51 protein-coding genes and 1 pseudogene (1 of these 52 running past the window's edge) are annotated in these 57,671 nt (G+C 66.4%); 14 read left to right on the forward strand and 38 right to left on the reverse strand.

Annotated elements, in window-relative coordinates; translation table 11 throughout:
- Positions 1 to 65: 65 nt before the first annotated feature.
- Both NVV99_RS22230 and NVV99_RS22235 read right to left on the reverse strand, forming a co-directional pair.
- Positions 66 to 1,097: pseudogene (locus tag NVV99_RS22230) on the reverse strand (IS256 family transposase); the annotation flags it as partial.
- Positions 1,098 to 1,939: 842 nt separating this feature from the next.
- A complete protein-coding gene (locus tag NVV99_RS22235) occupies positions 1,940 to 2,422 on the reverse strand; it encodes a helix-turn-helix domain-containing protein (protein ID WP_231912074.1) in 483 nt (160 codons plus the stop codon).
- A gap of 1,655 nt (positions 2,423 to 4,077) precedes the next feature.
- Between NVV99_RS22235 and NVV99_RS22240 the strand changes: the two genes are divergently transcribed.
- The 5 genes from NVV99_RS22240 to NVV99_RS22260 all read left to right on the forward strand — a co-directional run bounded on the left by NVV99_RS22240 (position 4,078) and on the right by NVV99_RS22260 (position 9,412).
- Positions 4,078 to 4,776 (forward strand): ABC transporter ATP-binding protein, encoded by a 699-nt coding sequence (locus tag NVV99_RS22240; protein ID WP_260783036.1) that lies wholly within the window; start codon positions 4,078 to 4,080, stop codon positions 4,774 to 4,776.
- Positions 4,773 to 5,648, forward strand: coding sequence for an ABC transporter permease (locus tag NVV99_RS22245; RefSeq protein ID WP_082899762.1), 876 nt, complete (start codon positions 4,773 to 4,775; stop codon positions 5,646 to 5,648). The genes NVV99_RS22240 and NVV99_RS22245 overlap by 4 nt, the downstream gene beginning before the upstream one ends.
- Before the next feature lie 71 nt (positions 5,649 to 5,719).
- Positions 5,720 to 6,916, forward strand: coding sequence for an acyl-CoA dehydrogenase family protein (locus tag NVV99_RS22250; protein WP_064256971.1), 1,197 nt, complete (start codon positions 5,720 to 5,722; stop codon positions 6,914 to 6,916).
- A 43-nt stretch (positions 6,917 to 6,959) separates the two neighbouring features.
- Complete coding sequence (locus tag NVV99_RS22255) at positions 6,960 to 8,237, forward strand: acyl-CoA dehydrogenase family protein (protein WP_197481880.1); 1,278 nt, start codon at positions 6,960 to 6,962, stop codon at positions 8,235 to 8,237.
- A gap of 20 nt (positions 8,238 to 8,257) precedes the next feature.
- Positions 8,258 to 9,412 carry an acyl-CoA dehydrogenase family protein gene (locus NVV99_RS22260; RefSeq protein ID WP_064257013.1) on the forward strand — a complete coding sequence of 385 codons (1,155 nt, stop codon included), beginning with the start codon at positions 8,258 to 8,260 and terminating at the stop codon, positions 9,410 to 9,412.
- Between the two features lie 74 nt (positions 9,413 to 9,486).
- Here the strand turns inward: NVV99_RS22260 and NVV99_RS22265 are convergent, their stop codons facing one another.
- From NVV99_RS22265 to NVV99_RS22285, 5 genes are all read right to left on the reverse strand, one after another.
- A complete protein-coding gene (locus NVV99_RS22265; RefSeq protein WP_064256972.1) occupies positions 9,487 to 10,257 on the reverse strand; it encodes an IclR family transcriptional regulator in 771 nt (256 codons plus the stop codon).
- 61 nt (positions 10,258 to 10,318) lie between these two features.
- Complete coding sequence (locus NVV99_RS22270) at positions 10,319 to 11,377, reverse strand: acyl-CoA dehydrogenase family protein (RefSeq protein ID WP_064256973.1); 1,059 nt, start codon at positions 11,375 to 11,377, stop codon at positions 10,319 to 10,321.
- Positions 11,374 to 12,603, reverse strand: a complete 1,230-nt coding sequence (locus tag NVV99_RS22275) for an acyl-CoA dehydrogenase family protein (protein ID WP_064256974.1) — start codon at positions 12,601 to 12,603, stop codon at positions 11,374 to 11,376. The genes NVV99_RS22270 and NVV99_RS22275 overlap by 4 nt, the downstream gene beginning before the upstream one ends.
- Entirely contained in the window at positions 12,600 to 14,582 is a 1,983-nt protein-coding gene (locus tag NVV99_RS22280) for an acetate--CoA ligase family protein (RefSeq protein WP_064256975.1), read from the reverse strand. Before NVV99_RS22280 ends, NVV99_RS22275 begins: the two co-directional genes overlap by 4 nt.
- Positions 14,579 to 15,385: an enoyl-CoA hydratase/isomerase family protein gene (locus NVV99_RS22285; protein ID WP_064257014.1), complete on the reverse strand. Its 807-nt coding sequence runs from the start codon at positions 15,383 to 15,385 to the stop codon at positions 14,579 to 14,581. Before NVV99_RS22285 ends, NVV99_RS22280 begins: the two co-directional genes overlap by 4 nt.
- A gap of 120 nt (positions 15,386 to 15,505) precedes the next feature.
- Between NVV99_RS22285 and NVV99_RS22290 the strand changes: the two genes are divergently transcribed.
- Positions 15,506 to 16,378, forward strand: a complete 873-nt coding sequence (locus tag NVV99_RS22290; RefSeq protein WP_064256976.1) for a LysR family transcriptional regulator — start codon at positions 15,506 to 15,508, stop codon at positions 16,376 to 16,378.
- On the opposite strand, the gene NVV99_RS22295 is transcribed toward NVV99_RS22290, so the two are convergent.
- The 6 genes from NVV99_RS22295 to NVV99_RS22315 form a co-directional block, all read right to left on the reverse strand.
- On the reverse strand, positions 16,334 to 17,218 hold the full coding sequence (locus tag NVV99_RS22295) for a LysR family transcriptional regulator (protein ID WP_064256977.1): 885 nt from the start codon (positions 17,216 to 17,218) through the stop codon (positions 16,334 to 16,336). The genes NVV99_RS22290 and NVV99_RS22295 overlap by 45 nt on opposite strands.
- A gap of 18 nt (positions 17,219 to 17,236) precedes the next feature.
- On the reverse strand, positions 17,237 to 17,470 hold the full coding sequence (locus NVV99_RS27280; RefSeq protein WP_169833865.1) for a hypothetical protein: 234 nt from the start codon (positions 17,468 to 17,470) through the stop codon (positions 17,237 to 17,239).
- A complete protein-coding gene (locus NVV99_RS22300; RefSeq protein ID WP_082899721.1) occupies positions 17,385 to 18,746 on the reverse strand; it encodes an AMP-binding protein in 1,362 nt (453 codons plus the stop codon). The genes NVV99_RS27280 and NVV99_RS22300 overlap by 86 nt, the downstream gene beginning before the upstream one ends.
- A 63-nt stretch (positions 18,747 to 18,809) precedes the next feature.
- Positions 18,810 to 19,574, reverse strand: coding sequence for an SDR family NAD(P)-dependent oxidoreductase (locus NVV99_RS22305; RefSeq protein ID WP_064256978.1), 765 nt, complete (start codon positions 19,572 to 19,574; stop codon positions 18,810 to 18,812).
- 11 nt (positions 19,575 to 19,585) lie between these two features.
- Positions 19,586 to 20,779 (reverse strand): thiolase family protein, encoded by a 1,194-nt coding sequence (locus NVV99_RS22310; protein ID WP_064256979.1) that lies wholly within the window; start codon positions 20,777 to 20,779, stop codon positions 19,586 to 19,588.
- A gap of 218 nt (positions 20,780 to 20,997) precedes the next feature.
- A complete protein-coding gene (locus NVV99_RS22315; protein WP_169833866.1) occupies positions 20,998 to 22,089 on the reverse strand; it encodes an ABC transporter substrate-binding protein in 1,092 nt (363 codons plus the stop codon).
- Positions 22,090 to 22,298: 209 nt separating this feature from the next.
- On the opposite strand from NVV99_RS22315, the gene NVV99_RS22320 reads away from it, so the two are divergent.
- Both NVV99_RS22320 and NVV99_RS22325 read left to right on the forward strand, forming a co-directional pair.
- On the forward strand, positions 22,299 to 23,312 hold the full coding sequence (locus NVV99_RS22320; protein ID WP_169833867.1) for a zinc-binding dehydrogenase: 1,014 nt from the start codon (positions 22,299 to 22,301) through the stop codon (positions 23,310 to 23,312).
- A 31-nt stretch (positions 23,313 to 23,343) separates the two neighbouring features.
- A complete protein-coding gene (locus tag NVV99_RS22325) occupies positions 23,344 to 24,771 on the forward strand; it encodes an aldehyde dehydrogenase (RefSeq protein WP_064257015.1) in 1,428 nt (475 codons plus the stop codon).
- 194 nt (positions 24,772 to 24,965) lie between these two features.
- Here the strand turns inward: NVV99_RS22325 and NVV99_RS22330 are convergent, their stop codons facing one another.
- The 6 genes from NVV99_RS22330 to NVV99_RS22355 are packed head-to-tail and all read right to left on the reverse strand — an operon-like array spanning position 24,966 to position 30,907.
- On the reverse strand, positions 24,966 to 26,531 hold the full coding sequence (locus NVV99_RS22330) for an AMP-binding protein (RefSeq protein WP_064256982.1): 1,566 nt from the start codon (positions 26,529 to 26,531) through the stop codon (positions 24,966 to 24,968).
- Positions 26,532 to 26,562: 31 nt separating this feature from the next.
- Entirely contained in the window at positions 26,563 to 27,699 is a 1,137-nt protein-coding gene (locus tag NVV99_RS22335) for a hypothetical protein (RefSeq protein WP_064256983.1), read from the reverse strand.
- Positions 27,696 to 28,115 carry a Zn-ribbon domain-containing OB-fold protein gene (locus NVV99_RS22340; protein ID WP_082899724.1) on the reverse strand — a complete coding sequence of 140 codons (420 nt, stop codon included), beginning with the start codon at positions 28,113 to 28,115 and terminating at the stop codon, positions 27,696 to 27,698. The genes NVV99_RS22335 and NVV99_RS22340 overlap by 4 nt, the downstream gene beginning before the upstream one ends.
- A complete protein-coding gene (locus NVV99_RS22345) occupies positions 28,112 to 28,957 on the reverse strand; it encodes a MaoC/PaaZ C-terminal domain-containing protein (protein WP_064257017.1) in 846 nt (281 codons plus the stop codon). Before NVV99_RS22345 ends, NVV99_RS22340 begins: the two co-directional genes overlap by 4 nt.
- A complete protein-coding gene (locus NVV99_RS22350) occupies positions 28,957 to 29,826 on the reverse strand; it encodes an SDR family NAD(P)-dependent oxidoreductase (RefSeq protein WP_211270129.1) in 870 nt (289 codons plus the stop codon). The genes NVV99_RS22345 and NVV99_RS22350 overlap by 1 nt, the downstream gene beginning before the upstream one ends.
- A gap of 7 nt (positions 29,827 to 29,833) precedes the next feature.
- The gene (locus NVV99_RS22355) at positions 29,834 to 30,907 is read right to left on the reverse strand and encodes an MBL fold metallo-hydrolase (protein WP_064256985.1); all 1,074 of its coding nucleotides are present in this window, start codon (positions 30,905 to 30,907) and stop codon (positions 29,834 to 29,836) included.
- A gap of 159 nt (positions 30,908 to 31,066) precedes the next feature.
- Here NVV99_RS22355 and NVV99_RS22360 point away from each other — a divergent pair, with 159 nt between their 5' ends.
- Positions 31,067 to 31,963 carry a LysR family transcriptional regulator gene (locus NVV99_RS22360; protein ID WP_064256986.1) on the forward strand — a complete coding sequence of 299 codons (897 nt, stop codon included), beginning with the start codon at positions 31,067 to 31,069 and terminating at the stop codon, positions 31,961 to 31,963.
- On the opposite strand, the gene NVV99_RS22365 is transcribed toward NVV99_RS22360, so the two are convergent.
- The 7 genes from NVV99_RS22365 to NVV99_RS22395 are packed head-to-tail and all read right to left on the reverse strand — an operon-like array spanning position 31,897 to position 38,730.
- Positions 31,897 to 32,808 (reverse strand): LysR family transcriptional regulator, encoded by a 912-nt coding sequence (locus NVV99_RS22365; protein WP_064256987.1) that lies wholly within the window; start codon positions 32,806 to 32,808, stop codon positions 31,897 to 31,899. The two genes, NVV99_RS22360 and NVV99_RS22365, sit on opposite strands and share 67 nt — an antisense overlap.
- A 36-nt stretch (positions 32,809 to 32,844) precedes the next feature.
- On the reverse strand, positions 32,845 to 33,993 hold the full coding sequence (locus NVV99_RS22370) for an acyl-CoA dehydrogenase family protein (protein ID WP_064256988.1): 1,149 nt from the start codon (positions 33,991 to 33,993) through the stop codon (positions 32,845 to 32,847).
- 16 nt (positions 33,994 to 34,009) lie between these two features.
- A complete protein-coding gene (locus tag NVV99_RS22375; protein ID WP_156665292.1) occupies positions 34,010 to 35,044 on the reverse strand; it encodes a CaiB/BaiF CoA-transferase family protein in 1,035 nt (344 codons plus the stop codon).
- Entirely contained in the window at positions 35,041 to 35,805 is a 765-nt protein-coding gene (locus NVV99_RS22380; RefSeq protein ID WP_064256990.1) for a crotonase/enoyl-CoA hydratase family protein, read from the reverse strand. The genes NVV99_RS22375 and NVV99_RS22380 overlap by 4 nt, the downstream gene beginning before the upstream one ends.
- Positions 35,802 to 36,809, reverse strand: coding sequence for a nitronate monooxygenase family protein (locus NVV99_RS22385; protein WP_257606229.1), 1,008 nt, complete (start codon positions 36,807 to 36,809; stop codon positions 35,802 to 35,804). Before NVV99_RS22385 ends, NVV99_RS22380 begins: the two co-directional genes overlap by 4 nt.
- Positions 36,806 to 37,588, reverse strand: a complete 783-nt coding sequence (locus NVV99_RS22390) for an enoyl-CoA hydratase/isomerase family protein (RefSeq protein WP_064256991.1) — start codon at positions 37,586 to 37,588, stop codon at positions 36,806 to 36,808. Before NVV99_RS22390 ends, NVV99_RS22385 begins: the two co-directional genes overlap by 4 nt.
- Positions 37,585 to 38,730 (reverse strand): thiolase family protein, encoded by a 1,146-nt coding sequence (locus NVV99_RS22395; RefSeq protein ID WP_064256992.1) that lies wholly within the window; start codon positions 38,728 to 38,730, stop codon positions 37,585 to 37,587. Before NVV99_RS22395 ends, NVV99_RS22390 begins: the two co-directional genes overlap by 4 nt.
- Before the next feature lie 407 nt (positions 38,731 to 39,137).
- On the opposite strand from NVV99_RS22395, the gene NVV99_RS22400 reads away from it, so the two are divergent.
- Entirely contained in the window at positions 39,138 to 40,073 is a 936-nt protein-coding gene (locus NVV99_RS22400; RefSeq protein ID WP_064256993.1) for an ABC transporter substrate-binding protein, read from the forward strand.
- A 49-nt stretch (positions 40,074 to 40,122) separates the two neighbouring features.
- On the opposite strand, the gene NVV99_RS22405 is transcribed toward NVV99_RS22400, so the two are convergent.
- The 7 genes from NVV99_RS22405 to NVV99_RS22435 form a co-directional block, all read right to left on the reverse strand.
- Positions 40,123 to 40,725 (reverse strand): TetR/AcrR family transcriptional regulator, encoded by a 603-nt coding sequence (locus NVV99_RS22405; RefSeq protein ID WP_064256994.1) that lies wholly within the window; start codon positions 40,723 to 40,725, stop codon positions 40,123 to 40,125.
- A gap of 13 nt (positions 40,726 to 40,738) precedes the next feature.
- The gene (locus tag NVV99_RS22410; RefSeq protein ID WP_064256995.1) at positions 40,739 to 42,919 is read right to left on the reverse strand and encodes a 3-hydroxyacyl-CoA dehydrogenase NAD-binding domain-containing protein; all 2,181 of its coding nucleotides are present in this window, start codon (positions 42,917 to 42,919) and stop codon (positions 40,739 to 40,741) included.
- Positions 42,920 to 42,930: 11 nt separating this feature from the next.
- The gene (locus NVV99_RS22415; protein WP_064256996.1) at positions 42,931 to 44,142 is read right to left on the reverse strand and encodes an acetyl-CoA C-acetyltransferase; all 1,212 of its coding nucleotides are present in this window, start codon (positions 44,140 to 44,142) and stop codon (positions 42,931 to 42,933) included.
- 23 nt (positions 44,143 to 44,165) lie between these two features.
- The gene (locus tag NVV99_RS22420) at positions 44,166 to 45,308 is read right to left on the reverse strand and encodes an acyl-CoA dehydrogenase family protein (protein ID WP_064256997.1); all 1,143 of its coding nucleotides are present in this window, start codon (positions 45,306 to 45,308) and stop codon (positions 44,166 to 44,168) included.
- Positions 45,309 to 45,354: 46 nt separating this feature from the next.
- The gene (locus NVV99_RS22425; protein WP_064256998.1) at positions 45,355 to 47,112 is read right to left on the reverse strand and encodes a long-chain fatty acid--CoA ligase; all 1,758 of its coding nucleotides are present in this window, start codon (positions 47,110 to 47,112) and stop codon (positions 45,355 to 45,357) included.
- Between the two features lie 98 nt (positions 47,113 to 47,210).
- Positions 47,211 to 48,728, reverse strand: a complete 1,518-nt coding sequence (locus NVV99_RS22430) for an aldehyde dehydrogenase family protein (protein ID WP_082899726.1) — start codon at positions 48,726 to 48,728, stop codon at positions 47,211 to 47,213.
- A gap of 192 nt (positions 48,729 to 48,920) precedes the next feature.
- Positions 48,921 to 49,580, reverse strand: coding sequence for a TetR/AcrR family transcriptional regulator (locus tag NVV99_RS22435; RefSeq protein WP_219130578.1), 660 nt, complete (start codon positions 49,578 to 49,580; stop codon positions 48,921 to 48,923).
- 105 nt (positions 49,581 to 49,685) lie between these two features.
- Here NVV99_RS22435 and NVV99_RS22440 point away from each other — a divergent pair, with 105 nt between their 5' ends.
- Genes NVV99_RS22440 through NVV99_RS22455 form a run of 4 tightly spaced genes read left to right on the forward strand, consistent with a single transcriptional unit; the run spans position 49,686 to position 53,456 of the window.
- Positions 49,686 to 51,164 carry an NAD(P)/FAD-dependent oxidoreductase gene (locus tag NVV99_RS22440; RefSeq protein WP_064257000.1) on the forward strand — a complete coding sequence of 493 codons (1,479 nt, stop codon included), beginning with the start codon at positions 49,686 to 49,688 and terminating at the stop codon, positions 51,162 to 51,164.
- Positions 51,164 to 51,616, forward strand: a complete 453-nt coding sequence (locus NVV99_RS22445; RefSeq protein WP_064257001.1) for an SRPBCC family protein — start codon at positions 51,164 to 51,166, stop codon at positions 51,614 to 51,616. The genes NVV99_RS22440 and NVV99_RS22445 overlap by 1 nt, the downstream gene beginning before the upstream one ends.
- Positions 51,613 to 52,473, forward strand: coding sequence for a short-chain dehydrogenase/reductase (locus NVV99_RS22450; RefSeq protein ID WP_064257002.1), 861 nt, complete (start codon positions 51,613 to 51,615; stop codon positions 52,471 to 52,473). The genes NVV99_RS22445 and NVV99_RS22450 overlap by 4 nt, the downstream gene beginning before the upstream one ends.
- A complete protein-coding gene (locus NVV99_RS22455; protein WP_082921083.1) occupies positions 52,470 to 53,456 on the forward strand; it encodes an alpha/beta hydrolase in 987 nt (328 codons plus the stop codon). Before NVV99_RS22450 ends, NVV99_RS22455 begins: the two co-directional genes overlap by 4 nt.
- Before the next feature lie 57 nt (positions 53,457 to 53,513).
- Here the strand turns inward: NVV99_RS22455 and NVV99_RS22460 are convergent, their stop codons facing one another.
- The 5 genes from NVV99_RS22460 to NVV99_RS22480 all read right to left on the reverse strand — a co-directional run.
- Positions 53,514 to 54,110 (reverse strand): hypothetical protein, encoded by a 597-nt coding sequence (locus NVV99_RS22460; protein WP_064257003.1) that lies wholly within the window; start codon positions 54,108 to 54,110, stop codon positions 53,514 to 53,516.
- A 16-nt stretch (positions 54,111 to 54,126) separates the two neighbouring features.
- Positions 54,127 to 55,077 (reverse strand): MlaD family protein, encoded by a 951-nt coding sequence (locus NVV99_RS22465; protein ID WP_082899729.1) that lies wholly within the window; start codon positions 55,075 to 55,077, stop codon positions 54,127 to 54,129.
- Complete coding sequence (locus NVV99_RS22470) at positions 55,074 to 56,063, reverse strand: MlaD family protein (RefSeq protein ID WP_231912075.1); 990 nt, start codon at positions 56,061 to 56,063, stop codon at positions 55,074 to 55,076. Before NVV99_RS22470 ends, NVV99_RS22465 begins: the two co-directional genes overlap by 4 nt.
- 65 nt (positions 56,064 to 56,128) lie before the next feature.
- Entirely contained in the window at positions 56,129 to 57,226 is a 1,098-nt protein-coding gene (locus NVV99_RS22475; protein ID WP_064257022.1) for an MlaD family protein, read from the reverse strand.
- Positions 57,226 to 57,671, reverse strand: the final stretch of a protein-coding gene (locus tag NVV99_RS22480) for an MlaD family protein (RefSeq protein ID WP_082899730.1). It continues 649 nt past the right edge of the window; the window shows 446 of its 1,095 coding nt (coding positions 650–1,095); its start codon lies off the right edge, out of view; it ends in the stop codon at positions 57,226 to 57,228. The genes NVV99_RS22475 and NVV99_RS22480 overlap by 1 nt, the downstream gene beginning before the upstream one ends.

Here is a 57,671-nt window from a genome sequence, read left to right on the forward strand (position 1 = left end):
CATGCGCCTCAACCGGTCGTCGGCTCAGGACCTCACGCTGCAACCGTGATCGTGTCGTGGGAGGGCCGGTTAACCGATATGGGGTTGTTGGACCAGATCTGTCGCCACACGTCGTCGGGAAATGCGGTGAAGGCGAGCAGGTCTTCGCGGGCGTCGCCGAGGTGGTCGGCGACCTCGGGCAGCCGGTGCTCGGCGTACTCCAGCAGCCGGTCGAATTGCGCGTTGACCGCCTCCGCGGTGGGCTGGTCGTAGACGCTGTGCAGCATCGCCTTCACGGCCGGCCACATGGACTTGGGGCACACGGCCATGAGGTTCGCCGAGTAGTGGGTGCGGCAGCGTTGCCACGCGGCGCCGGGCAGGTTCGCCGCGATCGCCTCGATGAGCCCGGCGTGGGCATCGGAGGTCACCAGCCGCACCCCGCCCAGGCCGCGGGCAACCAGGTCGGCGAAGAAGGTGTTCCACGAGGCCGTGGTCTCACTGGTGGCGACCTGTATGCCCAGCACCTCGCGGTGGCCGTCGCCGTTGACGCCGGTGGCCAGCAGCACGGAAGCCTTGACGACCTGCTTGTTCTCGCGGACCTTGATCGTCAACGCATCGGCGGTGACGAAGGTGAACGGCCCGGCCTCGTCCAGGCGGCGGTGCCGGAACGCGGCGACCTGCTCGTCCAGGTCCTGGGCCATGCGTGAGACCTGCGACTTGGACAGCGAGTCGATACCCAGGGTCTTGACCAGCTTGTCCATCCGGCGGGTAGACACCCCGGCCAGATAGCAGTCGGCTACGACGGTGATCAGCGCGGACTCGGCTCGCTTGCGGCGCTCGAGCAGCCACTCGGGGAAGTAGCTGCCCGAGCGCAGCTTCGGGACGGCGACGTCGACGGTGCCGACCCGGGTATCCAGGGGCCGGTGGCGGTAGCCGTTGCGGTGGTTGGTGCGCTGTTCCGAGCGGGCGTTCCACTCGGCGCCGCACACGGCGTCGGCATCGGCGGAGAGCAATGCGTTGATCATGGTCTGCAGTAGCTCGCGCATCAGATCCGGCGACGCGTCGGCGAGGGCTTGGCCAAGCAGGCCTGCAGGGTCGACAATATGAGGTGCGGTCATCGTGATGACTCCGTTCGAGGATTCGGTAGAAGGTTGACTCGAAGGATCACACGGTGGCCGCTCTACACCCGTGCACAACACGGAATCGCAGACGATCTCGGCCACCGAGTTACACCACTCTATGGGGCACTACTGGGCTACGCCCCTCAGAAATGTGCGCGGCACAAATCGGAGACCTCGTCGGCACCGCACGTCACCAGGCGATCGTCGTGGCCCACGACAGCCGCAGGCCCGCCAGAACCCTCCCCATCGAGTCACCGCTGACCGTAATCCTCGCCGCGTACCTGGCCGAACGAGCATCACGATTCCCGACGACCGACGAAACAAGCGGGAGCACTGCACTGCAGCTCGCTCCCCACCGCTCCCCTGTTCCTGGGACACAGAGGCAAACCACTCACCCGAAATGGACTCAGATGGACCGTCACCACCGCCTACAAACGCGCCGGAATTGATGCTCAAATACCCCGAGGAGTCGCGACCCTCGCCCTCCGCGAAACCTTCGCCAACCAACTAGCCGCACATGGAGCCTCAGGCTCCGCGATAGCAGCGCTCCTGGGCAACAGTGGCTTTCAACGATCCGACTGCATTGAACCGCGACGGGCACTCCCTGGCCGCAAGTTGGGTGCCCGCAATTCGACGTATCAGGTACTCGCGAATGTCACCTGCCAGCGCGATGCTTCCCCGTAGTGCAGATCGGGAGTGCATCGGAAGACCTGGGAACAAACCGACTGCAAGCCGTATGACGCTGAAGGTTGCATCCCACTCGCTGGCGCGACACAAGATCGACCATGATCTATCGAATAAAGTTGAGACAAAAGGTTTTCCATGGACTACCGCGGGGTCTAGCTCGATTCCCACTCGGCAGCCGCGATGATGTCACGGACCTGCTTGATCTCAGAATCGGTGCCAATACATGCAGTCAACCACGCCGTGATCGACATCGGCCGCCCTCCGTCAGTCAGCGACGGCTGCGGACGGGTGAGCAGGGCCTGCACCGTCAGCGGGTGCAGGCCCTTCGACATCTGGGGCATGACCTTCTCCAGGTTCGGGACGACACCGGTCACGGTGAACTGCGCAGAGGGCAGCAGACGATCACCGCCCAAGCCGAACACCCACAGACGGCACTCGTCGATCCACTGCCGAACCCGTGCCGGGCTGACGTCGAGCCGGTCAGCTGCAGAATCAACCGACAAAGAGGACGCGACCAAACTCGCCATCCGGATGCCGCGATCCAGCCGAGCCGACAGTATGGAAGGCAAATCGGCGGCAAAACCGGCATCGGCGAGACTCTGCGCGTCGCAGGCAGGCATCACAGTTGCCTTCACGCACGACGTGCGAAGGCTACGCAGGACCTCCACAAGGTCCCCGCGACTTTGGTCGACCCCAGTCACCTCCGGCAGGGCATCCTCAAAGTCAAGGTCACCGCGCAGGTAGCCGTCCGCTACCGGCGCCTGGCCATTTACCGCCTACCACCTCGAAACGCGGACAACCCCAATCAATGCTACCGAGCGAAGGGGAATTCCCCACCGGCCTACGCCGGTGTCGCCCACAGCCTCAGCCACTCAAGCCGAACATCCTCCGCCTCGACAACTGCCAGATGGGTGTACCCCATTCGGCAGTTCACGAACGAACGCTCGGTTCGCCCAGGTTTAGTCGCACTGTGGAGGACTCTGCATTCGCGCGCTGATTCGTGGACGTGTACGGCTTGGCTCCTGGCTCCTCAGTCCGGACTCGCCGACCGCAGCGCCGTCGAATGGATTGCGGCCGGGCACTCCGACGAGGAACCTCTGTCGATCGCACGCGCCGATGCCAAGCGTTGGAGTACATAGATTTCGGAGGAAGTGTTTGCTCGTGCGCCGTCCTCAACTCGACCCTTCTGCGTACACAATCACCAATCCGACGACCGATATGCTCCTTGTCCCTCTGCAAATCTGGTGCCCCGGCCTGTGAGCGCAGGCCGGGGCACCTGATGCGAGCGGTCGTCCCCCTCAGACGGCCGCAAAACGGCTACTTCCGCGGTGTGACCGGATTCCCTCGATCTGCCTGTCGTCAGTGGCGCGGGATCGCAGTGTCGAGAACGGTCATGACCGAACCAGCAATACATGAGTGCGGTCGCAGAGGAGATGCCACAACGGTTCTCCGGGGTGGAGGCTTCCAGGAGCCATGGCATACCGCGAGGTGCAGCGCAGTACCCGACCGGATCGACAGTCGTCGACCACGTCTGGATCGACCTGCAGTGAGCGAATGCGCACGGGCAGGCGGTCCTTCGGGGCGGTGAACCACGGAGGTCTCCCGTTCTTGCTCCACTTCACGACGGGAGACCATCGTGGTTCAACGACCGGCTATCACGTGTCGTTGCATTCCCTCAACCAACCTGCCTGGGCAGTACAGCTAGTCGGCACAAACCACGCGGTCAGCGGGCCTCACCGTGTGAGCGCATCGATGATGGTGGGTCGATATTTGCGAACGTGCTCCCGGTCGCTCTCCTTCTCCTGTTCGGACAGTTCGGTGCAGATCTCGGCCACTGTTCGCCGACCGTCAACGGGGCTCCGCCGTATCCGTGAGTGCGACGTCCAGCAGGCTTGCCCGGCACCGACCGATTCGCTCGACGGCGGGCCCGCCCCCATAGCTCCGATCGCCGAACGGCGAGTTCATACCAGCGAGATTCCCATCCTTCTGCGCCATCTGGCGACGACCTTCTGACGAACCCCGTGAGTCTGCTCAACGCGAGCCAGCCTTCTGTCAGGCCATTGTGACCCTTGACATACTCCCCAGATCACGAGATTATTCACTTCAGCAGAAGTGAATTTCGGTGAGTCGAATTGGAGCGAAAGTGTCCGAACTACAGACGGGCTCCACCCGTCCGCCTGGGAACCCCGGGATCCCACCCGAACGTGAGGTGGATGACAAGATCAGTGTCGAAAACGTCGAGTATCGGTACCAACCCCGCGGTCGAGCAGAAGTCGTCGCACTCGAAGGCGTGGACCTGGCGGTGCGCCGAGGCGAATTCGTGTCCGTCGTCGGCCCATCAGGGTGCGGCAAATCGACATTGCTTCGAGTCATCGCTGGTCTCCAGAAGCCGACGACGGGTCAGGTTCGGCTCCAGCAGGACGATCAATCGCGTCCGCTTGTCGCACCCGTGTTCCAGGAGTACAGCATCTTCCCCTGGCGCAACGTCGAAGACAACGTCCGTCTCGGATTGGACGCCGCGGGAGTCGACCGCGCAGAGGCCGACCGCCGGGTCCAGAAGTGGGTGGACCGAGTCGGGCTGACCGGGTTCGAGAAGGCCTACCCCGGCAACCTCTCGGGCGGGATGAAGCAGCGGGTGGCGCTCGCTCGAGCCTTCGTGGTCGAGCCCGAGATCCTGCTCATGGACGAGCCTTTCGCGGCGCTCGACGCGCAGTTGCGCAAGGTACTGCAGGAGGAATTGCTCTCCATCGTCCGTGAGCACCAGTACACCGTGTTCTTCGTGACACACAACCTGGACGAGGCGCTCCTCATGTCGGATCGTATCGCGCTGATGTCCGCACGCCCGGGGCACATTCGGGAGCTCATCGACGTGCCGTTCGAGCACCCACGCAAACCCGAACTCCGACAGGACCGCGAGTTCGTCCGTATGGAAGAGGACCTGTGGTCCCGACTGCGCGGTGACGTCTCAGTCGCCGCCGGAGGTGCATGATGAGTCTCGACACTGAACAAACACGAGGGACCAGCAAAGCCAACTGGGTCGTGCGGCGTCCTGAGGCAAAGCGCAGACCCACCAACGAGCAGGCTCGCCGCGACCTCGTGATTCGGGTCTTCCTTGGTCTCCTCATTCCGGTGGGCGCACTGGTCATCTGGGAGTTGTCGGCCCGCGCCGGCTGGATCGACCCTCGATTCTTCAGTCAGCCGAGCGCGGTCGCAGCCAAGGCAGCAGAGGACATCTCGTCGGGCCTACTGTGGGAGGAACTCCGCATCACCCTGGTCCGACTACTCACCGGCTACGTAGTCGGTTCCGTCTCCGGTGTCGTGGTCGGCCTCGCTCTTAGTCAGTCCCGGACGATCCGGTGGATGCTGGAGCCATTGCTGCGCGGGCTTTACGTGATCCCCAAACTCGCTCTGCTCCCGGTCTTCCTGCTGATTTTCGGCCTTGGCGAACTTCCCAAGCTAGTGTTCATCGGCCTGGGTACGTTTTACATCGTTGCATTCACAACGCTGTCCGCTGCGATGATGATCCCAACGGCCTATCACGAGGTTGCCCGGTCGTACGGGCTGTCGAGGCCGCAGCAGTTCAGGTGGATGATCATCCCCGCCTGTATGCCGCAGATTGTCTCCAGCCTCAAACTAGCCTCTGGCATCTCGATGCTTCTCGTCATCGGAGTCGAGTTCGTCAACGCTCAGGAGGGCCTGGGCTACTACACGTGGCACTCGTGGCAGATGTTCATCCCCGACCGCATGTACGTCGGCATCGTCACCATCTCGATCGTCGGAGTCCTGTTCAGCGCGTTGATCGGATTCACCGGCGGACGGATGGTGCGTTGGGCCGACGGCGAGTACGGCCAGCAGCGCTAGCCACCCAGCCACAACGGTGCGGCGCCATACGGCGACGACACCACCCGCACAGAAACTACTGAAGGATCCCAATGAGTACCGTCACTGTCCCGAGTCAGCCGTCCGGCGCGGAGGAGTTGGACGAACTGCGTTCAGTCGTGAGACAAGTCGCGCAGGAGCGTTATGCGCCGTTCGTCGAGCAATGGGATCGCGACCGCGAGACCATCTCAACGGACGAGCGACGTTACCTGGCGCAGCTCGGCTGGCTCGGCATCGCCCTTCCCGAGGAGTACGGCGGCGCCGGTGGCAGCTTCACGCAGGCGCTCACGGTGGTCGAGGAACTCGCGAAGGTCTATCCGCCAGCAGCATTTCAGGTATTCGAAGCCAATGTCGGTCCTGCCCAGCATCTTTCCCGAATCGGCACGAAGGAACAACTGCAGCGGTTCCTGCCAGGGATCATCAGTGGCGAGAACACCATGGCGGTCGGAATCTCCGAGCCGGACGCCGGTTCGGCCGCCACAGACATGGTGACCCGGGCCGAGGTTCAGGGCGACACCGTCGTGGTCCGCGGTCTGAAGCGATGGATCTCGAACGGCGGAGAGGCGGACCGCTACCTCGTGTACGCCCGCATGGGCGAGGCCCCTGGCTCACGCGGGATCGGAGCGGTCATCGTCGAATCCGATCGACCAGGGGTGTCGTTCGGCAAACGTGAACGTCTGATGGGATTCCGAGGAATCCCATCAGCGGACGTCATTCTCGACAACGTCGAGGTCCCGATCGAGAATCTTGTCGTGTCCCCTCCGGACGGCTTCCGCACCCTGTTCAGTAACTTCTCGATCGAGCGCCTCGGCAACACGACCATGAGCCTCGCGCTCGGCCAGGCCGCGCTCGACAAGAGCATCGCGTACGTCCAGGAGCGCCTCCAGTTCGGTCGCCCCATCGTCGAGTTCCAGTCGGTCCAGCTCACTCTCGCCGACATGGCGCTGCAGGTGGAGTCGGCGCGGCTGCTGCGAGACCGGGCGGTTGCGGGACTGGACGCGGGTCGGCCCAGCACTCTCGAAGTGTCGTTGGCGAAGTGCGCGGCCAACGAGATGGCCAAGCGCGTCACCGACATGGCGATGACCCTGCACGGCGCCAACGGGTACTCCGAGGAGTACGGGCTCGAGCGGATGCACCGTGATGCGCATGGCTGGGCGCTGGCGGGAGGCACGCCCAACATGCAGCGGATCCGCGTGGTCTCCGAACTACTCGGCCGTGGATTCGACCAGCGCGCCGGGAAGCACGACTGACTGTGCCCACATTTCAACCACATGTTCCGAAAGGCCATTAACGATGACTCTCGACGCCGTGCAGTCCACGGAAGATCTGATGTTCGACTACCAGCGTGACGTGTGGGAGCCAGCGCAGCTCGATCCCGAGATCACCTGGGACGGAGCATGGGCCGAGCTCACTCCGCGCCAGCGTGAGATTCGGGAGATCGCCCGCGAGGTCGCGGTCACCGAACTCCGACCCCGCGCGCACCTGTGGGACGAGTCGGAGACGTTCCCGCGGGAGACGTTCGAAGCAGTGCTCGAGACCGGCCTGATCGGCCTGACGGTTCCGAAGGAGTTCGGTGGGCAGGGAGAAGGGCTACTCGAGGGATGCATCGTCGTCGAGGAACTCGCCCGGGCCTGCCTGTCGACTGCCATGGCGGTACAGCCGTTCCTGAACGGTCCGTGGCGGGCGGTGAACGTTCTCGGCACGGACGATCTGCGTCAGCGGCTACTGCCGGGCGTGGCGGACGGGACCAACCATTTCGCGATCGCGATGAGCGAACCGGCTGCGGGCACCGCCGGCACCGACCTGCGCACAACGCTCACCCCGGAGGGAGACGGGTTTCGTCTCACCGGCACCAAGTGTTGGATCACCGGTGGCCGTGAGGCCCACACGATCATCGTGTTCTGTCGCATTGCCGGCAGCGAAGGCCCCTTCGGCATCGGTGCGGTGATTGTCCAGGGTCGCCCCGAGGGGATGAGCGACTTCGTCGTCGACCCGAAGATGGGAATTCGCGGGGTCGGTGAGTGTCTGGTGCACTTCGACAACGTCCGCATCGAGCCGGAGAACGTGCTGATCTGGCCTCGGATCGACTCGAAGGAGGGCACCGGGGTTCTGGTCAACCAGTTCAATCCCGAGCGCTGCGGCAATGCAGCGATGTGCACCGGGCTCGCTCAGGCGGCGCTCGACGCCAGCGTGGGTCATCTCAACGCGCGCGAGCAGTTTGGACGGCCGCTGGCGACGTTCCAGGGGCTGCAGTGGAAGATCGCGGACATGGCGATGGACGTCCACGTCGCCCGGGTGCTGTTGTGGCGGGCGGCGCGCACCGGGACCGATGGCTTCCCCGATCAGACCGCGACGCTGATGGCCAAGCTGCACAGCAGCGAGATGGTCCAGCGGGTGACCAACGAGGCGATCCAGATCCACGGGGCACGCGGCTACTCGCGGCGGTGGCCCGTCGAACGCTACTTCCGTGACGGTCGTGGTCTCGCGATCGGGGGCGGCACTGCCGAGGTGATGCGCAACGTGCTCGGCGCGCAGGTCCTCGGCGTGAGCGGCAGCCAGCGGCGGCGGTGAGCGCGATGCGCGTCGACATCGTGGAGCGCGACGTCTACCAGGATGAACACTCCGACTTCGCCGAGAGCGTCGCCGCCTTCCTGCGGCAGACGGTGACGCCTCGGATCGGCGAGTTCGAGAAGGCCGGGATGATCGATCGGGACGTCTACCGGGCCGCGGGCGAACTGGGCATCGTGGGCCTGCAGATTCCGGAGGAGTTCGGTGGCGGCGGTCAGGACGGGTTCCTGTTCAACTGCGTCGTCACCGAGCAGGTCGCGTACGAACGCTCCACCATGGGTTCGCTGCGGGTCCACACCGACGTCGTCACACCGTATGTGCTCAGCCTGGCCACGAGCGATCAACGGCAGCGCTGGCTGCCGGGCATGGCCAACGGTGAGCTGATGACCTCGATCGCCATGACCGAGCCTGGCGCCGGCTCTGATCTGGCCGGTATCCGAACGAGCCTCGATCGTCGCGGTTCGGACTGGGTACTCAACGGCTCGAAGACGTTCATCACCGGTGGTGCGCAGTCCGACCTGGTGATCGTGGTGGCCAGGTCCGAGGCGGCGGAGAACCGTCGGCACGGGCTCACCCTGGCCGTCGTCGAAGCCTCGACGCCCGGCTTCTCCCGCGGTGCGCCGCTGGAGAAGCTCGGGCTCAAGGCGCAGGACACCACCGAACTGTTCTTCGACGACGTCGTCGTGCCAGCGGACAACATCCTGGGCGAGCCCGGCCGTGCATTCACCTACTTGTCGTCGCATCTCGCGCAGGAGCGCCTGTCCATCGCGGTCAACTCGCAGGCCCAGGCTCTCGCCGCGCTCGCCGTCACCTGCGAGTATGTGCGGGATCGCAAGGTGTTCGGTACCACGCTCGGCACCTTCCAGAACACGAAGTTCGTGCTCGCCGATCTCGCGACCAGGGTCAGTGCCGGTCAAGCCCTGGTCGATCGCGCGATGGGCCGGCATGAACGGGGACGGCTCGACCCGGCGGAGGCGGCGAAGGTCAAACTCTTCTGCACGGAGCTCCACGGCGCGGTGGTCGACGCCTGCCTGCAACTCCATGGCGGGTACGGCTACACGTGGGAACAGGACATCTGTCGCATGTACGCAGACGCGCGGGTCGCGCGGATCTATGGGGGTACCTCCGAGGTGATGAAGGGTATCGTTGCCCGCACCTTGAACCTCGTCGACCGCTGACACGCTCCACGCGAACCGACCAAACCGAACCGGCCCCGATCTCCGTGAGAGATCGGGGCCAGTTCGGTTGGTGGTCAGGCTTCGAGCGTGGTCCTGTGCGACACCGATCCACCCAATCGCCGCGTCATTGCGTCCGCCTCGCGCACGACGGCCTCGATAGCCCGGTCTTGGGCCTCGTCCGCACGGGCGGCCGGGATCGACACGCCGAGGGCGCCGACGACCTGGCCCGAGGCGTCGAACACCGGAGCCGCGGCGGCCCAAAGGTCCGGCCACTTGACGCCGGACCCGCTGACGTAGCCGTCGGCGCGGATCCGCGCCATCAGCCGGGATGCCTCATCGAAGTCGAGCGGGTCTGCGGACTGTGGCTGCTCGGCAACCGCCGCCTCGAGTCGCGCGTCGTCGAGCCACGCGAGGACGGCGTGGCCGGTGGTGGTCGACAGCAGTCCGTGACGCCGGCCGAGCCGCACGTTGGCCCGGACCGGCTTGGCGGGTTCGGAGTGCGCGGCGTAGGTCACCGCACCCTGCTCGTACACCGCGTACACGGACGTCTCGTCCAGTTCCGTCGTCAAGGTGTCGGTGTGCTCCTGGGACAGCGTCGACACCCCCACCGTCGCGTTGACGGCGCAGCCCAGGCTCCAGACGAGCATCGTGCCACGCCAGGTCCGGTCCGGCAGCTGGGTGACGTAACCTTCCTCTGCCATCAGCCGCAGGATTCGAAGCAGCGTCGGCGGCGCGAGATCCAAATCGTCACTGAGCGCCTTCAACGACTGCGGACCCTTCGCGCAGACGACTTCGAGGACACGAAGCGTCCTGGCTATCGCGCCTTCTGCCACGACCCACCCCACCTTCAGTTTCCAGCTCGATACCAGGCGTATCGTAGCAGGATTCCGTCAAGCTGAAGTCAATTCAGTTGAGCGGAGTCAACTCGCCGCGCAGGCACCGGGCTACTACCGTCCGGTGAGCGGCCGGTGTGCCGAACAGCGTCGACCCCACCGTGCACCGCTTGAAGTAGTGATGAAGGTCGTGTTCCCAGGTGAAGCCGATGCCGCCGTGCAGCTGAAAAGCGCGCGACGCACACTCGTCGGCCGCCTCCGAGACGAACGACTTCACCGTCGAGACGAGCAACTCCGTCGACACCGCACTCGACGAGCCCTCCTGCAGGACACCCGCCAGCTCGAGGACCATCGCCCGGCTGGACTCGGTCCTGGCGAGCATGTCGGCGCAGGCGTGCTTGACCGCCTGCCGCGACGCGATCGGCTGACCGAACTGAACCCGCTGGCCCGCATAGTCGACGGTCGTGTCCAGCAGCCACGACATCGCACCGACCAGCGATGCACAGTGAATCGCGGTCCCGACGTGCCGGACCCGCTCGAGCCCCTCGGCCAGTGCTGCATCCCGCGATGCGAGCACTCGGGCCGGTGCAGCGTCGAACTGGACCGAACTCATCGGCTGCGTTCCGTCGAGGCAGACCAGTGCATTCACGTCAGCGTCGGCGACGTCCATCACGACGGCGCGTGTCTCCCCGTCGTCGACGGCGAGCGCCACCACCTCCGACGACACGTCGGCGTCGGGCACGAATGGCAGCGTTCCGCTGACCCGCGCGTCGCGCATCTCCAGCGGAGCCGCGGTGAACCCGCCGTCGGCACCGAGGAACCCGAACGTGTAGGCCTCGCTGACCCCGGTCTGTTCGAGCACGGACAGCGCATACCGGGACACGGTGCGGGCCAGGTAGGGCACGGGAGTCGCATACCTCCCCAACGCCTCCGCGACCAGGCAGGTGGTCTGGACGTCGCCGTCCTGTAGTGGCTCGAGGACACCGACGTCGACAAGACGACGCCACAGCATCTCGTCGAGAACCCGCGGTCCGGGATCGCCCGCGCGCAGGGCGCTGAGCGGGTCGTGCTTCTCCGCGATCGCTTCGACGCTGGTAACGAAGTCACGCTGTTCTGTCGATGGAAGCCTCATGCGCTTGCTCCTGAAGAGTCGATGAAGGAACGCCAGGACTGAGTCCGGCTCGGGTCGGTACCGCGAGGCATCCCGAGCCCGCGCTCCGCGATCTGATCCCGCAGCACCTCGGAGGTTCCTCCGGCCACCGTCTTGGGTTGTACCCGCAGGTAGGCCCAGACGTCGTAGGCGGCACCCCGGGCGTCCGGTGCGTGGGCGAGCAGACCGAGTTCACCGAAGTCCAGGAACGCCCGCTGCAAGCGCTTGGTGTGCTCGGCCTGCATGACCTTGTTGTACGGCGTGCCGTTGGCGACGGGTGGCAGGTTCTCCGTCCGGTGCAACGCGTGCCGCCGATTGTTGAAGGCGATCGCGCGGGACTCCACCCACAGCCGGGCGATCCTGTCCGCTTCCAGCTCCGACGCGGTGGGCAGGTAGTTGCTGACCAGTTCCTCGATCGGTCGGCCGACCATTGACCCGGGTGTCGCAGCGCCGGCGCCGGATCCGGCTACCCGTTCGAGCGCCAGCACGGCGCGCACCACTTCCCAGCCCTGCCCGGCCTCACCGAGTCGATAGCGATCCGGGATCCGAACATCGCCGAGGTTCACCTCGAAGAACTCTGCATCCCCGGTCATCTGACGAATCGGTCGAAAACTCACGCCGGCGGACCTCATGTCCACCAGGAAGCAGGTCAGGCCGGCATGCTTGGGAACGCTCGCGTCGGTGCGTGCGACCGCCAGCCCCCATCCCGCCCTGTCCGCACGGCTCGTCCATATCTTGCGACCCGTCACCGTCCAGACGTCACCGTCGCGGGTGGCGCGGGTTCGTACCGCGGCGAGGTCGGAGCCAGCGTCCGGCTCGGAGAATAGCTGACACCAGAGTGCCTCGTTTCGGGCGATCGGGGGAAGCAACTCCTCCGCGACGTCACTGCTCGCGTACTTCAGGATCGCCGGACCCACCCAGCCGGTGCCGATGGCACTTTCAACAGTGCCAACCCGCCACCTCGCGAGTTCTCTTCGCACGTCCACGGTTTCGTCGGCGCCGAGGGCGCGGCCTCCCAGCTCGCAGGGCCACTCTGGCACCAACCATCCGTCCCGGGCGACCATGCGCACGAGCTCGGACACCTCGGCGGGGTCGGTCGCGGCGATCATCTCATCCAACCCTTCGCGGTCGTCCCCGGCGACCAACGCGGTCCACGATGGAGGGAGGATCCGAGCCAGCGTCGCACGCAGCTCGTCCGCGGCGCTCACAGCACGACCCGTGCGTCGAGAGCGACGAGTCGACTGTCGACCCATCCCAGCGGGTTGCATTCGACCAGGGCGGCTCCGGTGGCCGCGGCCAGTCGAACCAGGCGGGTGGCGGCTCGCGCCAGAGCTGGACCGGTGTCGGAGTACCGTCCCGGTACTCGCAAGAAGATCTCCTCCTCGAGCCGCGCCGCCAGATGCTCCTCCCCGAGGAAGGCGGGAAGGGCGACCGTGCGGTTGAGGAGTTCGATGTTCGCGCCGCCGAGCCCCGCTGAAACGACCAGACCCCATTGCGGGTCACGGCGGACTCCGACGAACAGCTCCATCGAGCTCCGCAGCTGCTTCGCGACGATGACGCCACCCGCTCCCGAGGCGAAAAGCTCCTCCGCCGCCGTGCCTGCGCGCGCCCGGTCAACGTCGAGCTTCACCCCGCCGGCGCGAGCCTTGTGCACCTCGGCGGCACTGTCCGCCTTGAGCACCACCGGCCAACCGAGCGTCTCACCGATCTCCGCGACCTGCCCGACGCTGCGTGCCAGCTGCCAGTCCGCCGTCTCCACGCCTGCGTCCTCGACGAGCGAGAGGCTTTCCGCGGCCGAGGGCGTGCCGTCGAGGCGCTGCCACGGCCCGGGAGTCGGTTCCCTTCGCGGTACTGCCGAGTTCCGCGGCCCAGCGAACCGCGTCACCGCGGCCACCGCCTTGCAGGCGGAGTCCAGATCCGGCAGCACCATCTCACCTGCCTCGATCAGCGGGCGCACATTCGCAGGCTCGCGATCGAGGCAGGCAAGGACGGTGGGTACCGCAGCTCCGGCGACCGCACCGATCGAGCGGGCCTGGTCCTCCCTGCCCACAACGAGAATCGCATCCACCTCACCGCTGTTGCGGAGCTCATCACATACCTTTCCGAGCAGAACGTCGTCACCGACGGTCTGAGCGGTGACATCGACCGGGTTTCCCGTCGTCGCGATCGCGGGCAGCAGCGCGGCCAGCGCGGACCGGGTGGGCGCGGACAGCGCAGGAAGCGTCACGCCCGCCGTGCTCAGCAGGTCCGACGCCACCACGCCCGCGCCACCCGATCCCGTCACGATTCCGACGCGGCGTCCCCGTGCCGTCCCCAACACGGAGTACGCGAGCGCCGACAGGATGAGGTCGCGGTCGGACCTGACCAGGGTCGCACCGTAAGCGCGGAACAGTTCGTCGACCACCGCCGCGTCGGCACTGACCGCGGCGGTGTGTGACGCGGCGGCGTTTGCCCCAGCATCGGAGAGGCCGCCGAGAAGACACACAACGGGCACACCGGCGTTTCGCGCGTCGGCCAGGAGCGCCTCCAGCGTGACTGCGTCGCGCAGCCCCTCCAGGTAGAGCATAAGGACCTTCGGCTGAGCCACCGCGAGAGCTCCACGCGCGAGTGTGCAGGCGTCGAGGTGAGCCTCGTTGCCCGAACCGATGAAACCGTCGAGATGAAGCCCGAAACGGGCTGCGGCACTGACCACTCGGGCTCCAAATGCGCCGCTCTGCGACACAAGGAACGCCCCGCTGCCGTGCCGGCAGTCGACTAGCGAGTCGAAGGCCTGTGCGAAGGTAAGCGTTGCACGGGACTGGGCGTGGTAGAGCCCAACCGTGTTCGGTCCGATCAGGACCGTTCCGCGCGAGGTACGCAGCGCCTCGCCGCCGACCTCCTCGAACCCCGAACTGAAGATCACCGCGAACTTGGTCCGACCGTCGACCGAGTCGAGCACGTCGTGCACCGCGGCCGCGGGGACCGCGATGACTGCGACGTCGACGTCCCGGTCCAGCGGCTCGCCGCGGGCGGGCACGACGACAGTGCCGGGATACTCAGCCGCACGCAGGTGGGCGAGGGTGCGGCTGCCGAGTCCGGTCGGCTTCGACGTTCCGCCGAGCACCGCGATCGACTCTGGGCGCAGCAGCGGGGTGAGGTCGGGTACTGCGGTCGCGGTCCGGTCCTCCGACGTGGCGGGAGCACTCATCGCAGTTCCGCCGGGATGGTCGTGTGCTTCGTGGTCTGCCACTCCGGCGCTCGCTTCTCCTTGAATGCCGCGATCCCCCGCAACGTCTCGCCAAGCGTGCGCACCCAGTTGAGGGTCCGACGCTCCCGGTTGTAGGCGTGCAACCGGTCGGTGGTCTCGAGGAACTCGTACATCAGCTGCTTGGTGACGGTCATCGACGCCGGCGCGCACCGCTCGGCCATGTCGGCGGCGAGGTCGATCGCGGTCACGAGGACGTCCTCGCTGGCAACGCAGTGTGTGGCGAGGCCCAGCGTCGTGAACTCCCGGCCGTCGATGGTGCGGCCGGTCAGCAGCAGGTCCATCGCGACGCCGAAGCCGGCAAGGCGCGGCAACAGCCACATCGATCCGCGATCGGGGATGATGCCGACCCGGTTGAACGAGAAGGCCAACCGCGCCGTGGATGCCACGACCCGAATGTCGGCCTGCATCGCCCATGTCAGGCTCACTCCGATTGCGTCGCCGTTGATCGCCGCGATGATCGGCGTCTGCAGCCGCCACGGTGCCTGGTCCGGTCGGGTCAGTGATTCTACGGCGTGCGCGTCGACGTCGCGCCAGTCCAGGCCGAGGTCCGCACCGACGCCGAAGTGTTCCCCGCGACCGGTCACGACGATCACGGACACCGCTTGGTCGCTGTCAAGTTCGACGAGCGCCTGTTGTAGTTGATTCGCCATCACCGGGGTGTACGAGTTGCGGCGATCGGGACGGTCGAGATAGACGATGCCGGTGCTGCCCTTGGTCTCGACACTGACGTGACGTTCTGTCATGGCTCCTCCGTGGATGCGTTTGCTGGTGACTTTCACTGTCGTCGCACCGCGAGGTCGGCACAAGAAGGTAGTTCCGAGAGAAGCTATCGACAGAGCCTATGTACGTCTAGCATCCGTTCCATGGATCTGCGTGCGCTTCGGTACTTTCTCGCGGTCGTCGACCACCAGGGGGTGAGCCGGGGCGCAGCAGCGCTCTACGTCAGCCAACCCTCGCTGTCCCAGACGATTCGGCTGCTCGAATCGGAGCTCGGTGTGCACTTGCTCGACAGGTCAGGGCGATTTGCGAAGCCGACGGACGCCGGACTCGAGCTGGCAGGGGTCGCCCGGCGGGTGCTCGGAGAGGCGGACAGGGCCCGCGAGCGCGTCCGTCAGGTCTCCGACCTCACGGTCGGACGGGTCGTAGTCGCGACGGCGTCCACGCTGTCGGTCTATCCCCTGACGCCGATTGTCGCAGCGCTGCGCCACAGGTACCCCGGTCTGGAAGTGCATGTGCTCGACGGCGGGACTGGACCCGAGGTGATGGAGCGACTCACCCGCAACGCGGCTGAAATCGGAGTCGTCGACCTTCCCGTCGAGGACCCGAAATGGGGGGTGCGCGCCCTTCCCCGGGAGGAGATCGTGCTCGCAGGGAAGGACATTGGCGACATCGGGCCCGTCCGGCGGGACGAGGTGCATTCACACGGCGTCGGAGTGCCGACAACAGATGCGGACAGGTCCACGGAACTTGGTGCGCTTCTCGCCGACGCTGCTGTATCGACCCGAATCCGGACGGCGCATCGCCAGCTGCTCTGGGAACTGGTCACCGCCGGGACGGCATCCGCCTTGATCGGGAAGTTCAGTGCCGAGAGGATCCTCCCGAACACCATTCTGCGTCCGCTTGATCCGCCGATGTGGCGCACCCCCGCGCTGATCTGGCGGCGGGGCATCCTTTCTCCCGCCGGCGAGGCATTACGAGCGGCGGCTGACGTACTCGACGGCAGCATCAACGAATGACCTCGCGACCGGGCTGAGCTGGTCGGCGGCGAACACCAGACCCAGTTCCTGCCGGAACCGAGGCTCCAGCCGCCGGACGTGGGCGCCCCGCTCCCGGACCTCACCAACCAGGCTCCCGCCTACCAGTGTGCTGCCGATTCCCGCCAGCATGAATGCCGTGCGCGCTTCTCGCTGCTCCACGACTGCCGCGACGGGGAGGGGTCGTCGGGCGGTCGTGCGTTCAAACTCGGACCGGCGACCAGGCGGGACCAGGACCATCGGCATGGCGGCGAGATCCTGGAAGTTGAGGACCCGGTCGGGCGGTGCGGTCGACGTCGGGGGGACGGCCACGTGCAGGTCGCCCCTGCCGAGGGAGATCACGCGGTAGGCGTTCTCGAGCGACGTAGCGAGCGGTAGTCGGGTGCAGACGATTTCGACCGACCCTGAGGACAGGGCGTCCACGACGTCATCCTCCCGGGCGAGGTCGTGGACATGCAGAACGGCATCGGGGGTGTCGGCGAGCCACGACGCAACAAGAGTGGCGAACGGACCACTGACCGCGGTAGACAGCGCAGCGACTTCAAGTCCGCCGGCAACCCGCCGGGTCGGACCGGCCGCCACTTCGGTCGACTGGTCGCACTCGCGCATGATCCGGCGTGCCGGACCGGCCAGGGCGTGACCTGCCGGAGTGGGAATCATCCCCCTGCCCACACGATGGAACAGGGTTGCGTTCAGATCGCGTTCGAGTGCACGGATCGCAGTGGAGACACTCGACTGTCGCACGCCGAGCCGGGCGGACGCACCGAGTGCGCTGCCGCTGTCGCACACAGCCAGGAAGTACCTCAGCTGGGATAGCTCCATACCGAGAACGTTAGCCCGCTACCGATCTCCGTTCACCTCCGCCCGCACAACTCGGCGCAGCAACTTGCCCGCCTCGGACCGCGGCACTGCGTCCCGCACTTCCCAGGACCGCGGGACCTTGTAGCCCGCAAGGCGCTCGCGCAGGGCAACTTCCAGGACTTCAACGTCAACGGGGTCGGAACCCACTACAACGGCATGGACACTCTCGCCCCACCGTTCGTCCTTGCGCCCCACTACACACGCGTCGATCACTCCTGGAACTTCGAGTAGTGCGTGCTCGACTTCGGCGGGATAGATGTTCACCCCGCCCGAGATGGTCAGGTCGGCGTCGCGCCCGGTCACGTACAGGTAGCCAGCCTCGTCCAGGTATCCGAGGTCCCCCAGCGTGATCGTCCCGTTCAACCGGGACCTTTCCGTCTTGTCCGCGTCGCCGTGATAGGAATGTGGGCAAGGTCGAGCGGAAGTAGATCAGTCCCACTTCTCCCGCTGAGAGAGGATTTCCGTGCTCGTCCCGGACGGACAGCTCTGTCGCCTGGCCAGCCCGCCCGACACTTCCAGGATGCTCAAGCCACTCCTCGCTGGTGATGAACGTCGCGGTCCCCTCTGTGCCGCCATAGATCTCGGTGACCACGGGTCCGAGCCACTCGATGATCCCCCGCTTCACCACGGGCGGGCACGGCGCCGCGGTGTGCACGATGCGGCGGAGCGACCGGGTGTCGTACCGGCTGCGGTCCGCGACATCGAGGGCCAACAGATCCGACATCATCATCGGGACGAGGTAGGTCCAGGTGACGGCGTGCCGACCGATCAGGTCGAGGCAGATGCGCGGGTCCCATTTCGGTGCGACGACCACGGCGTGCCCGAGAGCCAACGCCTGGTCGACGAACACCGAGCCAGCGGTGTGATACATGGGTGCGGTACTGAGGAACACGCCATTCTCGACGTCGACGCCGTACGTGTCGCCGCGTGCGACCGCGAGCTGAGCGGCCTCCTGCGGGGTGACACCACGGAGGGCGCGGCGTACCCCCTTGGGGCGTCCCGTAGTCCCCGAGGTGTAGAACATTCGCGAGCCCGCCGCCGTCGTTGCCGTCACCTCGGTCGACTCGTCGTGGAACCAACCGTTCGCACCGTCGCCAGTAAGATCGCCGACGTCGATGACGACGCAGTCGGTCCCAGCATCTGCAACACCGGCGGCGGCGAGGTCCATGAACTCAGCGGTCGTCAGCAGGATTCTCGCATCCGAATCCGCTATGACGTAAGCGATCTCGCTGCGTGTGAGATGACGGTTCAATGGAGTCAGATAGAGCGGCCGCTGGAGAACCGCGCGCTGGGCGACGATCTGTTCAGGACCGTCCGGCATCAGCACCGCCACACTGCTCCCCTCGCCGAGGCAGGGCTGCTCTGCCAAGAAGTTCACGATCCGGTTCGTCGACGCCGCAACTTCTCCGAAGGTCATGGTCGTGCGACCGTCGGCGACGAGCGCGACCCGTCCGGGGTCGTTCAGGGCGTAGTGCTCAAAGGAGCGCACGGTCGTCCTCCTACAGGACTGCGGGGGTGGGTGCGGACTCGCGGGGCTATGCCGGACGCCCGGTCACTTCGGGCCCATGCGCAGACCGCCGTCGAGGCGGATCGTCTCACCGTTCAGCATCGGGTTGTCCAGGATGTTCTCGGCCAGTTGTGCGAACTCGCCGGCGTTCCCGAGTCGGCGAGGATGCGGAACGGCGCCGTAGAGGCGTGCCCGCGCGTCTTCGCCCATTCGTCCGAGAATAGGGGTGTCGAAGACGCCGGGCGCGATCGTGCACACCCGGATCAGCTTGCTGGAGAGGTCCCGAGCAGCCACGATCGTCATGCCCACGACGCCCGCCTTCGAGGCGGCGTAGGGAATCTGACCGATCTGGCCCTCGTACGCGGCAACCGACGCGGTCAGCACGATCGCGCCCCGTTCGCCGTCCACCTCGTCGTTCCCGGCCATCGCGGCCGCGGCGAAGCGGAGCACGTTGAAGGTGCCGAACAGGTTGGTGTTCACCACGGCCGCGAACGTCTCCAGTGAGCCCGGCTGGCCCTCCCGATCGACCAGGCGCACGGTCCCTCCCCGACCTGCACAGTGGACCACGCCACGCAGCGGCGCACGATCGGCCGCGGCAGCGACCGCTGCCTCGACCTGGTCCGCGTTCGACACGTCGGCGGGCGCGAATCGGACGTTCGGACCGATAGCCTCGGCAACGTCGCTGCCCGCGCTCGTCGGCAGGTCGACGATGACCACCTCGGCGCCCCGCGCGGCGAGGCGCTCGGCGCTGGCGCGGCCGAGACCAGAGGCCCCGCCGGTGACGACGACGGATGCATTGTCCAGCTTCATGTTTGACTTCCTTAGTGAGTGAGTGACTCGACGATGTAGGCGTTGGCCATTCCGCCCGCCTCGCACATCGTCTGTAGTCCGTAGCGTGCGCCAGACTGGTCGAGTGCGTTGATCAAAGTCGTGAGGAGTCGGACGCCGGACGCTCCGAGTGGATGTCCGAGCGAGATGGCCCCGCCGCGCGGATTGACCCGACCATGGTCGACGCCGAGGGCTGTCATCCATGCCATCGGCACCGATGCGAATGCCTCGTTGACTTCGAAAATGTCAATGTCGTCGAGGGTGAGGTTGGCCCGGGCGAGCACCTTGCGGGTGGCTGGGATCGGCGCGGTGAGCATCATCTCGGGATCGTCACCACATGCGGTGCTCGACGCCAGCCGAGCCCGCGGGGCCAGCCCGAGGGAGTTCGCTCGCGAAGCCGACATCAGCAGCACTGCCGCTGCGCCGTCAGTGACCTGGGAGGAACTGCCCGCCGTGGTGACCCCCTGAAGGTCGGGGAAGGTGGTCGCCACCTCGCCCCCCGCGAAGGCAGGCGCGAGCTTCGCCAGGCCTTCGACCGAGGTGGTCGGGCGGATCGTCGAGTCGGTGTTCACCCTCGCACCGTCGGCCACGGTGACGGGGACGATCTCGTTGTCGAATCCGCCACCGTCCACCGTGGACTGGGCGCGCCGGTGCGATTCCGCCGAGTAGGCATCGAGGTCCTCGCGCCCGAGCCCGAAAGCGGCGGCGACCCGGTCCGCCGCCACACCCTGGCTCGTCAGGTGCGGGAACCGCGCGCGCATCGCCGGGCCGTAGCCGTCCTGTCCGAGCTTCGCCGCGCCCATCGGCACGCGACTCATGGACTCGACGCCCGAGGCGATGACGATGTCCGCCTGGCCGGACGCAATTGCCTGCGCGGCAAAGACGACAGCTTGCTGACCCGAGCCGCACTTGCGCTCGATCGTCGCGGAGGGAACGTGCAGCGGAAGGCCCGCGGCCAGCCACGCCACCCGCCCGACCGTGCCACCCTGCTCACCCGCCTGGGTGACACATCCGGTCAACACGTCGTCGACCAGCGCAGGGTCGAGATCGCTGCGGCGAATCAGCTCGCACAGCACCTGCCCGAGTAGTTCTGTGGGATGCAGTGAGGACAGCTCGCCGCCAGGCTTGCCCTTCGCCATCGGCGAGCGCACCGCATCGACGATGACGACCTCCTCGAGTCGGTTCATCGACGTGCCACCGCCGCCTGTACGTGGTTCAAGTCGCGCACCATGGGGTCCTTCCTTCCTCGTGACGAGATCACGACACGAGCATTGTTTTCAAACAGCCTGGCAGTCAACGGCTTTCACGGATTGGAAATCCGACGCACCCCCTCGGGGATACCTATGCCAGGCGGCCCGCACGCTCCTTCTGGGGTGCGGACCGCCGTGCCCTGCGGAGCAGTTCGTCAGCTCGACCCGGTCATCCAGTCGCGTGAGCAGGTGTTCGCAGCTTCGACGAAGCTCGGGTCGAAGAGGGTCGTCACGTCCTGAGGCTCGCCGTACTCGAGTCCACCATTCTCGAGCGAGAAGTCCTGCAACTCGGTGAGGAACTCGTCGACTCCGTCCATCGACAGTGTCGGATCGAAGTAGAGGAGCGGGGACTGCTCGACGACCGACTCGTCCGTCTCGAGCAGGGCTGCGAGTTGGGCACGCACCTCAGGATCCTGACGGTAGTCACCCTGCAGGTTTTCCTCGATGGTGCGGCTCACCACCTGGAGAAACTTCACGACCGTCTCCGGTCGATCCAGGAACTTCGGGCCGGCGATGAGCGACGTTCCGGTGACGCCGGGTGCGTAGCTCGCAATGGGGCGCAGGTTGTTGTTCTTGGCGGCCTCCACCTCGAGCGGAGACGCAATCCAGGTGGCGGCGACGGCCTTGTTCTCCAGCGCGACCAGCGCGTCAGCACCGACCAGCTGCTTCAGCGTGACATCGCCGATGTCCAGATCGACGCTGGCGAGCGCGTTGTCGAGGATCAGACCGCCGATCCCAGTTCCGGATGTCGGGGATCCGACGCTCTGCCCGGCAAGGCCCTTGAGATCCGGTTCCGGTCCGGTGCCGACGTAGTCCACGTGCGCCCAGTAGCCCGGCAGCGGCGTGCCGGGTTCGTACTCCTGCTGTGTATCGAACGGCATCATCCACTGCACGTCGACACCGCTGTCCACGGCGTTGAAGTGCGCGGCGGAGTAGCTTGTCATCTGGGCGTCAATTCGCCCCTGTGCCACGAGCGGGATCGCTTCGGCGGATGGAATCTTCTCGAGCGTCACGTTGAGCCCGGCCTTGTCGAACGCCCCGGTCGCCTCGGCGAGGAGTACCGACGAGAACACCCCTAGGTTGGATCCGGCCGAGATGACGATCTCGCCGGTGGTCGACGCATCCGGGCACGCGGCGCCAGCGGAGCCACCACCGTTCGCCGACGTTGTCGGACTGCTGCACGCAGCGAGACCAGCTGCAAACAAGGCGGAGGCGGCGGCGAGCGCTGCGGCTCGACGATTCGGCACGTACATCACATACCTTTCATTCAGTGGAATCTGATTAGATCCAGCTGAATGCTATGGGTGGTTAGTTTGTGATGTCAACCACATAGTACGAATAGTGTGATGTGCTAACTTCCAATGAAGGAAAGCAAATGTCTTTGAGTGAAATCTGGTGAGCCGTGAAGGGCATACTGTGGACCGGCGATGAGGTCCAGTACGTGGAGGATCTAGAGGTGGGCGAACCTGGCCCCGGTCGGGTCTCCGTAGACATCGACATCGCTGGCTTGTGTCACAGCGATCTCAAGCCGGTGGCGGGCGACATCCCGCAACTGACGCCGGTCGTGCTGGGCCATGAAGCCATCGGTCGCGTCGCTGGTCTCGGGGAGGGCGTAAACCCAGCCTGGCTGGGCAAACGCGTGACGCTCACCGTCCTCCCGTCATGCGGAACGTGCGAGTTCTGTTCCAGCGGACGCGAACACTGGTGCCGGGCGAGTGCCGCACCCGCACCGTCGCCGTTCACAAGGCATGGCCGCCCCGTGCACCAGTTCGTCAGACTCGGGGCATTCGCGTCCCGCACGGTGGTCGGGGTGTCGCAACTCATCGAGTTGCCCGAGTCCCTCGACGCGCTCGTCGGCGCGATGCTCGGGTGCGCCACGGTCACCGCGTTCGGCGCGGCCAAGCAGCAGGCGCGCATCGGCGAAGGTGACAGCGTCCTCGTCACGGGTGTCGGGGGCGTGGGCCTGAACTCGATCATCGCCGCTCGGCACTACGGGGCGCGCCACATCACCGCATACGACGTGCACGAGAGCAAACGTGAACTGGCCTTCCGCTGCGGAGCGGACGAGTTCCACACACCCACGACGGCCGGCGCCATCGCGTCGATCGCACCCGCGGAGGGATTTGACGTCGTGCTCGAGTGCACGGGGGCGGCACCGGTGCTGCGGGAGGCCTTCCACTCACTCGGCTGGGGCGGCAGATGCGTCATCGTGGGCCTGCCCGCTCACGGCACCGATGTGGGTCTCGAGATCCGCGACTTTTTCAACGACAAGTCGCTCCACGGATGCCGGATGGGCTCGGTGTCGCCGCAGCACTTCATCCCCCAGCTGGCCGCCTCGATCGAGCGGGGAGAACTCGACCTGTCACCTGTCGTCTCCGCTCTCGTTCCCCCACAAAATGTGAACGACCTGATCACGGCACTCGGCAGGGGCGAGCTTGCCCGCGGGTATCTCGACTTCCGTGGCCACTGACGAAGCACCGTCCGAGACGAAGGATGAGTTGATGTACACGACCTGGATCGACGGCGACGCGATCACATCTACCGCGACCTACGGTGTCTACGACCCCGCGACGGGTGCGGAGATCGCCTCCGTACCCGAATGCAGCCTTGCAGACACCGAACGAGCGATCGATGCCGCGGATCGTGCGCGCCGCAGCTTTGCGGCCACCGACCTCGACGTTCGGCGCAAGTTTCTGGATAGGATCGCCGACCACCTCGAGACCGATCGGGAGTCGCTGACGGAGTTGGCGATTCGCGACACCGGCGCTCGCATCGACGTTGCCCGCACGCTGCACGTCGACGGCGCGGTGGCGCGGTTCCGCCAGTGGGCGCGCACCCCGGCTGAGGCCCTCACGCCCGCAGCGCCGGCCGACGCCGCAGGTGTTTCTGCCCGCCTGTACCGTCGCCCGGTCGGGATCGTCGGCTGTATCAGCCCGTACAACTTCCCGCTCCTCGCGATGTCTGCGAAGGTGAGCGCCGCACTGTTCTCCGGGAACGCGGTGGTCATGAAGCCCGCGCCCCAGGACCCGCTGCTGGTGATGGAGCTGGGTCGTATCGCCACCCTGGCCGCCGGCGAGCTGGGCCTGGACCCCGGTGTCGTCGGAACGCTCACCGGATCGACTCCGGCCACGGGCGAGGCACTGGTCGCCGATCCCCGGGTGGGCGCGATCAGTTTCACGGGCAGCACCCATGTCGGTCGCGCGATCTTCGCCAACGCTGCGCCTCAGGTCAAACGCCTTCTGCTGGAGCTCGGGGGCAAGGGCGCCGTCATCGTGCGGGCAGACGCCGACCTAGACCAGGTAGTCGCCAACGTCACCCGGACCTGGACTCTGCAGTCCGGCCAGGTGTGTCTGACGCCGTCACGGATCCTGGCCCACGAGTCGGTGGCGGACCGTCTGGAGGATCGACTGGCGACCGTGCTCACCACGCTGCGGAGCGGAGACCTGCGCGACCCGAACACGTCGGTTGGGCCAGTCATCTCCGCGACACAGCGTGACCACATCGAGCGGCTCGTCGGGTCCGCCGCGGCCGCGGGACGGCGGGTGCATCAGTTCACTGATCTCCCCGACAAGGGATTCTGGACCGCGCCGACGCTTGTGGCCGGAGCCGATGCGCACGACGACGTCATGCGCATCGAGGCATTCGGACCAATCATGGCGCTCAGCACCGTCCGCAGCGACAAGGAGGCCGTCGAGATCGCCAACAGCCTCGAATTCGCACTGTACGACTACGTCTTCAGCGCCGATCTCGAGGCTGCCGAAGCCGTCGCATCCCGACTCGACGCCGCACAGGTCGGCATCAACACCACGGCCCGGCATCCACTGGCACCCTTCGGCGGCAACAAGCACAGCGGTATCGGACGGACGGGCGGCACGTACGCCCTGGACGCCTACACGAACCTGCAGGCGTTGATCGCCCGGGACTCCTAGCCGCGCACCCGCGACACCGCCCCGAACGTGCTCCCGTCGGCAGAACGCCGGCGGGAGTTTACGCATGCCCGCGGGCAGTCGATGGACCTGACATTACGATGCACATGAACAATGCACATGACATTGGCGGGTGTCGAGAGTGGGTCCACTCTCAACACCCGCCAAAGTCGGAACCGACTGTGCTTCAGCACTTCTCAGTTCGAACCGTCGACACCAAGCGCGCTCGCCAGTGCGCCGCCGTTCGCGAAACCGGACTCCGCGACGACCCGCTCACGCACCACCCGGCGGAGCAGCTTGCCCACCTCCGAATGCGGGAGCTCGTCGACGAACTCGAACGTGCGGGGAACCTTGTAGCCCGCGATCTTCGTCCGCAGTGCCGTCTCCACCTCCGCGCGCAGCGAGTCGTGATCCTCGACTGGCTCCGCGGTCACGACAACGGCGTGGACCGACTCGCCCCATCGCGGATCGGGCCGGCCCACCACGCAGGCCTCCCGGATGGTGGGCAACTCGACCAATGCGTGTTCGATCTCGGCGGGATAGACGTTCACACCACCCGAGATGATGGTGTCTGCGGTGCGGTCGCAGAGGTAGAGGTACCCGTCGTCGTCGAGATATCCGATGTCGCCCAGCGTGATCTCGTTCGCGATGCGTGACGATTTCGTCTTCTCGGGCGCGTTGTGATATTCGAACGGCGTCTTGGCGTTCTCGAAGTAGATCGCCCCGATCTCGCCGGGTGGCAACCCTTCACCGTTCTCCCCCCGGATGGTGATCCGGACCCCGGCCCGCGCACGTCCGACGGATCCTGGTCGGGCCAGCCACTCCTTGGAGGTGATGAGCGTGGCCGACCCCTCGGTGCCTCCGTACACCTCGTTGAGGACGGGACCGAGCCAATCGATCATCGCCCGCTTCACCGACGGCGGGCACGGCGCCGCCGTGTGGATGACGGTCCGGAGACTGGATACGTCGACTCGGTGGGAATCCCTGACCTCCAACATGTCCTGCATCATGAGTGGGACGAGGTATGCCCAGGTCACCTGGTACTGCTCGATGGCGTCGAGCGCGGTCACAGCAGACCAGCGAGGCAGGATGACGACCGTGTGGCCGACCTCCAGTGCCTGGTCGGCGTACGACAGCGGGGCGGCGTGATACATGGGAGCGACCGAGAGATACACCCCACCCTCGTGGTTCACGTCATACTTCTCGGCCCGCTCGACGGCCGCCGCGGCGACCGCGTCCGGCCCGCCTGCAGGCAGCGGGCGACGAACCCCCTTCGGCTTGCCGGTGGTTCCTGAGGTGTAGAGCATCCTGCTTCCGCCAGCGGAAGACTCCGGTCGGGTCAGCGGGTGCGCCTCGACTTCTGCGTTGCCTCCGGTCCGGTCGAGCTCGACGATGCGATCGGTCGGGAGGCCGGCCAGCAGGCACGCCTCCCGGACGAGTCTGGCGTACTCCGCAGTGGTGAATACGATCCGCGCATCGCTGTCCTGGAGGATGTGAGCCACTTCCGGGGCGGCGAAGTGCCAGTTGATCGTCGTCAGGTACAACGGCTGCTGAAGAACAGCGCGCTGTACCGCCAACAGAGCCGCGCCGTTGGGCAGCAGCACGCAGACCGACGCGCCGGGATCGAGGTCACGGGCGACAATGAGGTGAGTCAGCTGATTCACCCGGGCCGCGAGGTCGCCGAACGAAGTGGTTGTGCCGTCGGGGTCTACGACCGCCGCTCGATCGGGCGTGGTCTCGGCGTACGAATAGAAGCTGCGCATAATTTCTCCTTCACTATATCCATATGTCCAGTCAACGGGGACGGCCGAGAATGGTGACGGCAGCAGCGGTGAACATTCCACCGAACCCGAGGGCGAGGCTGGTACCAACCACCCCCGCGTCGGCGTCCGCCTCGCCCCGGATCTGGCGCACGGACTCCGTCAACGCGAACATCCCGTACATGCCGGTATGTGTGTAGGCGAGGCCGCCTCCGTTGGTGTTGAGCGGGAGCGCACCACCCGGGCTCGTGCCGCCGTCGGCGATGAACCGTGCCGCTGCGCCGGGTTCGAAGAAGCCCATGCTTTCTAGTCCGATCCACGGCAAGTGCGCGAAGGCGTCGTAGTTCATCACGTGGTCGATGTCGGAGTGCTGCAGCCCCGCCTCGGCAAAGGCGTCGCCTGCGGCCTGCCGAGCCGCACGCGAGACGCCGGCGTCCGGCATATACGCGACCATCAGCGAATCCGTGCCCTCGCCGGTGCCGAGGACCTCGACCGCCCTGCCCTTCTGGGCAGGACCGACGTCCTCCGCCCGGACCAGCACGAGGGCTCCACCGCCGTCCGTCACCATGCAGACCTGCGGGACCCGGAACGGCCACGCCAGGACCGGCGCCGCGAGCACCTCGTCGATCGTGACTCGGTCGCGGCGTCCCGCCCGCGCGTTCTGGTGCGACCACTCCCGCTGCGCGACGACAACCGCCGCAAGGTCGGACTCGGTCAGACCGTGGTCGTGCATATAGCGAAGCGCGGGCAGGGTGAATTTCGTGTACGGGGCGCGTGCCCCGTACGGTTCCTCGAACTGCCCAACCAGGGCGGCAGGATCGCGGGGCCGGGGGGGTACACCGACCCGAGATCGGTTCGATTCACCGTGGGTGATGAGCACCGCGTTCGCGTGCCCGGCCCTCAGCGCGGCCGAGGCGTGGCGGACGTGGGCCATGAATGAGCACCCGCCGACATTGGTCGTGTCGACCCATCGGGGCTGCACGCCGAGGGCGTGTGCCACCTGGTGGGGTGAGTAGGCCCCCGCGACACCGTCGATGTCCCCGATCCCCACGCCCGCGTCGGAGAGTGCCCTCAGGCCAGCCTCGACGTTCAGCTCCAGCACGGACTGGTCCGGAATGCGGCCGAGCCGTTCGGTTTCCGCGGCACCGATGATGTGGCAACCGGTGGTCATGCGTGCTCCTCCTGAACCGTGAAGACCGGGATCTGCTGGTTCCCGCGTGGTTCGAACTCCACCCGTACCCGCCGGTCCATGAGAGACATGTCGTGTCGGGCCTCCACTCCTCGAATCACGGAGAGCAACCGCGGGCCCTCGTCCAACTCGATAACGGCGACAACGTACGGCGCGGCGGCGGCGAACGCTGGCTCGGTCCGTTCGACGACCACGTAGCTCCAGATGCGCCCCGTGCCCTGTGCCCGGAACCACCCGAGTTCCCTGCCCCCGCAGCTCGGACAGTTCAGCCGTGGGTATCCGATCGCCTCGTCGCAGCGCGCGCATCGCTGCAGGTGCAGTTCTCCCCGTCGCGCCGCGTCCCAGTACGGCGCGGTGAGCGGCGTCGGCTCCGGCACCGGCATGGGCTCCGTGGTCACAGAGTCACCCCCCTGGTCGTGCGTATCCGGCCGCCGTCGACGACGACACGTTCGCCCACGCGTGCTCGGTAGACCAACTCGCACTCATCCACCTGTGCCACGTCGATCTCGATGGACTCACCGGGAAACACCGGGTTGCGGAACTGTCCGTCGATCTCGGCCACCGCACCGACGTCGGAGCCGAGTACCCTGCCGATCACCGTGCGCGCAACGGTCGCCCAGGTGCAGAGCCCGTGGAGGATCGGCCGGCCGAAACCGGCACGGGCGGCGAATGTCGGATCGCTGTGCAACGGATTGCGATCACCGCACAGCCGGTAGAGCAACGCCTGGTCGTCGCGGGTGGACGCCGTCACGCTCGCGCCCCACATCTGCTCGACTAGGGCCGGACGTTCGCCGCTCGACATCGGCTTCGAGCCGAGACCCCGCAGGAAGTAGGACGAGTGTGACGTGAACAGCGGCGTCCCGTCGGCATGATTGCGAGCCATGGCTGCCGTCTCGAGTACCACGCCCGTACTACGATCGGTCATCGACACGATGCTCGTGGTGACGTCGATCCGTCCCTCTGCCGGCAGCGTCGCGTGCAACTCCACCCGCTGCCCCGCGAAAACAATGCAGTGCGAGGGGAACTCGCCGACAAGGTGTTTGACCGGCCGCAGCGAGCCGCCCAGCACCGCCGCGAAGGTCGGGAGTGCCTGCAGTTCAATGCCCTGCGAGTTCTCGGTGACGAGGTGCAGGTCCTGCGGGCCGGAGCCGACCGCGAGGTTGTAGAGCAGCGTGTCGTCCGTCGTCCAGTCGGCACTCCACGGTTCGGAACCGGCCCCGACGTTGTCGTAGAGCAACATCACTTGGGCCCGCGCATGTCTGCGTTCGGGCGAGCGATCTCGAGCAACTCGTGGAGCGTCTTGTCGAGCGTGTCGATGTCATCCGCAGGCGGGGCGCTGGGACCGTGCGACCAGCCCTCGGCGACGGCCACTTTTCGCCCGGAGGAGAGGAAGACCCGCCCGGTGACGTCGGCGCTGCGTGGCGAAGCGAGCCACTCCACCACCGCTGCGGGCCAGCGGGGTGACATCTCGTCGTTCACGGTGGCCGGATCCCGGCCGGGGATCGAGGCGACCATCCTGGTCGCGGCTCCTGGGCTGATGCAGTTGGCGGTCACGCCGAAGCGGGCAAGTTCGAGTGAGGCGACGATCGTCATCGCGGCGATACCCGCCTTGGCTGCCGAGTAGTTGGCCTGCCCGACGTTGCCGAAGAGCCCCGACACCGATGTCGTGTTGATGACCCGCGCATCCACCTTCTCGCCGGCGTCGGCGCGTTCCCGCCAGTGCACTGCGGCGTGATGGAGCGTACTGAACGTACCTTTCAGATGGACGTTGATCACCGCGTCGAACTCGGCCTCCGTCATTTTCGCGATGGTCCGGTCGCGCAGGACCCCAGCGTTGTTGACGAGGACGTCTAACCGTCCCCAGGTGTCCACCGCTAGCCGGATCAGGTCCTCGGCCTGGTTCCAGTTCGAGATGTCGTGCCCACTGAAGATCGCCTCGCCTCCCGCGCTGGTGATGCGGTCGACTACGGATGCGGCGGGCGCATCAGGGTCAGGCCTACCGTCAAGAGTCACACCGAGGTCGTTGACCACCACCTTCGCGCCCGCGGCGGCGAGCCGTTCCGCATACGCGGCACCGAGTCCCTGCCCTGCGCCGGTGACGATGACCACCCGGCCTTCACACGAAGCTACGGTCATTTGCTCCACTCTCTTTCGTTGAGTTCGGGCGCCAGCGTTCGCCGGCGTCGAGTACTGCGCGTCCTTGCCTTCGCAGATGTACAAGGTGCGCCAGGGTCTCTTTCACCGCGAGGTTGGTCGCGCGGAAGTCCTGCTCACCGATCGGCCGGTGCCAGCTCAGCGCGAGTGCCACGTCGTAGCAGGAGATCGGTCCGCGCACTCGCAACACCGTCGCGATCTCGTCGAGCCGGTCGGTGTGGTGTTCCTGCAAGTCCCGCACCCGCTCCCGCGCCCCTCGGAATCGGAATTGATGGGCGGGCAACACTTCCCACTCATCGCACAGCGCGACGCGGTCGAGCGACGAGAGGTAGAGCGCCAGCACGTCGTCCTCGAGGTGGTACAGCTGGCTGATGTTCGGCGAGATCGTCGGCAGCAGGTGGTCACCGCTGAACAGCACGCGGGCACGCTCGTCCGCGAAGCAGAGGTGGCCTGGGGTGTGACCGGGGGTCCACCACGCCGTGAGGGTGCGGTCCGCGACCTCGATTCGATCACCGTCGGCCACAAAGTCCACGCGGTGCAGCAGGTCTGGTGCCAGCCGCGGCGATCGGAGCGCGCGCTCGCCGATGCGGACAGGGTCCGGGCACCCTGTCGTCGCCATGAGACTCCGCCATACGGCCGTTCGTGCCTCGTTGAACGCAGACCGGTCGGGCCGCACGGTGTCCGCGTCCGCGATATGGAGCCACACCCTCGACTGCGGCGCGTGCTCGAGCAGTCGCGGTGTGAGGCCGAAATGATCCGGGTGCATGTGTGTGATCAGGACACGGGTCACGTCAGCGAGGTCGAATCCGCACTCGGCGGCTCCGCGCACGAGCGTGGTCCACGCCTCGTCGGTGTTCAGGCCGGGGTCGATAAGGACGCAACCGTCGTCATCCGCAATCAGGTAGCAGAGTGTGTATCGGATCGGGAGGCTGCCGGCGGGCACCGGAACAGCCCACACGTCGGGAGCGATCTGCTCGACGGCGGGAAGTCTGCGGGCAGACCAGGCGTCCCGTTGTCGACTACCTGTGCAAATCATGACAGTCCTCCGCGTTGTTTGGCGTTGCCCTGAAGCCAAGCCGAAGTGGAGCACGTCACACAAAGTCCAAACGTCGAAATCGTCGGTCGGAAGTGCCTATGGCTGGGTAAAGGCTGTGAGCGAGTATGGATTCCGTCACGATCCTTGTAGGCTGATGCCATGGATCTACGGCTGCTTCGGTACTTTGTTGCGGTAATCGATCACGGGAACGTCACCGCTGCGGCGCAGGCCCTCTACATGTCGCAGCCGTCGCTGTCGCAGGCTATGCGGACTCTCGCAAAGCGCCTCGACGTCACCTTGTTCACCCGGGTCGGGCGGCAGCTACAACTGACGCCGGAGGGCCGCGAACTGGAAGTGCAAGCCCGCGAGATCATCGAACAGGTCGATCTGGCCCGCGCCCAGGTCGAAGAGGTCGTTCAGCTGCGGACCGGGCGGGTCACGGTGGCGACGTCGAGCACCTTCGGGGTGTTTCCGCTCCCGGCCATCGCACGGGCAATGCTCGCGCGCCATCCTCAGATACAGGTTGTCGTGCTCGACGGCCGGTCCCCGGAGGGAGCGGCGACGCTCGTTCGCAACGGTGCGGCCGAGCTCGGTTTCGTCGAGCTGCCGATGCATGAGGAGTCGCTGGTCACCCACCTGCTCGGCAGCGAGGAGATTGTCGTGGTCGGCGCCGAGTCGGTTATCGGCGACGGGGCGGAACCCTTGACCAAGGCGCAGACCCGGCTGCTGCCGTTTGCGCTGCTCGACCGCGCGAGCGCGGGACAGTCGCGTTCCGCGCGGCACATCGTCGCGGTGGCCGAGCGAGTGCTCCTGACCGCAGCCGAGCGCGAAACCCTTTGGGACGTAGTGTCGTACGGAGCAGTTGCGACCTTCGTCTCAGACGCAGCCGCCGACATCGTGCTCCCGGGGACACCACGTCGGTCGCTCTCTCCGCCCCTGCTCCGCGACGTCGGACTGGTCCATCGCACTGGACCGCTGACACCCGCAGCTCAAGCCTTCGTCCGCGCGGCGAGATTGGTCTCCGCTTCCGCCCTGCAGACCTCGACGAAGTCCTGAGTGACGCCTGATTCCCGATCCTCGGCCCACAGCAGGTGGACGTCACGTTCGAGGACAGGGTTCAACGGGCACACCACGGCGCCGATGTGCTCCGCACGGGCCCGGTCCCGGTCGGTGATGAAGCTCGACCCCAGCCCGGCGGCGACCAAACTCAAGCGGTCCTCCCGGCGGGAGGCGCGTAGGGGAACCCGCCGCGGTGAACCGAGCAGGCTGAAGTGCTCCGCCAATGCCGGATAGATGTCGGAAGACGAACTGGACAGAACCAGCGGGCGTTCGGAGAGATCTTCCAGGGTCAATCCCTCCGCCGGAACCACGGTGCCGGGAGGGTGAACGGCGAGAACGGTTTCGGTGTCCAGAACGAGCGAGGAGAGATCGTTCGCCTGGGCGGCCGTCCGCCCGACAACGACGATCGCGACGTCGGCCATCCCACTCTTGACGAGATCGGCCGCGTCCGTCGCGTTCGCCGCGCGGGTCGTGACCACCGATGCCCGTGAACTCTGTCGAAGAAAACTGGCGATGCACCGTGGCCCCGCCCCCGAGGCCGAGTTGTCGATCAGACAGACGGTGAGCCGAGCCGCGGCAGCGCCGCCGTCCTGTCGGATGGCCTCGGGGGTTGCTGCGGCAAGTCGTGTCAGGCGCCGCGCGGTTCCAAGCATCGCGTACCCGGCCGAGGTCAGGGCCATCCCGGTGCCGAGCCGGTAGAACAACGGTGTCCCGAGCTTGCGCTCAAGCGTCTGCAGTGCCTCCGAAATGGTGGCCGGGGAGGCCTGCAGCACGGAGGCGGCGGCGCTGATGCTTCCTTGCTCGCTGACCACCACGAAGAAGCGTAGCTGCTGCAGCTCCATTGCCCCTCCGATCCTGGTCGGGCGGAGCCGGGGAGATCACAGCCCGATCGACTTGGCGATGATGCCCCGCTGCACCTCGTTGGTGCCGCCATAGATGCGAGAGATTCGAGAGTCAGTGTACATCCGGCTGATCCGGTACTCACTCATGAACCCGTACCCTCCGTGCAGTTGCAGACACCGATCGATGACACGCGACTGCAACTCCGTGCAGTACACCTTCGCCATGGACGCCTCGGAGGCGGTCAGCTCGCCGGCCTCGTGCGCGAGCATGTACTGGTCGATCAGTGCTCGACCTGCGGCGATCTCGGTTCGGCAGGAGGCAAGTTCGAACTTCGTGTTCTGGAAGCCGGCGACCGGCTGGCCGAAGACCTTGCGTTCCTTGACATAGTCGATTGTGATGCGCAGCGCGGTCTCCGCGGAAACCTGGGCTCCGAGGGCGATACCCAAGCGTTCACCGACCAGGTTGTGGGCGAGATAGCTGAACGCCGCCCCCTCCTCTCCGAGGAGGTTGCCCATGGGGACCCGCACGTCCTCGAAGAACAACTCGGCGGTGTCAGTGGCCTTCTGACCCATCTTCTCGAGGTTGCGACCTCGGCTGAATCCGTCGAAGTGCGACTCGACCACGAACAGGGAGAGCCCCTTACGGCGCTCCTCGTGCGTGCTCGTGCGTGCCGCGACGATCACCAGATCGGCGTTGATGCCACCGGTGATGAACGTCTTCTGCCCGTTCAGTACCCAGTCGCCGCCGTCCTTTCGGGCGCTCGTCCGCATGCCGGCCAGATCGGAACCCGTCGCCGGTTCCGTCATCGCGATGGCGCCCATGCGACGTCCGTCGACCATGTCCGGCAACCAGCGCTTCTTCTGCTCTGGGGAACCGTTGGCGAGGATGTAGGGAATGACGAGGTTCGCATGGGTCCCCACTCCCCCGAGAGCCACACCCGCGCGGCTGCATTCCTCGGTCCACACCGACTGATACAGGAAGCTGTTCTCCAATCCGCCGCCCCCGTACTCCTCCGGCACTCGCAGTCCGAACAGGCCGAGATCGCCGACTTTCGTGTAGAAGTCGTGCGGCACCTTGCCGGACTTCTCCCATTCGTTGAAGTGCGGCACCACCTCGCGTTCGAGGAAGGTCCGCACGGACCCGCGGAACGCCTCGTGTTCAGGCTGGTAGATCGATGTGGTCATGGCGTCTCCTTGATTGTCAGTCCCGGCGAGAGGAGCCGAGTGCGGTAATCCGTGGCGCGGGTTCCGGCAACGCGAATCCGTTGGCGTCCGTGGAGAAGACAGCGCGTTCACGGTTGTGAGGATGATGCGGGGCCTCATGCATGGCCAGAACTGGCGACACGCACGCGTCGCGCCCAGCGAAGTGCTCGACCCATCCGTCCCGGTCGCGAGTTGCGAACCGGGACTCGAAGAGTCGGCGATGCTGCGGCCAGGCATCGCGGTCGTGCTGGTCTCGGGGGTCCACCTGGTCCGTCAGGTCGAGACCGTCCAGGAGCTCGCGATAGAACTGCGGTTCGATGGCCCCTACTGCGACATGACGACCATCGGCGCAAGTGTAGGTGTCATAGAAGGGTGCGCCCCCATCGAGCAGGTTCCGGCCTGCGGGCTCCGACCACCGACCCTCCGCGGCAAATCCCCACGTCATGGCCATGAGGGCAGCGGACCCGTCCACCATCGCCGCATCGACGATGGCACCGACACCGGTGTCTTTGGCTCTCAGGAGCGCACTGACCAGACCGAACGCGAGCATCATCGCACCGCCTCCGAAGTCACCCACCACGTTGAGGGGAACCACCGGTCGGTCCGGCTCCCGGCGAATCGAACCGAGTACGCCACTGACCGCGATGTAGTTGATGTCGTGCCCGGCACTGTCGGCAAGTGGGCCGCTCTGCCCCCACCCGGTCATACGGCCGTAGACGATCCCGGGCCTCACGCCGGCCACGTCGTCTGGTCCGAGGCCGAGCCGTTCCGCGACGCCGGGACGGAATCCTTCGATCACGGCGTCCGCGTCTGCGACGAGCGCCAAAACCTCCTGGCGGCAGCTCGGATCCTTGAGATCGATCTCGACGATCCGCTTTCCGCGGTCCAGGACGGCCGGGCGCGGCACGGCGCCGGGTCGAACGAGACGGGTCACCTCTGCACCGTGGTCCGCCAGCATCATCGCGCAGAACGGTGTCGGGCCGACACCGCCGAGCTCTACCACGCGAATGCCGGTCAGCGGCGCCGGGCTCATGACCGGGTCCACACCGGGCGCCGCTTCTCGGCGAACGCCGCGGCACCCTCACGCGCGTCGTTGCTCGTCGCGATCGGCGCGGTGATCGGCGCCTGCCGGGCGAACCTGTCCTCCAAATCCCAGTCGACGGACTCCACGAATACTCGCTTGCTCGCCGCGACGGCGAGGGGCCCGTTCGCGGCGATGGTGGCTGCCAGCTCGAGTGCTCGATCCAGCGCCTGCCCGCCGGGGGTCACGTGATTGACCAGGCCGTAGTGATGTAGGCGCCCCGCGTCGATGGGCTCACCGGTCAGAATGAGCTCGAGCGCGATGTTGGCCGGGATGCGCTCGCGAAGGCGGAAGAGCCCACCTGCCGCCGCGACCAGGCCACGTTTCGTCTCGGGAAGCCCGAATCGGGCGGTTTCAGAGGCGACCACCAGGTCGCATGCCAGCACGAGTTCAAATCCTCCCGCCAGCGCCCATCCCTCGACCGCTGCGATCAGCGGCTTCGTCGGCGGCCGCTGTGCAATCCCGCCGAACCCGCGACCGGGAATCGACGGCTTCTCACCGCGGAGGAAGCCCTTGAGGTCCATTCCCGCACAGAACGCGGTCCCCGTTCCAGCGATGACCGCCGCCGACAAGGTGTCGTCCGACTCTAGGTCGTCGACGGCCGCCCCGATGCGCTCGGCCATCGCGAGCGTCATGGCATTGCGCGCGTCCGGTCGGTTGAGGGTGATGAGTAGTACACCGTCGGTGCGTTCGATCAGTACTTCGTCGGTCATGCGAACTGTCCGTTCGGAACGGGAACCAGCGGAGCGAGCCGGTTCGCGATGAGATCGGTGGCTTCGAGGACAATGCGCTCGACGAGTTCCGCCACTGTGGGGACGTCGTGAATCAGGCCTTGCGACGTGCCGACGGTCCAGATACCCAGGTCGGGATCGCCGTTCTCGTACACCCGGCGCCCCCTGGCCCCTGCGACGAGTTCGCGAATGTCTTCGAACACTGCACCGTCGTTCAGGCGCCGGACCACCTCCCGGCTGACGTCATTGCTGGCAACGCGCGCCGTGTTGTTCAGCTGACGGAAGATGAGTTCCGTTGCCCGCTCATCGGCGTTGACGATGGCGTCCTTGATGTCCGGGTGGATCGGCGACTCCTGGGTGCACATGAAGCGTGTCCCCATGTTCACCCCATCGGCGCCGAGCGCGAGGGCCGCGACGAGCCCTCGGGCGTCGGCGATGCCACCCGAGGCGATGACGGGAATCGACACGCTTTCGACGGTGCGCGGTATCAGCACGAGTCCTCCGATGTCGTCCTCACCGGGATGGCCCGCGCACTCGAAGCCGTCGATGCTGATCGCGGCAACGCCGAGGGACTCGGCCTTCATCGCGTGCCGGACGCTCGTGCACTTGTGAATGATCTTGACGCCGTGCGGGCTCAGCATCTCGACGATATGAGCGGGCAGATTGCCTGCTGTCTCGACGATCCTGACCCCGCTGTCCACGATCACCCGGCAGTACTCGTCGTACGGGGGCGGATTGATCGTGGGCAGGATCGTCAGGTTGACGCCGAAGGCGCGATCGGTCAGCCCTCGGGTCCGCTCGATTTCCGCTGCGAGCGCGGCCGGAGACGGCTGGGTGAGCGCAGTGAGGAAGCCGAGAGCTCCAGCGTTGGCGACGGCGGCGGTCATCTCCGCCCGTCCGACCCACTGCATCCCGCCCTGCACGAGCGGTACGTCGATCCCGAACAGCTCCGTGAAGGGTGTGCGTATCGGTCCGGGTGTGGTCACAGTTGCCACCGTCCTTCGAATCGCGGTGTCTCGCGGGCCACCGCAGCGGCGCGACCGACCGGTGCGTCGGTCGCGAAATTGATGAGTTGGGCGTCGTTCTCGCGCGCGACGGCCTCGGCGAACGTGCCGTTGAACGCAGCGTTGACCAACGCCTTGTTCTGCGCGAGCGCGACTGGTGGTCCGGCTGCGATCCGTGCCGCCAGCTCGGCAACCGTGGATTCGAGATCGGCCGCGTCCACCAGCCGGTTCACCAGCCCCAGCTGATGGACCGCCGTCGCGTCGAGTAGGTCCGGCAGGAACAGGAGTTCCTTCGCGCGGTGCACCCCGACCATCCGTGGCAGCAACCACGATCCGCCGCAGTCGACCGACAGGCCGCGCCGGGCGAAGATCTGGGAGAATCGCGAACGGGTCGTGGCGACGACGAGATCGCAAGCGAGAGCAAGGTTCCAGCCCGCGCCCACCGCGTCGCCGTCGACCTTGGCGATCGTCGGCACCGGGATCTCGTGCAGCGCGACGACGGCACTGGTGATCAACCGCATCCGGGCGGACGGGTGCGCCGCCGGACCCCCACCCGCGGTGACATCGGCGCCGGAGCAGAAGGTGTCCGCGGCGCCCTGCACCACCATCGCTCGCGTGGTCCCGTCGTCAGCCACATCCTCGACGGCCTCGCGCAGCGCGATCCACGCGGATCGGTCGAGCGCGTTCTTGCGGTCGGGGCGATTGAGGGTCAGTGTCGTGACCGCACCGTCGCGGGCGACCAGCACACTGGGTGTGCTCATGCGAGAGCCTCCACGACCGTCGCGTTCGCCATGCCGCCGCCCTCGCACATGGCTTGCAGGCCCCAGCGACTGCCCTCCCGCTTCATGCGATGGACCATCGTGGTCATGAGCCGGGCGCCGGACGCACCGAGCGGGTGCCCGAGAGCAATGGCGCCGCCCTGCGGATTCGTGCGTGCTGGGTCGGCGCCTGTTTCCGTCAGCCAGGCTCCGAGGACCGACGCAAACGCTTCGTTCACCTCGAAGGTGTCGATGTCGTCGATCCCGAGACCCGCTTTGGCGAGCACGGCCGCCGTCGCCGGGATCGGGCCGGTCAGCATCGTGAGTGGGTCGGAGCCAACGACACTGAATGAGTGCAGGCGCGCCATCGGGGTCAGGCCGAGTTCGGCGGCGCGCTCCGACGTCATCAGGAGCAGGGCCGCGGCCCCGTCCGAGACCTGGGACGCGGAGCCGGCAGTGTGCAACCCGCCGAATGCGGGCTCGAGCGCGGCGAGGGTCTCGGCGGTCGTCTCGGGTCGGATGCCCTCGTCGGCCGCCACCACGTTGCCGTTGGGGGTGGTGACGGGAAGGATCTCGTCGGCGAACGTTCCTGTGCGTTGCGCCTCGGCCGCACGGTGGTGGGACACGGCGGACAGTTCGTCGAGTTGCCGTCGCGACAGCTGCCACTCTTCGGCGATCCGGTCGGCGCCGGTGCCCTGATTGAAACGGGTGATCCCGTATCGCTGTTCCAGGCTGGGCCCAAGTGCCGACTCCACCCCCATCCGGGCGGTGCCCATCGGGACCCTGGTCATCGACTCGACTCCCGCGGCCACCACGATGTCCTGCATACCTGACAGGATCGACGCTGCGGCGAAATGTACTGCCTGCTGCGATGATCCGCACTGTCGGTCGACGGTGACGCCGGGAACGGATTCCGGCCACCCTGCGGAGAGCGCAGCCATCCGTGCGATGTTCCCCGCCTGTTCCCCTGCCTGGGACACACAACCCATGATCACGTCGTCCACCAGGAGGGGGTCGAGGCCCGACCGGTCGATCAGACCGCGCAGGACCTGACCCGCGAGTTCCACGGGATGCACATCGGCGAGGCCCTTCCTGCGGCGACCGATGGGGCTCCGCACGGCTTCGACGATGACGACGTCACGCATAGGGGTTCCACCTTTCCAATTCCGGGACTTTCGGGTTCTTCCGATTGAATGCGGCCCGACCAGCGCCGAACAAGGACCAGTTGCCGACGGGCGGTGCCGGAGAATTGAATGGGTTCCGCGAAGGAGCAGGTCAGGGCTGCGGAGGCCGGCTACGGCGGGTTGGCGCGACGCTCCCGTTCGTTGACACCACACAGCGCCGTGATGTGGTCTGCGTCTCATCACATCCATGACCCGTTCCCACGGAAGGCCCCCACATGCGCCCACTGAGAAATGTGCTCACCACTGCCGCCTTCGCGGCGGTCGTACCCCTCGCTCTGACTGGTTGCTCCACACCCGAAGGAACCAATTCCACTGCAGCGGAAGGTGGCTCGTCCGAGGCATGCCCCACGTCGTCGGCTCGCGAATCGGTGACGCTCGCCGCCGGGCAACTGATCGAGGGAATGGCGCCTGTGCTGCTCGCGATCGAAAGCGGAGCGTTCGATGAGGCGAACCTGGATGTCAAGATCGAGCCGCTGCCCACCGCGGACGCCCTTCCCCAGATCGCGCAACGCAGACTCGACGGGCAGATGACGTCGTTCAGTACCGCCAACTTCAACATGGCCAACAGCGGGATGAACCTGCGGTGGGTGATGCCGTTGTACGAGCTGCCGTCGACGGAAGAGACGGAGGAGCTGCCCGGATACTGGGCGAACATCCGGTACGTGGGGACAGGTGACGAACTCGACCTGTCAGGTCTGAAGGGTCAGCTGATCGCGACGCCTGTCGCGCCGGCCGGGACCGGCGCGGGTGCCAAGCTGCTCGAGAAGTCGTTGACTGAACAGGGCATGACCCTTGACGACGTAAAGTGGACGGTGCTCAGCGGCGCGGATTCGCTTGCGTCACTGGAGAACGGCGCGGTGGCGGCGGCGTGGCTGTCGCAGCCGTTCGAGCGGATGGCAGCGAAGGACGAGAACCTCCGTTTGCTCGGGACGTACGAGCCGGGCGTGAACGGCAGCGCACTGCTCGCCGGCCCGTCGCTCGGTGACCGCCCCGAGGTTCTCAAGCGGTTCATGATGGTGGTCGGGGACGTGTCCGAGAAGTATCTGCAAGGCAACTACCGCGGGAACCCGGAAACGGTGCGGTTGCTCGCGGCGGCACTCGACCAGGACGAGGCGTCGCTGCGCGAGGGTGTTCCGTTGACGTTTGATCCAACCCTCAGCATGGACGGCGCTGACACGTACGTCGAGGAGCTGCAGGAGTGGACGATGGCCCAGGGCAACCTGGAGTACGACACACCCGTTCCGACCGACCGACTGGTGGACACGGAGACGGTAGCCGCGGCCGCGGCCTGCCGTCAGGGCTGACCGTCGGCGGGTGGGGGCCGACACTCCCCTCAACCCCCACCCGTCGCGGTTAGCGGACGATTCGCTCGCCCAGAACTACCAGCGTCTCGCTGAGAACCTCCCGCACCTGATCCTGTGTGAGGGTCTCGTGGTCCACCCATTCCCGCACTGCGGCCTTCACCATCCCGCCGTACGCACGGATGGTCGCCAGTGCGGTGACCCGCGCGCTCCCGGTGCCCGTGAACCCGATCGCCTCGAGAACCCGATCGGCCGCTTGGTTGTCGGCCTCGTCGAGGATCGCCCGCAGTTCAGGGTCGTTGCCTCCCCCATCAACGCCGACCGCGAGCCAGGTCCGACCGTGGGCCGCCAGAACCTTCATCAGCCAGTCGACGGACGCGGTCACCCGCTCGCGCAGCGTCCCCTCAGGGAGGTCCACGTCGTCGAGCATCGGGACGAACATCATCGCACGCACGACTTCGAGGTACAGGTCTCGTTTGGTCCCGAAGTAGTGGTGGAGCAGCCCTCGGGCGACACCGGCCTCTTTGGCGACCGCCGCCATCTGGACGGACCCGTAGGGTTGCTCACCGAAGACCCGGATGGCGGCAGTCAGGATCGCAGACCGCCGCTCATCCGGCTCCAGGCGTCGCCACCGAGGTTCGAGGTTGGTCGTCATGGCGTCAATGCTGTCACAGCAGCCGCTCGCCTCTCGCAGCCGACGCACGTAGCGAACCTGCGACCACGAACCGGTCGCCGTAGCGTTCCCGAAGTTGATCGGCGCGGGCAACGAATCCGGCGAGACCACCATTGTATTGGTTGATGTACTGCAGCGCGCCTCCCGTCCAGGCGGGAAATCCAATCCCCATGATGGAGCCGATGTTCGCCTCAGCGACGGTGGTGATCACACCCTCGTCGTAGCACTGGTAGGCCTCGATCGCTGCGGCGACGAGCATCCGCTCCTTGGCGTCGTCGAACGGGATGTCGACGAACGGGCGGTGGTAGTCCTCGGCTATTCGCGGCCACAGACCCAGCCGCTTGCCCGCCGGCCCGTCGTACTCGTAGAAGCCGCGGCCCTCGAGTCGCCCCGGTCGGTCGAACTCCTCGAGCATCCGGTCGACGAGCGGGTAAGAGGCGCTGGGTACGAACGGGATGCCACGGGACTTCGCGTCGGCGATGAATCCGGCGCGGATCTTCGCGATGGTCTTCATGTTGATCTCGTCGAAGAGTGTCAGTGCGCCAGCAGGGAATCCGGCCTGCAGCGCGGCCTGTTCGGCGCTCGCCGGATGCATGCCTTCTGCGACGAGGGACAGCGCCTCGTCCACGAACTTGGCGATGACGCGGTTCGCGTAGAAGCCGTACACGTCCTTGACGACGATGGGTGTCTTGCGAATCTGCTTGACGAAGTCGAGTGCGCGGGCCAGTGCCTCGTCGGAGGTGCTCTCGCCGACGACGACCTCGACGAGCGGCATCTTGTCGACAGGGGAGAAGAAGTGGAGACCGATCACGTTGTCCGGGCGGTCGACGGCGGAGGCCATCTCGCCAATCGGCAGGGCTGAGGTGTTCGAGGCAAGTAGCACGTCGTCGTTGCCTACGTTGGCGGCGACCTCGGCGAGGACCTTCTTCTTCAGCTCGACATCTTCGAACACCGCCTCGACGACGAGGTCGGCATCCTTGACGTCGGCGATGTTGTCTGTTGCGAGGATCCGGCCGAGAACAGCGTCGCGCTTGACCTCGTCGATACGCCCCTTGGCCACGGACGCGTCGAGCAAACGTCGGGAGTAGTCCTTACCGCGCTCGGCCGCATCCATGGTGATGTCCCGCAGAACCACTTCAGCACCAGATAGCGCAGCCACATAGGCGATTGCCGCGCCCATCATGCCGGCGCCGAGGACGGCGACCTTCTCGGCGCGGCGCTCCGGGTAGTCAGTGGGCCGGGTCTGGCCCTTGTTCACGGCATTGAGGTCGAAGAACAGTGCCTTGATCATGTTCGCCGACACCTGGCCGCAGATCAGGTTCGTGCAGTAGCGGGTCTCGATGGCGAAGGCGGTGTCGATGTCCACCTGTGCACCCTCAACCGCGGTGGCGACCACGGCGATCGGGGCCGGCATCGGTGCACCCTTGAGCTGCTTGCGTACATTGGCCGGCACAGCGGGCAGGTGGGCGGCGAGGGCGGGTGAGCTCGGGGCCCCACCAGGGATTCTGTAGCCCTTGCGGTCCCAGGGCTGCGCAGCATCGGGGTTCTCGGCGATCCACGCCTTCGCGCGGGCGAGCATCTCGTCGGCCGTGGCGACGACCTCGTCGACGATGCCGACCTTCAGCGCCTTCGACGGATTCATCCGTTGGCCCTGGCCGACGACGTTCAGGATCGCGGGGGTCACGCCGAGCATGCGGACGACGCGGGTGACGCCGCCGGCGCCGGGCAGGACGCCGAGGGTGACCTCGGGCAGGCCGAGCAGGCTGCCCTTCTTGTCCAGGGCGATCCGGTGGTGCGTGGCGAGCGCGACCTCGAAGCCGCCGCCGAGCGCGGTGCCGTTGATCGCGGCGACGACGGGCCGGCCGAGGGTCTCGAGGCGGCGGAACGACTCCTTGAAATGATCGAGCCCGGCAGCGATCTCGGCGGAGTCGGCGGGACCGGCGTTCATCAGCTTGTTCAGGTCGCCGCCAGCGAAGAACGTGTCCTTGCCCGAGGTGACGACGACACCGGTGATGCGGTCCTTCTCGTCCTCGAGGCGTTCGACGATCAACCGGAGTGCGACTGCCATCGAGTCGGTCATGGTGTTGGTGGGCTGGCCGGGATCGTCGATGGTGACCGTGACGACGCCGTCGGCGTCCTGCTCCCAGCGAATGACGTCGGTGTGGTTGTTGGTCATGACGGTTCTCCTCAGACCCGCTCGATGATGGTGGCGACGCCCATGCCGCCGCCGATGCAGAGGGTGATCAGGGCGCGGCGGGCGCCGCGACGCTCGAGCTCGTCGACCATGGTTCCGGTCAGCATCGCTCCGGTGGCGCCGAGCGGGTGGCCCATCGCGATCGCACCTCCGTTGACGTTGATGACGTCGTCGGCTATGCCGAAGTGCTGCTGGTAGTTCAGGACGACGGACGCGAACGCCTCGTTCAGCTCGAACAGGTCGATGTCGTCGACCGTGAGTCCGGCCTTGGCCAGCACCTTCTCGGTCGCCGGGACGGGACCGGTCAGCATGATCGTGGAGTCGGCGCTGCTGGTGGCGGTCGCGACGATGCGCGCCCGCGGCGTCAGTCCGGCGGCCTCGCCCGCGGCCTCGCTGCCGACGAGCACCAGCGCGGAGCCGTCGGCGATACCGGACGAGTTGCCGGCGTGGTGGACGTGGTCGATCTTCTCGACCCAGTGGTACTTCTGCAGGGCGACGGCGTCGAAGCCGCCGAGCTTGCCCATGTCGGCGAACGACGGCTTGAGTCCTGCAAGTGCTTCCGCGGTGGTGTTGCCGCGGACAAGTTCATCGTGGTCGAGCACCACTGCACCGTTGACGTCACGGACCGGCGCGATCGACTTGGCGAAGTAGCCGCCGGTGATCGCGGCCGCGGCCCGCTGCTGCGAGCGCACCGCGTAGGCGTCGACGTCGTCGCGGGTGAAGCCGTTGATGGTGGCGATCAGGTCGGCCGCGACACCCTGCGGGATGAAGTAGGTCTCGTAGTTGGTGATCGGGTCCATCGGCCAGGCGCCGCCGTCCGTGCCGAGCGGGATGCGGGACATCGATTCGACGCCGCCGGCGAGGACGAGATCGTCCCATCCGGAGACGACCTTCTGCGCGGCGGTGTTGACCGCTTCGAGTCCGGAACCGCAGAAGCGGTTGAGCTGGACGCCGCCGACGGAATCGGGGAGTCCGGCGCGCAGGGCGATGGTCTTGGCGATGTCGGCGCCTTGGTCGCCGACCGGGGAGACGACACCGAAGACGATGTCGTCGATGGTCGCTGGGTCGAGCTGCGGGTGACGGGCGAGCAACTCGTGGACGAGTCCGACGCCGAGGTCGATCGGCTTGACGCCGTGCAGTGCGCCGGTCTTCTTTCCGCGGCCTCGCGGGGTGCGGATGGCCTCGTAGATGAAGGCGTGGGTCATGTTCTGCTCCAGTGCGTTCGGGGTCAGAGGAATCGGGCGATGAGGTCTTTCATGACCTCGTTGGCGCCGGCGTAGATGCGGGCGATGCGGCCGTCGACGAAGAGGCGGGCGATGGGGAACTCCTCCATGTAGCCGTAGCCGCCGTGCAGCTGCAGGCATCGGTCGATGACCTCGGTCTGCCGGTCGGAGCACCAGAGCTTGATCATTGCGGCGCGTTTGACGTCGAGTTCGCCGCGCAGGTGCCGCTCGATGGCATCGTCGACGAAGGTTCGCATGACCTCGAGGGTCGTGGTGATCTCCGCGAGTTCGAAGCGGGTGTTCTGCAGGGCGAACAGCGGTTTGCCGAACGCGTGACGTTCCCGGACGTAGGCGAGTGTGTGCTCGTATGCCGACTCGACCGCGCCGAGTGCCGCCACGCCGACGATGAGGCGTTCCTGGGGCAGTTGTTGCATCAGTTGGATGAAGCCCTGCCCCTCGGCGGTCCCGAGCAGGTTCGCGGCCGGTACCCGGAGTCCGTCGAAGAACAGCTCGGTGGTGTCCTGGCCCTTCTGGCCGATCTTCTTGAGCTTGCGGCCGCGGACGAAGCCCGGGGTCTCGTCGCCCACCTCGGCGGCGAGCAGCGAGATCCCGGATGCGCCCTGCTTGGGGTCGGTCTTGACCGCGATGATGATCAGGTCGCAGGTGGCGCCGTTGGAGATGAACGTTTTGGCACCGGAGATCACGTAGTCGTCGCCGTCGCGGACGGCCTGGGTGGTGATCGCCTGGAGGTCGGAGCCGGTTCCCGGCTCCGTCATCGCGATCGCGCCGATCCACTCACCGCTGGCGAGCTTCGGCAGCCAGCGTCGCTTCTGCTCTTCGTTGGCGTAGGCGAGAATGTAGTGCGGGACGATGCCGGTGTGCACGCCGAGCTGCATCGACATTTCTCCGCCGCGGACCTGCTCGCGGAACAGCACCGCTTCGTGCGCGAAGGTGGCGCCGCCGCCGCCGTACTCCTCCGGCACGGACATGCAGAGCAGGCCGAGTTCACCGGCCCTGCGGTAGAGCGCGCGGTCGGGTTGCCCGGATTCGGCGAACTCCTCGCGCCGGGGTGCGACCTCCTTGGTGAAGAAGTCGCGGGCGAGTGCGGTGAGATCGTCAAGTTCGGTCGTCAAATGGTCCAGCGACATGACTGGGGTTCCTCTCGAGGATGTGGTGGAGATGCGCTGTTGGCGTTCAGCGTTCGTAGAGCGCGGCGATGTCTGCGGCGTACTTGTCTCGGATGGGTACTCGGCGCAGTTTCATGGTCGGGGTGAGTTCGTCGCCGCCGGGCAACCAGAAGGTCGGCAGCACCTTCCACCGACGGATGCCTTCGACGCGCGAGAGTCGTCCGTTGGCCGTTGTGACGGCTTCGTCGAGCGCGGCGAGGACCTCAGGATGCTTCGCGAGGGTGTCCGGTGTCGGGTCGGCGATGCCGTGGCGGTCGGCGAACGCCGCGGCCGCGTCGGGGTCGAGGGTGATCAACGCGGTGACATAGGGTCGGTTGTCGCCGATCGCGGCGACGGAGCCGACGAGTGGGCTCGCTGCTTTGAGCGCTCCCTCGATGTTGCTCGGCGACATGTTCTTTCCGCCGGAGTTGATGATCAGTTCCTTCTTGCGGTCGATGATCGTCAGGTAGCCCTCGTTGTCGAGCAGCCCGACGTCGCCGGTGTGGATCCACCCGGCGCCGTCGAGGACCTCGGCCGTCCGGTCGGGATCGTTTCGGTAGCCGCGCATCACGCCGTCGCCGCGGACGAGGATTTCTCCATCTTCCGCAAGTTTCACGTCGGTACCGGGAATGGCTTTGCCGACAGTGCCGTACTTCGGCCGCGCGGCGGGGTTCACGGTGGTGACGGCGGAGGTCTCGGACATACCCCAGGCCTCCATCACCGGGATTCCGAGGGCGAGCATGAACTCCAGCGCCGCGACGTCGATCGGGGCGGCCCCGGACACGGCCGAATCGATGGCGTCCAACCCGAGCTTCGCTCGCAGCTTGGAGAGCACCAGTTTGTCCGCAAGCGTGGCGGCAAGCGTGTCAACTCGTCCGAGCGGCGTGCCGGCGATGGTCGCCTTCGCCTTCTTCCGACCCGCTGCGACCGCCCATCGCGCCAGGGCACCCTTGATGCCGGACTCGGCGGCCAGTGTGGTTTCGACGCTGCCCTTGATCTTGTACCAGAGCATCGGCACCGCGGCGAACGCCGTCGGCCGCACCTGGGGCAGCACGTCGATGAGTGTCTTCGGGTTCTCGACGTCGACCACGGACATGCCGAAGTACATGGGGGCGTACTGGCACAGCCACCGGTTGATCAGGTGCGCGTCCGGCAGGTATGAGACGACTCGACCGGCGGTGAGGTCGCCGATGATCTCTTCGACGACCCCCAGTTGGTACAGCAGGTTTCCGTGGGTGAGCTCGACACCCTTCGGATTTCCGGTCGTGCCGCTCGTGTAGATGAGTGTCAGGACATCGTCGCGGCCGATCGACTGCCATGCCGCGTCGAAGTCGAAGCCGGGATCGGCGCTGGCGATCATCTCGTCCAGGCCGATCGTGTCCGGTTCGGTCGCGTCAACACAGACCGTCGAGATCGCACGGTCTGTGGTTGCCTCTCGAATCCGTTCCAGGAACTGGGATTCGGTCACCAGAACTCGTGGCGCAGCGTTGCCGAGCAGGTAGGCGATTTGGTTCACGCTGCTTGTGTTGTAGATCGAAAACCCGACGGCGCCGAGGTGCATCACCGCGGCGTCGACGAGGTGAAACTCAGGGCGGTTGGTCAGCATGATGCCGACGGTGTCACCGCTCCGTACGCCGAGTGCGACGAGTCCGGCGGCGAGCTCACGGACCTGGGCACCGTACTGCGCCCAGGTGTACGCGACGGTGCCGTCCGCATTGCGAACGGCGGGTTGGTGGCCGTTCCGGGCGACGCGCCGCTGGAAGTGCGTGCACAAGCTGTCCGACAACTCTGCCTCCTTGCTGGGACCCGCATCGATTCGCTGCGGGTGAAGATGGACGCGCCGAGCAGATCCTTCGGCGACATGTTCTGCTGTGACGGAGTCGGTTACCGGCGGCGGAGCCCGCCGTGGCGCAGGCTGAGAACGAGGGCGGTCAGGGGTACCACGTGACGCTGTCGGTGCAAGGTGATCGGCTCGAAACCCGGTATGCGGAAGCGTTTACGCACCACTGCCCTCGGCCGGACGAATTCGAGCAGTCCCTCGCGGCCGTGCAGGCGACCGAAGCCACTGCCCTTCGTTCCGCCCATCGGTACTGCACCCATGCCCGCGAACGCGACAACGGAGTTGATGGAGACCTGGCCGGCGTCGAGGCGGCGCGCGATCTTCTCGCGCTGCTCACCTGCAAACACCGAGGCGCTGAGACCGTAGTCACCAGTGTTCGCGAGTTCGACTGCCTCGTCGATCGACTCCACCGTCCTGACTGTGAGGACAGGGCCGAAGGTCTCCTCGCGCATTGCCGAACACGACTCGGGAACGTTCGCGAGCAGGACCGGGTCGAGGAATCCATCGGTGCGCGGGGTCTCGATACCTCCGAACACAACCTCGCCGCCTACTGCGACGGCGTCCGCAAGGTGCCGCTGCACGGTGTCGATCTGCTTCGGCATCGTCATCGCACCGTAGGTGGTGCCGACGCGGACGCCGCGCAGTTCTGAGATGAGAAGGTCGAGCAACCGGTCAGCGACAGAGCGCACCACGTAGACGCGTTCGACTCCGACACAGGTCTGACCGGCGTTGGTGAAGGCACCCCATGCGATAGCCTTCGCGGCCTCGGTGAGGTCCGCGTCCTCGGCCACGATCGCGGCGTCCTTTCCGCCTAGTTCGAGCACCGTCGGCGTCACCGTCTCCGCGCATGCCCCCATCACAGCGCGACCGGTCGCGGTGGACCCGGTGAACGCGATCTTGTCGACCCCGGATCTGCACAGCGCGGCACCGGTGTCGCCGTAACCTGTCACCACCGTGACAATGCCCGTCGGCGCAGCGGGATTCGCGAATCCGAACGCCCGGGCGTACCAGTCGGCAACGGCCGGGGTGTACTCACTCGGCTTAATCACCACCGTATTGCCCGCAGCGAGAGCGAAGGCCGTCGAACTGTTCGCGGCATAGAGCGGATAGTTCCACGGCGAGATCACACCGACCACCCCAAGCGGCTCGTGATCGACCCGAGCAGCGAAGTTCGCCAGCAGAATCCCCGGCGACACCCGGCGCGAAGCGAGGACCTGTTTCGCGTGACGCTCCGCCCAGCGAATGTGCTCGACGGTCAACCCGATCTCGACGATGGCGTCGTCCACGGGCTTGCCGTTCTCCCGGTGGATCAGATCGGCGAGTTCACGCCGACGCCGCCAGATGTGGCGGCGCCAGCGTTCGAGGTGCCTGCTGCGCTCGTTGACCGATTGAACGCTCCACCACGACGCTGCTGCACGCGCAGAATCGACGACCTCGGTGACATCCCGTGCGGACTGCACCGGGAACACGGCGACGATCTCGCCGGTGGCGGGCTCGCGCGATGTCAGTGAGCCCTGCCCGGGATTCGGCATGGGGACGGCTGAAGTCGGATCGGTTGTCATGGGGCCACTCCTCGAAACAACGCAAGGTGGACGTTGACGGCGTCAACAAGGAGTCGAAATCTCGCCTGTAACAGGAGGATCAGCGGTCGCCGCCGGCACGGCCCCCTACCCCGCACCGACCCTCACGTCCACTCTGTTGACGCCGCGCCAAATATAGACAGCCTATTGGCGCCGCGTCAACAAGTCTGCGAATCAGCCGCGCGTACGGGTCCCCAACTCGTGCAGGGCGAGCACGAGGTCGGTGCAGTGATCCGCGACCTCATCGGCCGTCGCGGAAATCCGACCCTCGAGCCAGTTCAGGAAGACCATCACCAGCGCCCCGGACAATGAGCTGACGACGAGGCCGAGCTTGTCCGGGTCGGCGAGGCCCGCGCTGCCGCCGTCCCGCCACACCACCTGCGCGACGTGGAGCACGAATACCGGGATCGCCGCCACAGCGTGGTCGCGGAGAACGTCGTCAACGAGCGTCTCCCGGAAGAGAATGCGGGCGCGCCGCGGATCCTCCTCGAAGTACGCCGCCGCCGCCATGAACGTGATACGCAGGCGCTCGGGCAACTTGCCATGGATGTCAGCGGCACCGATCACCTCGACGAGCTCCCCGACCACCCGGTCATAGACCGCGATGACGAGATCGCCACGACTGTCGAAGGTCTCGTAGAAGTACTTCGCGCTCAATTCGGCCTCGCGGCACAGGGCGCGCACGGCGGCCGCCCCTGTGCCGTCCGCGCCGATCAGCCGAAAGCCCGCTGCTATGAACTGCTCGCGGCGATCCTGCGCACGCTCGCCCAGGGTGCTACCACGCCAGACAGTGGGACTCTCCATGCCTTCACCCTCCCAGGTATCGCAGTTCACGGCCATCGCACTCTTGACTCAATGCCAACAGTACTGGAAACATACGTTTCCAGTGAGGCGCGGACCCCCGCCTCGACACCACCGGCTCGACACCCAAGGACACCGATGCCTGATCAGAATGTGACCGCAGCCGACCACGAGATCGTCGTCATTGGCGCTGGCTTCGGCGGCATCGCGATGGCCGTCAAACTCCGCGAAGCGGGGATCGACGACTTCGTGATCCTCGAGCGTGCCGCCGCTCTCGGTGGCACCTGGCGCGACAACACCTACCCTGGCTGCGCCTGCGACGTCCCGTCACAGCTCTACAGCTACTCGTTCGCACAGAACCCGGACTGGACCCGGACCTACGGCAAACAGGAGGAGATCCTCGCCTACCTGCACCAGGTTGCCGACCGTTACGATGTGAAACGGCACATCTGGTACGAGGTCGAGATGCTCGGCGCGCAGTGGAACGAAGCCGATCGGATGTGGACGCTCGAGACGAGTGCCGGCACCGTCACTGCACGTGTGGTTGTCACCGCCGCTGGCGTATACGGCGAGGCCAAGTACCCCGACATCCCGGGCCGGGACACCTTCACCGGCACCGCGTTCCACTCGCTGCACTGGGACCACTCGTACGACCCGACGGGCGATCGGATCGCCGTCATCGGGACCGGGGCCTCGGCCGTCCAGTTCGTCCCCGAACTGCAGAAGACGGCGCGGCGGCTGTTGGTCTTCCAGCGGTCCGCGCCATGGATCATCCCCCGGATGGATCGGATCACCTCCCGGTTCGAGCGCCAGTTGATTCGCCGCATTCCGCTCGTCGGCAAGGCGATGCGCGCGCTCTTCTACGGTGTGATCGAAGGGTTCGGGTTGGTCGGCTTCGTCAGCAACAAGTTCCGCTTCCCCTACGAGCTGATGGGCCGCTACCAGCTGCGTCGCCAGGTCCGCGACCCCGAACTGCGCAAGACACTGACGCCGGACTACATGATCGGCTGCAAGCGCGCGATCTTCTCCGATGAGTACCTCCCGGCGCTCACCCGCGAGAACGTCGACGTCGTCACCACCGGCATCGCGGAGATCCGTCCGCACTCGGTCGTCACCCGCGATGGCATCGAGCATGAGGTGGACACCATCGTCTACGGCACCGGGTTCCAGGTTCCCCCCGCCGTCTACGAGCGGATCCAGGGCGTGAACGGAATCACCTACGCAGACCTGTACCGCAAGGCCCCGCAGAGCTATCTCGGCATGGCCGTGGCCGGGTTCCCCAACTTTTTCAACACACTCGGCGCATTCGGTGCCGTAGGCAACCAGTCGGTGATCTACATGATTGAGGCCCAGGTCAAGTACATCGTCGACGCAGTCAGCACCATGCGGCGCCGTGGACTCACCCGCGTCGAGGTCCGAGACGACGTCCAGGATCGATTCGTCGACGAGATGAACCGGCGCAGCGACGGAACGGTCTGGCTCACCGGTGGCTGCGACACGAGTTACTACCACACTGCGGACGGCAAGAACGCCGGCCTCTACCCAGGGTGGAGTTTCGAGTACAAGCGCCGCGTGGAGAAGTTCGACTCAGACGCCTACACGGTGAGTACCCGCTGATGCCGTTTACCATCGCCCGTACACTCGACGCACCGATCGACCGCGTCTTCGACTGGCTTGCAGACGCCACCAACTACCTTGCCGCACTACCGATCACCCGCGTCGACCTGACTGGGCCCGGCAGCACCGAACCGTCTGGAGTCGGCTCCCGCCGAACGATCTGCGCCGCCGGCGTCGAATTCGACGAGGTGGTAACCGAATTCGCACGCCCCATCCGAATCTCCTACACCGTCGAGAAGACGCGGCCCCGACTACCCCACCGGGGAGCGACAGTTTCCCTGACGGAGACCCCGAAGGGAACCCGCGTCCGCTGGCGGCTCGACACCCGCATCGACGTACCCGTCGTCGGTCCACTGGCCGGCTTCCTGCTCGGCGCGCTGCTCGCCCCCGGCTTTCTCTTCATCCTCGCGGCCGCGCAGCGGTCCCTGAACGCGGAACGGATTCGTCCATGACCATCTTGCGACCACAGCGAACTCAACTGGACCTCCGAGGCCGAACCGTCCTAGTCACAGGTGCCGCGCAAGGAATCGGGCTCGGCGTCGCCGAGATCCTCGTCGGACGCGGCGCTGCAGTCGCGTTGGTGGACGTGAACCCGGACGCCGTCGACCTGGCGGCTGCCACGCTCGGGCCCAACGCGCTCGGCCTGGTAGCCGACGTCCGGGACCGGTCCGCGATGGCCAAGGTAGTCGCCGACACCGTTGCCCACTTCGGCCGCCTCGACGCGGTTGTCGCGAACGCCGGCGTGACACCGTCTCCGTCCACCATCCGGACCATGGACGATGCCGACTTCGACCGCGTGATCGGCATCAACCTCACCGGCGTCTACAACACGGTCCGCCCCGCCCTCGACCACATCATCAAGCAGAGAGGGCACGTCGTCGTGGTCTCCTCATGTGCGGCGTTCGCCCCAGGCGCGGGCGGATCGCCGTACATGATCAGCAAGTCGGCGATCGAACAGTTCGGAAGGGCACTCCGTGTGGAACTCGCAGTGCACGGCGCGACCGCCGGAGTCTCCTACTTCGGCATCGTGGACACCGCAATGACCCACGACATGCTCGACTCCGACGACCTCGGCAAGGAGATCGGTGGACTCCTCCCCTGGCCGCTCAGCCGCCGCATCACGGCACGGCAGGCCGCCAAGACGATCGTCGACGGCATGGTGAACCGAGCCCCCACCACCATCGCCCCCGCGGGGTGGCGGCAGTACTCGTGGCTACGCGGAATAGTCAACCCACTACTCGATCACCGCATGAGCGCCGACCGGCACCTACAGGGTCTGCTGCGCACGCTGGAGGAACGCGAGCGGTGAAGCGGCGACGCCCGACCTCCGATTACCCTTCCTACACCTCGAACCTCGTCCCGCTGCGGCCGTCCGTACGCTCACGACTGCTCCGCGGCGCCTCACGATCGACAGTCAAGCGTCTGGCCGATCGAGCACAGGTCGACCCCCGGGCGATCCGGCGCGCGCGAGTCGTGATCGACCAGGTCATGCGCCTGACGGCGTTCCCCGTGCACGGCACGACGGTGGAGGTCGTCGTCGCAGGAACGGTCCGGGGCGAATGGACCAGGCCGCCGGTCGTCTCCAGCGACGCCGCCGTCCTGTACGTGCACGGCGGCGGATTCGTCGCCGGGTCACCTCGCGGCTACCGGGGTGTCGCGGGACGGCTGACCGCGGCACTCGGGTTGCCCGTCTTTGTCGTCGACTATCGATTGGCGCCGGAACACCGCAATCCGGCTGCCGGAGACGACATCGACGCGGCCTTCGAATGGCTTGTCCGACAAGGCTTCGCCGCGGATCGCATCGTCGTCGCCGGAGACTCTGCTGGCGGTCACCTCGCGACCGAATTGATGCTGGCACGGGCAGATCGAGGTCTCACCCCGCCCGCAGCACTGGTGCTGTTCTCCCCGATGACCGACCTCGGCCTCGGTCTCGTCACCCCGGACCGGGCGAACGACGACGGCCTGCTGTCCCTGAAGGTCGCGCGGGCCGCAGTCGCCCACTACCTCGACGGCCGGAGCGCGGTGCCCGACCTGCGGCCGACCCCCGGCAGCGCCCTCCCGCCTGTCCTCGTCCAGGCTAGCGACTGCGAGCTCTTCACCGGCGACGCAGTCGAACTCGCGGACCGACTGCGTCGCGCGGGAGCCAGCTGCGAGTTGCAACTGTGGCCGGGCCAGATGCACGTCTTCCAACTACTCGTGAACTTGGTTCCCGAAGCCACGCGAGCGCACCGGGCCGCCGCGCAGTTCGTACTCCCTCTGGTCAGGCCAGGGGCCGACCGGATCGCCGGGTAGTGCGACCAAACCACCTCTTCGATGCCGCCGATCGGCCCATCCGGTCGGCGGCGTCGCTCACCGTCCAGGAATCGCACCGTCAAGTCCGCCGACGTCGGTGATCTCCCACCCAGCGTTCCGGTCGATCGTGACCGAGTAGGTGACCGTGGACTGCGCGCTGTCCGGGTTCTGCACGCTCGTCGAGTCCACATCCACGAACGCGTTCACCGTGTAAACCCCGTCCGCCTCCGTCTCGACGGTCGCAGCGATGGGGCTCGCAGTCGACTTCCACTGCAGAGGTAGGAGGATCTCCCGTAGGGGTGGGGACGTCGCCTCGAAGCGAGCAGCGAGCTCGTCCGATGTCCCCTCCTTGAGTCGGCCCAGCCACGCGTCCAGATCCTGGAAGTCCACGGTCGCGGCACCGACAGCGTAGTCCTCGGCGAGTTGCTCTGCGTGCTCGCGGTCCGCTGCGGCAGCGCGGTCGTCGTTCCGTGCTCCACTCTCTGACACGTAGAGCGAACCGAACACGGCCGCCGCCGCGGCGAGAACGACACCGCCGACACCTGCCCAGATCAGCACGGACCGCCGGAGGGTCACCGTAGCGGGCCCGGGCTGCGTTGCCTGGGAGCCCCCCTCGGCCGGCGACTCGTCGAGGGCCGACGGCGTCTTGTCCATTACCAAACTCCGTTCGTCATTTCGGGTTCACTTCCACGCGAACCGCGCCATCTTCGTCGACCGCGCCCAATGCCTGTGTTATCAGCGCACTGAGGTCGATCGGCTGCAGCCCACCGCTGACCAGGGGTTGCAGGACCGGGGCGATCGCGGCCAGCGTCGGCCCCTCCCGCTCGACCCAGTCGGTGACGCGCTCCAGCTGAGGTATCAGGCCGTCGCCCTCGACGTACATCCGCGGCGCGTCACCGGCCTTCGAGACACGAGCCAGGGAGTCGACGATCTCACTGAAACGCTGCGCGAACAGGGTCCACAGCGGCGACGACGCCCGGGCGGACGGTTCCAGCCACGACATGTTCCCGCCCATCGCCTGCAAGTCGACCGACAACTGCCTGATCTCCGGCAGCCGCGTCAGCAACGTAGCGGACAACAGTTCCGCCGAACGCTGGAGCTTCGGTGTCACGCTACCCGTGCCGGCGAGCGATTCGTCGAGGGTATTCGTCAAGGACGCGAGCACTGTCGGGTCGAGTTCGTTAAGCAAGCCGGTGACCGACCGCGCCACCATCGGAATCGACATCGAGGCGTCGATCAACTCCGATGAGACGAGCTGACCGTCAATCAGATACGGCCCGTCGGTAGTCGACGGACGGAAGTCGACATACGTTTCGCCAAGTGCCGACAGGTTCTCGACGCGAACCGAGCTTTGAGCGGGAACCTGTTCAGCCTCGTCGAGCGCAAGCATAACCTGCACCCCGCCGGGCGCGACGTCGACGGCACTCACCTCCCCTACCTCGATTCCGCGTACCAGCACAGGTGACCCTGGAAGGAGACCGGCGGCATCGTCGAGAACCATCATGACGGTGATATGCCGCCGGAACGGATCGATCTGCGCCACGCCGAGGAACAGATAGGAGGCGCCGAGAACGAAAACCGCAGCAATAGCGCCCAGCGACAACCACATCCCGCGGGTCACCGGACCACCCCGATCATCCGGAGAGTGTCGACGATCTGATCCACCTGGTCGTCCGTCGACATCGGGTCGCCCACGGTGACAGTCTGCACATTCACCTTCGGGCCGTACTGGAACCACGGCAGGATTTTGTCCCGCAGTAGCTCCGTTAATAGCTTCAGGTTCGACGGGTCGTCCAGGTTGAACGGGCGGGCAGCGAACGCCAACGGCATGAACGCCTCCGCTGCGCCGTCACTCGCGGTGAGCACAGGGGCCAGCCAGGACAGAGCGCGACTGATCTCGGCGATGCGGCCGAACAGCCCGAGCGCGCTGAGGAGCGACGACACCGCGTCCACGAGCTGTTCCACCTCACCGTCAGTGAGAATGTCCGCCAGGAGCGGGGACTTGTCGGCGACCTGCTGGGTCGCGCCGCCGAGCCCGTCGAGCAAGACGTCGAGATCGTCCTGGTTCGACGCCAGGTCCCGCGCATTTGCAGCCAGATTCTCCGAGATCCGCCTCGTCTGCGCCGCGTCCGCAGGGAGAACGGAGTTCAGCTCGTCGACGATCTCCTGGAAAGTGGTGACCGCGCCGCCGTTGACGAACAGCGCGAGCGCGGCCATGGTGTCCTCGATCTGATTCGTCGGCCGGGTCCGGCTGCGAGGAATGGTCGCCCCGTCGGTGAGGGCATCGCCCGATTGGTCGTCTCCACTGGTCATCAACGCAACGTGGATGTCTCCGAGGATGGTCTGTTGTCGCAGTTCCGCTCGGGTCGTCGCAGGGAGCCTGACCGACTCGAGCAACTCGAGATCGACAACGGCGTAGCCGGCTTCGGGTTCCGGTCCGGGCGACGGGTCGACCACCGAGACATCCATCACGGTGCCGATCTGCGCGCCGTCCGCGAACACCTTGGCGCGCATCGGCAGGTTCAAAGCGTCGGTGAACTCGACGTGCACCGTGTAGGTGTCGCCCGTCACGCCGGTGCCGGGGACGGGCACTGTCGCCGGGTCCACTCCGCAGCCAGCGACAGTGACCGCCACCGCTGACAGAGCGCATAGCGCCACCGTCGAGGGATGCCTCATCGGGACGTCACCGCCCCGAGCACCAACTGCGCAAGGTCCGTCGTCGGTATACCGTCGACGTCCCGGCAGCGGCCGGGAGTGGCCGCGTTCACTGCGGTGCACAGAGCGCTCGCCTCGTCGCCGCGGAGCGCGACTTTCGGTGCCGCGTATCCGATCGAGACCCGCCCTGTGACAGGGTCCGTGACATTCCCGAACCCGGCCGCGATGCCTGGCACCATGTCCAGGAGACCACGCAGACCGTCGACGTTCGCCGCCGCCCACCGCAGGAATGGAACCGTCGATTCGAGCTCCTTACTCACAGATCCTCCGGCCAGCACACTCAGTTCGTTCAACATCGGGAGCACCTTCGCTAGTGCGTCGCCCAACTCCACGACCATCGGGAACAGCTGGTTGTCGAGCACCTCGAAGGTCTCGGGGAACCGGGTGAACATTGCCTGGATGTCCGTCCACCCGCGGTTCGCACTCGCTGCGAGCGACGACAACGCATCGATGATCCGGCCGATCCGTGCGATGTCGACATCAGCCGAACCCAGCGCTCCTCCGAGCGTGTTGATCATCGTGTTCACCTCGCCACCGGTACCCGACAGCGCATTGTCCAGGGCCCGCAGCGACTCTCCTAGATCCGACTCGGTGCCGACTTCGGTCCCACGAAGCTCGTCCGATAGGTGGGCCACGGCGTCCAGTGCAGTGGTGAGGCTCTGTGGCGTCAACGTACTGGTGATACATGTGTCGGGATTCCACGCCTGTCCGGCACCGTCGCTGAACACCGTGAGATCACGGTCGGCGACGATGCTGTCGGAGACCGTCGTCGCCGACACCTCGCCCACCGGTGCGTGCTTCTCCTCCACCGTGAAGTCGACACGAACCGTGGCGCCGTTGCCACGGATTGCGGTGACGGCACCGACGTCGATGCCGCGGATGGTTACCTTGCTGTCCTTGTGAAGTCCGATCGAATCCGGCATCAACGCGCAGTACGACAGACTGCGCGCGTCTGGACCGGAATAGACGGTGAAGCCGACGATCACGACGAGGGCAAGAACAACGGTTCCGATGATCGACATGAGTGCCCGGGAGCCGAGCAGGCGGTGGATCATCAGCAGCTTCTTCCTGGGACGGGTACACACAGGCGAGGTGCGACGACGACGGTGCCGGAGTCGTCGATGACAGGGTCATCGGTGGCGAGGATCTGGTCCGTCCGCGTCGCGAGCGACCGGACTGTGGCCAGCATCGTGTCGAGGTTCTCGCTGATGCGGACAAGTTCTGGGGCCAGTTCCTTCAACACGGGGACGAGGGGCTTCACCGTCGCTTGCCACGCGGGTTCCAGGCCCTCGATCCGCTGGATGGCGCTCACTGTCAGCGTTCCGGCCAACTGCATCTCGGCCTGCTTGTCCAGTACCGTCGTCTCCAACTGGTTCACGCTGACGACGAATCTCGCCAATTGTGCTTTGGTCTGCTCCAGTGCACCGGAGTACTCCTCGACAACCGCGAGGGCCTCTGACACCTGGTCGCTCTGGCGGTCGAGTATGTCGGCGAACGACG

This window comes from Rhodococcus sp. PAE-6 (assembly GCF_025290685.1).
GTDB classification, from domain to species: domain Bacteria; phylum Actinomycetota; class Actinomycetes; order Mycobacteriales; family Mycobacteriaceae; genus Rhodococcus; species Rhodococcus pyridinivorans.

Excerpts from the sequence above, each read along its gene's own strand:
- NVV99_RS22245 (WP_082899762.1), top strand. The coding sequence starts at position 4,773 with ATGATGAGTCTCGACACTGAACAAACACGAGGGACCAGCAAAGCCAAC.
- NVV99_RS22250 (WP_064256971.1), top strand. The coding sequence starts at position 5,720 with ATGAGTACCGTCACTGTCCCGAGTCAGCCGTCCGGCGCGGAGGAGTTG.
- NVV99_RS22255 (WP_197481880.1), top strand. The coding sequence starts at position 6,960 with ATGACTCTCGACGCCGTGCAGTCCACGGAAGATCTGATGTTCGACTAC.
- NVV99_RS22270 (WP_064256973.1), bottom strand. The coding sequence starts at position 11,377 with ATGAGGCTTCCATCGACAGAACAGCGTGACTTCGTTACCAGCGTCGAA.
- NVV99_RS22280 (WP_064256975.1), bottom strand. The coding sequence starts at position 14,582 with ATGAGTGCTCCCGCCACGTCGGAGGACCGGACCGCGACCGCAGTACCC.
- NVV99_RS22285 (WP_064257014.1), bottom strand. The coding sequence starts at position 15,385 with ATGACAGAACGTCACGTCAGTGTCGAGACCAAGGGCAGCACCGGCATC.
- NVV99_RS22290 (WP_064256976.1), top strand. The coding sequence starts at position 15,506 with ATGGATCTGCGTGCGCTTCGGTACTTTCTCGCGGTCGTCGACCACCAG.
- NVV99_RS22295 (WP_064256977.1), bottom strand. The coding sequence starts at position 17,218 with ATGGAGCTATCCCAGCTGAGGTACTTCCTGGCTGTGTGCGACAGCGGC.
- NVV99_RS22305 (WP_064256978.1), bottom strand. The coding sequence starts at position 19,574 with ATGAAGCTGGACAATGCATCCGTCGTCGTCACCGGCGGGGCCTCTGGT.
- NVV99_RS22310 (WP_064256979.1), bottom strand. The coding sequence starts at position 20,779 with ATGAACCGACTCGAGGAGGTCGTCATCGTCGATGCGGTGCGCTCGCCG.
- NVV99_RS22325 (WP_064257015.1), top strand. The coding sequence starts at position 23,344 with ATGTACACGACCTGGATCGACGGCGACGCGATCACATCTACCGCGACC.
- NVV99_RS22330 (WP_064256982.1), bottom strand. The coding sequence starts at position 26,531 with ATGCGCAGCTTCTATTCGTACGCCGAGACCACGCCCGATCGAGCGGCG.
- NVV99_RS22335 (WP_064256983.1), bottom strand. The coding sequence starts at position 27,699 with ATGACCACCGGTTGCCACATCATCGGTGCCGCGGAAACCGAACGGCTC.
- NVV99_RS22345 (WP_064257017.1), bottom strand. The coding sequence starts at position 28,957 with ATGTTGCTCTACGACAACGTCGGGGCCGGTTCCGAACCGTGGAGTGCC.
- NVV99_RS22355 (WP_064256985.1), bottom strand. The coding sequence starts at position 30,907 with ATGATTTGCACAGGTAGTCGACAACGGGACGCCTGGTCTGCCCGCAGA.
- NVV99_RS22360 (WP_064256986.1), top strand. The coding sequence starts at position 31,067 with ATGGATCTACGGCTGCTTCGGTACTTTGTTGCGGTAATCGATCACGGG.
- NVV99_RS22365 (WP_064256987.1), bottom strand. The coding sequence starts at position 32,808 with ATGGAGCTGCAGCAGCTACGCTTCTTCGTGGTGGTCAGCGAGCAAGGA.
- NVV99_RS22370 (WP_064256988.1), bottom strand. The coding sequence starts at position 33,993 with ATGACCACATCGATCTACCAGCCTGAACACGAGGCGTTCCGCGGGTCC.
- NVV99_RS22375 (WP_156665292.1), bottom strand. The coding sequence starts at position 35,044 with ATGAGCCCGGCGCCGCTGACCGGCATTCGCGTGGTAGAGCTCGGCGGT.
- NVV99_RS22380 (WP_064256990.1), bottom strand. The coding sequence starts at position 35,805 with ATGACCGACGAAGTACTGATCGAACGCACCGACGGTGTACTACTCATC.
- NVV99_RS22390 (WP_064256991.1), bottom strand. The coding sequence starts at position 37,588 with ATGAGCACACCCAGTGTGCTGGTCGCCCGCGACGGTGCGGTCACGACA.
- NVV99_RS22395 (WP_064256992.1), bottom strand. The coding sequence starts at position 38,730 with ATGCGTGACGTCGTCATCGTCGAAGCCGTGCGGAGCCCCATCGGTCGC.
- NVV99_RS22405 (WP_064256994.1), bottom strand. The coding sequence starts at position 40,725 with ATGACGACCAACCTCGAACCTCGGTGGCGACGCCTGGAGCCGGATGAG.
- NVV99_RS22410 (WP_064256995.1), bottom strand. The coding sequence starts at position 42,919 with ATGACCAACAACCACACCGACGTCATTCGCTGGGAGCAGGACGCCGAC.
- NVV99_RS22415 (WP_064256996.1), bottom strand. The coding sequence starts at position 44,142 with ATGACCCACGCCTTCATCTACGAGGCCATCCGCACCCCGCGAGGCCGC.
- NVV99_RS22420 (WP_064256997.1), bottom strand. The coding sequence starts at position 45,308 with ATGTCGCTGGACCATTTGACGACCGAACTTGACGATCTCACCGCACTC.
- NVV99_RS22430 (WP_082899726.1), bottom strand. The coding sequence starts at position 48,728 with ATGACAACCGATCCGACTTCAGCCGTCCCCATGCCGAATCCCGGGCAG.
- NVV99_RS22440 (WP_064257000.1), top strand. The coding sequence starts at position 49,686 with ATGCCTGATCAGAATGTGACCGCAGCCGACCACGAGATCGTCGTCATT.
- NVV99_RS22445 (WP_064257001.1), top strand. The coding sequence starts at position 51,164 with ATGCCGTTTACCATCGCCCGTACACTCGACGCACCGATCGACCGCGTC.
- NVV99_RS22450 (WP_064257002.1), top strand. The coding sequence starts at position 51,613 with ATGACCATCTTGCGACCACAGCGAACTCAACTGGACCTCCGAGGCCGA.
- NVV99_RS22460 (WP_064257003.1), bottom strand. The coding sequence starts at position 54,110 with ATGGACAAGACGCCGTCGGCCCTCGACGAGTCGCCGGCCGAGGGGGGC.
- NVV99_RS22475 (WP_064257022.1), bottom strand. The coding sequence starts at position 57,226 with ATGATCCACCGCCTGCTCGGCTCCCGGGCACTCATGTCGATCATCGGA.